Genomic DNA, 57671 nt, shown 5'->3' on the forward strand with positions numbered 1-57671 from the left:
CGCCACCTCGGCGGCGCGCGCCGCATAGCCGTCCATCGCCGAGTTGTCGAACCCGGGCACAGCGACTGTTGCCCGGACGTCGGCAGCCAGCAYGCATCCGTGCGCCTCCCGGAGCACGGTCCGGCGCGGGGCCATTGGTACGATTGCGTCCAGAATGTCCGAAGCGTGCTGGTCTACCGTTTTCACGTGCACCGTCCGTTCTTTGCACTTCTGTTCTGGCCGGTCGTCCTTCGCGTCAGCGGTGAGCGGGACAGCAGGACATGACGGCTGCCGGGATGGGCTCCGCCAGCCGTTCACCCAAGGGGCATTTCCCGGCCCTGGTCAGACGCCGGGCAGGCGCTCTTCCAGGGCCCCACACAATTGCGCACGAAGATGCCCGACCAGTCTGCCCGCCCGTGGCAATGCTCTCCGGCAAGGGTCCTCCGGAACGCCGTCCCGATCGCATATCCGGAAGTGCGTGGTCACGTCTTGTCAACACCTGCTGGTCACGGCCCGTCAGCACCTCCTCAGCCCCCCGACATCGCCCGCGCGAAACCGGTGTGGACCATGCCCGGCCCGGCCCGCTGCCGTGGCCCGCGGGCGGCAGGTGGGCCCGCGGGCAGGCGGGACATCGTCAGGCCTCGAACCCGGGACGTCTCAGGCCTCGGCCTTGGGGCCGCCGGCGGCCACGTACTCCTCCAGCCACGGGTAGAAGTCGGGTCCCAGGTCCTGGCGCTCACTGGCCAGCCGGACGATCGCCTTGAGGTAGTCGAGCCGGTCCCCGGTGTCGTAGCGGCGGCCGGTGAACACGACGCCGTGCACGGGCACGGCCGCGTCCGGGTCGTCGCCGGCCTGCTCCGCCAACATCCGCAGGGCGTCGGTGAGCTGGATCTCGTCGCCCCTGCCAGGCGGCGTCGACCGAAGAACGTCGAAGATCTCCGGCGGCAGCACGTAGCGCCCGATGATGGCCAGATTGCTCGGTGCCTCGTGCACCGGCGGCTTCTCGACCAGGTCTGTGATGCGAACCGTCCGGTAACGGGCGGACGACCGGCCAGCCGGGTCCACCGACTCCTCGGGACCACGCGGCTCCGCAAGGTGCGGCTCCGCCAGGTGCAGCGGAGATGCGGGGCCGCCCGCGGCCAGGTCCGCCAGGCCGGTCGGGTCCACGAGGCCGGTCGTACCGGCGATGCTGCCCAAGCCGGCGATGCTGCCCGAGCCGGCGATGCTGCCCGAGCCGGCGGTGCCCGTCGGGTCCGCCCCGACGGTGCCCGCGGCGATCGTGGCCACGCCGTACATGGAGACAGCCTCTTCGGGCACCTCCATCAGTGCCACCACCGCGCCGCCGTACCGCGCCTGCACCGCCAGCATCTCGACCAGCAACGGGTCACGTTCGTCGATGAGGTCGTCGCCGAGCAGGACCGCGAACGCCTCGTCGCCCACGTGCGCGGCAGCGCAGAGCACGGCATGGCCCAGCCCCCGCGGCGACGGCTGGCGCACGGAGTGGACCTCTGCCAGCTCCGTGGACGCGCGGACCCGCTGAAGGCGGGTTTTGTCCCCTTTGCGCTCAAGTGCCGCCTCCACTTCGGCCTCTCGGTCGAAGTGGTCCTCGATGGCCTTCTTCGAACGGCTCGTGACCAGCAGGACGTCCCGGAGACCAGCTCGTGACGCCTCCTCGACGACGTATTCGATCGCCGGTCTGTCGACGACAGGTAGCATCTCTTTGGGAACCGACTTCGTCGCGGGCAGGAACCGGGTTCCCAGACCCGCGGCGGGAATGACCGCCTTCGTCACCAGCATGGGCGAAACCTTAGTCCGCCAGGCGGTGCCGGAGCACCACGGCACCGGTGCGCTGGGCGTGCCCAACAAACCACGCGTCGATCGGGCCAAAGCCCGTCCTGACGCCCGTCCCGTGCACTCGTCTCGGCACCCCTCCTGTCATCGCGCCGGCTCGGCGCGGGGTGGAGGTAGTCGGCGCCGGGGCCTCGCCAGCCGATCCACCCCCCACCATCGAGGGGTCCGCTCACCACGCTGCGTGCTCGGCTGGAGGGTTCTCGCCGACAACATCCGGCACCGCGGTCACCCGTCCGCACTCGGTACGTCACGCTCACCGGACGCCCACCGACACGTCTGGGCGGGGCCGGCGGGTCAGCGTCGAGCAGGCCCCCACGTACGGGTCGATCACGGTACCGTGAGGCCTTCGCCAGTGGAGATGTCACGCCGATGGCGCCCGGGCGGATCATCATCGGCCGCCCGGACACGCGCGGAAGCGGGGGCACCCAAGGGCTCGGGTGACGGGGCCGGCCGGCCCCGGGCGACCGATGCCCGTGCGGAGGGTGGGGATGGCTGTGACCGGAGGTACCGTCACCGGCAGTGACGTGGTGGGCCGGTCCGGCTCGGAGCAGAACGCGCCGGGCTCCGCCGCCGGCGCGGCCTCCCTCGGCGTGCCCGTCCTGGGCACGGGGCATCTCGGCACGCCGYCTCTCGACGCATCCTCCGCCGGCGGCTCCGCCTCGGGCACGTCCTCCGCCGGGGCTTCCTCCGTGGGAGCGACCTTCATCACGGCATCCTCCCCGGGGGCGTCCGCCGCCGGAGCAGCGGAGGAACGACCACGACCCAAGATCGCGCTGCGCAGGCGGCTGCTCGCGCTGCGCCGGGCAGGCGTCCTGCCGGATCCGGCGGTCCTGACCGAGCGGGTGCTGGCACTGCCCGAGGTGGCCCGGGCCACCTGCGTGGCGGCCTACGTCGGCATGACCGACGAACCGGACACGACCGAACTGCTGGCCCGGCTGCGGGCCCGAGGCGTACGGGTCCTGTTGCCGGTCGTGCGGGCAGACCTCGATCTGGACTTCCGCGAGTTCGGGGGCACCCTGGTGCCCGGCGCCATGGGCACCCGCGAACCACCGCCGAGCGCCACCCACGTGGAGCTCGGGGAGGCGCAGGTGATCATCGTCCCCGCCCTTGCCGCGGACGAGGCCGGGAACCGTCTGGGCCGCGGGGGCGGCTCGTACGACCGTGCCCTGACCAGGACGGCCCCCGCCACTCCGGTGATCGCCCTGCTCCACGACCGGGAGATCCTCGGCGACGTGCCGGCGGAGGCCCACGACAGGCGCGTGACGATCATTGTCACGCAGTCCAGAACCGTCCGCCCGGCCTCGCTGTGACCCCCGAGCCGGCATTCCGGAAGCCATCAGGCGCTCTCAGGCGTTAGAGTTGGCAGTCCCTACCGCCGAGTGCCAACTTCGGGAGGAGTCCGTGCCGACCTACCAGTACCGCTGCACAGCCTGCGGGCATGATCTTGAGGCCGTGCAGAGCTTCAGTGACGCGGCACTGACCGAGTGTCCTGCTTGCACGGGCCAGCTTCGGAAGGTGTTCAGCTCCGTAGGCCTCGTCTTCAAGGGCAGCGGTTTCTACAAGACCGACAGCCGTTCGGGATCCTCCTCGGGAGTCCCGGCCCGGCCCAAGGAGTCGTCGACGAGTTCGTCCGACGGCGACTCGTCCAGCAAGAGCTCCGCGTCYACCGAGAGCGGCACGTCCGGCGGCACGTCGAGTTCGACGGYGTCGTCCGACAGCAGCTCGTCGACGAGCGCGGCGTCCAGCACCGCGGCGGCCTGACCGGGCGCTCAGGCTCCCGGCACGTCACTCCAGCCCCCGGCCACACGGTTCCACGGCCGGGGGCTGTGCCGTGCCCGGGGCACCCTGCCAAGCCGCCTCGTCGCCGGGCTCACCCTGCCGCCTGGTCACGACCAGCTCCAGCCGGCCGACATCGCTCCAGTGCTCCGCCCCCAGCCCGCCCGCCACGCTTCCGCCGACGCGTGTCGCTCCCGCCGGCTCCGCCGACGCCTGCCATCTTTTTCCGTGCTCCGCGGGCCCGGCACTGATGCTGCTCCGGCACCGCCGAACACCGCCAGCCGAGCACACCGCCTCGTCATTCCGCGCCGCGGACCAGCGCGGACACAGAAGGCGATTGACTCAATGAATCTCCCTGTTGCACTTCTCCATGCAATTGCATGAGGGAGAAGGGAAGTGACGTGCCAGCTGGGCGGACCTGGGATCGGTTCCCACTGGACCACCGCGCCTACCGGCCGCACCTCCAGAGCACGCTAACGCGCCCAGCACACAGCAGGACCCGAATACCGTCAACTTACGGGATCGGAACGGTTTCCTCCGCCTGGAGCAGACCGAAACCCCGCACAGCCAGCACCTGCCGACCGGGTATCGGGCGCATTGCCCGTTTCGCGTTCCGCTCGCCGGGGCACTCGGAAGCCCACGCCTGCAGCACATCCGGATCGCCCGGGGAGCCCGGGCCGACTCGGCCGATCGGAGCCGCAGCACCCCTACCCCCGGGAGGGCGCTCTACTGTTTGCGTCGGCGATAGTGCTCCACGATCCACGCGTCGACCTCACGCTTGCRCCAAACTCTGGTGCCTTTGGCGCCGCTGCCGGCCGGGGCGTTGATGACCTGCAGAGGCTCGGGAAACTTGGAGTCCTTGCGGGTCCAGTAGTCCACGGCCTGTCGCGTGATCTTGAGTTGGAACGCGATGTCCCCGATGCCCACCAACTGCTCACCGTCGTCCACGACGAACATCGTAACCACTTTGCTCTTGCTCAAGAACCTCGCTAGGGTCGTTTTTGCTTTCCGACAAATAATGGTGTGGAGGAAACCATGGCCGCAGCACCCGGCGGACACGACGAGATCGGCCAGCTCATTGACCGTGACGAGGCATACGACGAAGATCCGTGCGGAGACCCTCCGCTGCTGGTAGCGCGCTATCGGGCCTCGCTGCGCGCGGTCCTGGCGGCCAGGCCGGCGCAGCCCGACACACAGGCCCGAGCCTGGRCCGGCCAGGAGCACGAGGCCTATCTCGCCGGCGGCCGGGCGACCCTACGAACGGTCGTCGGCGCTGTGGCAGCGGCCCTCACGGAACATCCGCCGGGGCCCGCGCGAGTGGGTCGGCCCACCCAACCGGCGGCACGCGAGTAGAACCCGACCCGAACCCGAACCGAAGCCGGCACGGGCACGCGGGCAGCGACCCGAGCTGCACGATGCCCGTGTCGTCGCACTCTCCTGGCGGCGGGACGCCGGTAGATTGGCCGCCGCCGGCACCGGACGTGGCCCTCCCGGGCCGACGTCCGGCACGACCCGATGGACGGACCGACGGACCGACGGACGGCTTGTGAACAACTGCCCGCAGGGCAGAGGCCACCCGGCGATCGAAGGAGATCATCATGGGCCACACGCCGCTGCCCGGCGACGAGCTCCCCAGCGATGAGCGGGAGATCGGCTGGGGCGACGACATCCTGCTCGAGGACGATGCCGACACCGACCTCGCCCGATTCCTGGAGGACCTGCCGCCGCACCACGTCGACCGCTGACGGCGCCGGCGTCAGCCCCGTCGGCCTCAGCCCGCCGCCGTCGGCGCGGCGGGCCACCCGAGCCCCGCGGCCGCGGCCAGCAGCTCGGCGAACCGCGCGGGCGCGTCGAGGTGCGCCGCGTGGCCGCAGCCGGGTAGCACCCGCAGAGCGAACCCGAAGCGTGCACGCAGCACCGCCGCGGCGCGATGGCGCACCGGCGGCGACTGCTCGCCCACGGCTCGCCCGGGCACGGCAGGATGCCGCCCGGGGCGGCCCGCCCGCCCGACCTGCCCGCGCTGTCCGGCACGCGGTCGCCCTACGGGATCCCCCGCTCCCCGTTCGACCCACGGATGATCTCCGGCGGGTCGAGCTCGGGGTCGGGTGTGGCCGTCGCCGAGGGCCTGGTCACCTTCGCCGTCGGCACCGACACCGCCGGTTCGGGCCGGGCTGACGAACACGGTAGGGCTCAGACCCTTCCGGAGCTGGTCAGCACTCGGGGGTCGTGCCCACCTGCCGCTCGCTGGACTGCCCAAGTGTCTTCGCTCTCTCCCTCCCCGATGCACACCTTGTGCTGTCGGTGAGGAGCGGCTTCGATGAACATGATCCGTATTCGCGCCGGCAACCCGGCCGCGTCGCCGTTCCGTCCGGTTTCAGGGGGCCGGACGGAACGGGCCGGGCCACAGCGGCGGCGGCAGCGGCATCGACCTGCTGCCGCGGGCGGCGCCCAGCTGGTGGAGATCGACCTGGGGCCGTTCCCGGAGGCCGGCCGGCTGCCCTACGACGCGATGCTGGCCGACCCGATCCGGCTCAACGCCCGACTGGGGCGATACACGACGTTCGCCAACCTGCTGGACCTGGCGGCCGTCGCGGTCCCGACCAGGTTCGCCGCGGGGCTCCCGTTCGGGGTGACGCTGCTCGCCCCCGCAGGCCACTACGGCATCCTCGCCGGCCCGGCCGAGTTCCTGCACCGGAGCTCCGGCCTGCCGGTGGGCGCCGGGGCCCATCCGCTCCTGACCGCCTGAGCCGCGCCGGTCACGGCGTTGGCGGGCCGCCTCGAGCCGAAACCCGGTGCTGTGATGTGCGATACACCCGCTTGGACTAGAACACAAGGTGACCTTTGGCATTGGATTCGGTCACCGAAGGGAGCAATACTGATCGAGCCCCGCATCTGAGGTAACCCTCATGCGTCTGCCGTGACATCGCGCCCCTCGGAGGCGACGTGACGCTCACCATCGGCAAGGAAGCCGACACACTCACCAGCGCGGCCACGGCTACGGCTGTGTCCGCGCCTGCACTGCGCACACAGCCCCCGCCACGACCCGCCTGGACGTCCCGGCCGGACAGGGCGGACCGTGCTGACCGTGCTGACCGTGCTGACCGGCCAGCCCGGACGGCTCTGACCACCCGGACGACGCGCACGACCGGCGCCGAACACCGGGCCGTCGACGACCGCCGGCTGACCGCCGGGCCCCTCGCCACTCGCGTCGAGCTCCGGGAGGAAGGTGCCGTCATCAGCCTCAGCGGGCTGCTGGTTGCCGGTGCCATCGCTGCCGCACGCACCGCGGTGGACCGCGCGGCCGCCCTGGGGCCGCGGCAGATCATCGTCGACCTGGGTGGCGTGCGGGCGATCGACCCGTCCGGTGCGGTGCTGCTGGGCGCGATGAGCCGGCACGCGGCCCGCCGCGGCTGCCTGCTGCACCTGTGCAACGCCGGGCTCCCGGTTCGCCAGGCGCTGACCGACCGGGGAGTTCAGATCGAGGTGCCGAGCACCGCCGACTGACTCCGCCGCGCCCCGCGGCGGCCCCCGGCGGCCCCCGGCGGGCCGGCAGACCTCGACGGTCGCCCCCGATCGCACGTACCGTTAGGGGGTATTTCCGGGTCACGGCGCGGGGTGGGCGATGCGGGTGAAGGCCGAAGTCGACCAGACGGCCGAGGGCCGGTCCGGAAGCGAGCCGGCAGATGCCGGCGCCGCACCGCCGGAAACGCCCCAGCCCGGGCACGCCGCCGGGCACGGGTACAGCCCTGCCAAGGCGGAGTACACCGCCCGCCTGCGGCGGATCGAAGGCCAGGTCCGCGGCCTGCAGCGCATGGTCGACGAGGACAAGTACTGCATCGACATCCTCACCCAGGTTTCCGCGGCCACGCGGGCGCTGCAGTCCGTCGCGCTCGGCCTGCTCTCCGATCATCTGGCCCACTGTGTCGCGCAGGCCGTCGCCGAGGGCGGCCCCGCCGCCGACGAGAAGATCCGGGAGGCGACCGCGGCCATCGCCCGGCTCGTCCGCTCCTGAGGCAGCCGACGATGGTGGGCAGGCCGCCGCGCCGCCTACACGTTGGAGGCCTGGTCAGCGGCATCCTGGTCGCCACCGGCGCGCGGGCGGTCGTCGAGGGCCTGGACAAGGTGGCGCAGGGCCGGCAGCGCGGCGACGATCGCCGCCCGGTCCTCGTCGGCCAGAGCCTCCATGGCGGCACCGATCCGGCGCTCGTGGGCCTGCAGCCAGCCGGCGATCGCCTGCTCGCCGGCCGCGGTCAGCCGCAGGGCGGCGGCCCGCCGGTCGGCGGGGTCCCGCTCCCGCCGGACGAGCCCGGCCTCGGCAAGCTGCGCGACCAGGGTGGAGACGGAGTTCGGCGCCAGCCGCAGCAGCCCCGCGATCTCACCGACCCGGATACCGTCCCGTTCGGCCACGCACTGGAGCAGCTCCACCTGGGCCATCGGCAGCGACTCCCACGGGATGTCAGCCCGGACGCTGGTACGCAGCACCCGCCGCAGGCGTGTGACGACTTCGGTGAGGTTCGCCGCTGTCGCGACGGCGGCATCCTGATCGACGCTCATGACCGGAGAAGGTAGCGCGCGGCGAGGACGACCGGAGCACTGCTCAGGCTGACCTGGCCCGAGGTAGCGTCGGCTGATGGCCGACCATGCGAGGGCCGACGGGACGAGGGCCACGACGGCCGCTGCTGGCGTCACCGGCGTGACCGACATGACCGACGGGTGTGGCGGGCCGGGTGTCGATCCGGCCGCGGTGTTCGAACGGGTGCACCTCGACGCGACGTCCTGGGTGGATGTGGCCCGCGGGTGGATCACGGAGCCCGATGCGCTCTACCAGGCGGTGCGGGACGGGACGTCCTGGCGGCAGGGCACGATGTGGCGGTACGAACGCCACGTCACCGAACCGCGACTGAGCGCCTTCATCCGCAGCGGGAACCCGGTTCCGTTCCCGGGGCTGCTCGCCGCCTACCGCGGGCTGCGGCGGCGGTACGGCGTCGACTTCGACGGCTACGGGATGTCCTGGTACCGCGACGGGAACGACGCTGTCGCCTTCCACCGCGACCGGGAGATGCGCTGGCTCGACGAGACGGTCATCGCGATTCTCACCCTGGGTGCGCGGCGCCCGTTCCTGGTGAAGTCCCGGCACCTCCCGCCCGGGCGCCGGCTGCTCAACGACCCGTTCGCCGACCGCGGGCGTGACTTCGCCCCCCGCGGCGGAGACCTGCTGGTGCTCGGCGGGCGGGCGCAGGCCGACTGGCTGCACGCCGTTCCGCGGGTGGGCGGTGCCGTCGGCGGACGCATCTCCGTCCAGTGGCGGTGGACGTCCCGGGCAGGCCGCCCGGAGATCGGGCCGGGTTACGGGGCCGCGCGGATGTTCTCCCGCTGACGCGGGCCCCGCAGACCAGCACCGCCCATCCGACCCACCGGGCCGGCGGACGCGGACGCGGACGCGGACGCACCAGCGAAAGCCGCCAGACCGGCCGCGACGAGACCGGCCACGGCCAGCAGAACCATCGTCGCGCGGAAACCGCCGGCGGCATAGGCGAGGGCGGATACGGAGACACCCAGGGCGGTACCCAGGCCCCGGGTCATGTTGACCACCCCGCTAGCCATTCCGCTCTGCCAGGCAGGGACGACGCTCATGATGGCCGCGTTGTTCGACGGGGTGAACAGGCCGAGACCGCATCCGACGAGCATGAGCGCCGGCAGCCCGACCACCGGCCCGCTGCCGCCCGCGGCCAGCAGCAGCAGACCGGCCGCCACGCAGAGCATCGCCCCGACGGTCACCACCCGGACGCCGAACCTGGTGACCAGCGTCGACGCGACCGGTGCGGCCAGGCCGATCGAGACCGGCAGCACCGCCAGCAGCAGGCCGACGGCGACTGCACTCGCCTCCGAATGCTGCGGGATGGTCAGCAGCAGGCCGAACAGCACGAGGAACGACAGTGCCCCCGCCAGCAGCCGCAGCCCGATCCCGCGGCAGCCCACCACCGCCAGGTCGACCATCGGATGGTCCGCCCGTGCCTCCCGGCGGGCGAACAGCACGGCGCACAGGATGGCGACCAGCACAAGCGCTGCCACAGCCGGCGCCGCGACCGGGCCGGACAGCGATGCGGCCGCCGACAGCGCCAGCAGCACCGCTGAGACCGCAGGCACGAGCAGCCCCAGGCCCGGCCAGTCGAAGGGCGCCCGCGGGGCGCGCTCGTGTGTCCGGGGCAGCAGCAGGACGCCGAGCACCAGGCCGAGCAGGCCGGCAGGGATGTGCGCCCAGAAGATCCAGCGCCACCCGCCGAGCTCCAGCAGCAGGCCGCCGGCCAGCGGCCCGAGCGAAAGGCCGAACGCCTGCGCCGCCCCCTGCGCGCCGAGGGCCGCGGTGAGCCGCTGCGGGCGCACGGTCGTCGCGATCAGGGCCACGCTGTTGGCCTGCAACATGGCCGCGCCCAGAGCCTGGGCGACCCGGCAGGCGAGGAGGATCCCGACGCCGGGCGCCAGCGCCGCGCCAGCCGAGGCCAGGGTGAACAGCGCGAAGCCATACAACGAGAGAAGCTTGCGGCCGGCCATGTCGGCGAGGCGGCCGAGTGCGGCGATGYTCGCCACCAGGGTGACCAGGTAGGCGAGGCTCACCCAGGTGGCGAGCCCGACGGAGATGCCCAGGTCGGCCCGGATCTCGCCGAGCGCGACGGTGACGATGCTGGCGTCCAGCTGGCCGAGGAAGCTGCCGATGCACACCGCACCGACCGCGAGCACCGACGCCGCGGACGACTCACGGACCCGGGCCGGGCGGGCGGGCTCGCGCAGCAGCGTGCCGGCGGCCCCGAGCGGCCGCCGATCCCGCCACTCGCGGCGGCCGAGGTCAGGGTGGGGCATGACCCCATATTCCTCTGTGACAGAGGTATCTGTCGACGCGAGCCGGTGATCTCACATCCCGCCACGTTGTCAGGTGGACGGGCAGGGCGGATCGAAGTGGCGGGCACCGACATGGTGACGCCACTCGGAGCGGGTGATCGCCTTCTGGGAGCGCGCGCAGACGTTGTCCCCTGCGGCCCCGAGGCTGAGATCCCAGACGCGGGCGGCGTTGCCGTCCACGACGGCGAGCGAACGGCCGTCGGCGGCGGCCAGCGCCAGCGCGACCGGCTGGCCGGCTGGCCCTGCCGGTACCGGCAGGGACAGGCTCGCCCGCGACGACGGGCGGACCGGATTGGACAGGTCCCACAGCGCGACGTCGCCGCCKCCGGCCGTGGGCCCGACCAGGAGCGCATGGCTGTCCGGCGAGAAGGCAACGGCACCGGCACCGCCCGTGGGGGTGAAGGACGTCACCCGCCGCAGACCCCGCGGGTCACGGGGCCGGTAGATCTCCACGATCGACCGCGTCCCGGTGGGGGCCGGCACCGATGAGGCGACCGCCATCGGCAGGCCGGTGGTCGCGACCGCGAGAGTGCGCCCGTCCGGCGAGTAGGAGGCGCCTGTCACCACTCCGTCGCCGCTCAACTGGCTGGCCCGACGCGGTCGACGGGGATCCGCAAGGGACCACAGCGAGAGCCGGGCGCTGCCGCCGACCAGCAGCTGGCCGGAGTCGGGGGAGAATGCCAGCGCCGTGATCGGCCCCGGGGTGCGCAGGGCCGCGAGCGCGGTCGGTTGGCGCGGATCCCGCACGTCCCAGAGCCGCAGCGAGCCGTCGGACGAACCGGTGGCCACCGTCGCACCGTCCTGGCTCACAGCGATCTCGCCAACCGCACCGCTGTGCCCGCCAAGCTCACCGAGCCGCTCGACCGCCCCGTCCACCGACACCCGCCACAACTGGACGTTGCTCGCGACGTCGCCATCGGCCTCGATGGCACCCGCCGCGGGCTCCTCCGCCGCCCGGCCGGTCGTGACCGGTCCGGCTGCCGTCACCACGATCACGCCGGCCAGCGGGGAACGCCCGGGCGGCGTCACGTAGCCGACGGCGCTGACCTGCGGCCCGTCGACCGGAAAGGCGGTGATCTGCCGGCCCGACGCGGGGTCGGACAGGTCCCACAGACCCGCGCCGCTGTCGCCGGCCGTCACCAGGCTCAGGCCGTCCGGCGCTACGGCAAGATCATGGACGTCGCCCGCGAGATGGCCGGTCCGCCGGACGCTCGCGGCCACGAGCGCCTGCGCGGCCGCCGTCGTCGGGGAGATCCGGTACGCCACCAGCGCGAGCTGGCCGGCGAGATCCGGCTGACGCTCGAGCAGGCCGACGGCCTGGCGGGCGACCCGCCCGGATGTGCCCGCCGCGGTGTGTGCCCGGACCATGCCAACGGTCTCGATCATCATGGTCATCACGACCGTGACCGCGACCCCGAAGAGGAAGACCGGGAAGAAGCGGCCCCCGCCGGTCAGGCGTGACCGCCAGCCGCCCACCGCCMGTGCCCAGCTCGGCCTGGCGGATTCCCCCGCCCCTGCCTGCGTCGAAGCCGGCGGTTCCCCTGCCAGGGGTGGCGGTGCCACCGGGGCCGTGGCCGATGGCGGCGGTGCCGACGGAACCGCGGCGGGGGGCGGCAGGGTTGCGGGCCGCGGAACCGCCGGGGCCGCCGGCGGGGGCGCGGCTGCCGGCGAAACCGCGGCCGGGCGCGCTGGCGGTGCCTGCTGCGCCGCCTCCACGGAAGCGACCGGGCCGGGCTTGGCCTCGAGTACGACGGTCCGGTCGGCCTCGGACTCGGTCTCGTTCCGCAGGTCGACCCCGGTGCCCGGGTCCGCCTCGACCTCGGTGGCCGTGTCTGCCCCCGGACCGGGTTCGTCCGCGGGCCGTACCGCGGCGGCGGCAGCCACCGTGGCCTTCCCGTCGTCTGTCAGGCCCTCGGCCTCGGCCGGTTCCGCAGCATCTGCCGGTTCCGCAGCGTCTGCCGGTTCCACCGCGTCTGCCGGTTCCACCGCGTCTGCCGGTTCCACCGCGGTCGGCTCGACGGCGCCGCCTGGCTCGAGACGGTCGGCGGACTCGGGTGTGGTCGCGGGTGTGGTCGCGGAGTCGGCTTCGGTGCCCGGCTCTGCCCCGACCGTGGCCTCGGGCCGGGGGCTGGGGAGCCGCGTGGTCGTCGTGGCAAGGTCGCCGCCGAGCGCACCGGGGGTGGCCCCGCCGCCGTCAACCGGCAGGGGGGCGAGGCGCCCTTCCAGCATTTCCAGCAGCTCGGCCGCCGTTGGCCGGCGAGACGGGTCCTTGCGCATCGCCATGCTCACGACGTCACGCAGGGTGTCGTCGAGGCCGACGAGATCCGGCTCCGCATAGACGGCGCGCTGCAACAGAACCTGCGGTGTCCCGTTACCGAACGGAAGTCCTCCGGTGGCGGCGAAGAGGACCACGCCACCCCAGGTGAAGATGTCCGACGCCGCTGTGAGCGGCTGTCTCAGAACGTGCTCCGGGGTAATAAAAGCGGGTGTGCCCATCCCGGGGCCCGCACCGGCACGTGCGGGTAGGGCGACGGTGTTGAGGACACGCGACAGCCCGAAGTCGAGCAGTCGGATTCCACCCTCGGAAAGCAAAACATTCGCGGGCTTCAGGTCGGCCGAGACAAGACCGGCACCATGGAGCCCGGTGAGTGCGGACACCAGTCCATGAGCGAGCGCCCACACCTCGGCCCGCGGGAGAGGGCCGGCGTGCGCGACTTTGAATGCCAGGCTGGGGGCATCAACGAACTCCGTGACGACGTACGGGGGCTGAGCCGCCGTGTCCGCATCGATGATCTCGGCGAGGGTGGGCGGTGYCAGTGCCCGGACGGTCTCCAGGTCGGCCCGCAGCCGCCGGCGGAATTCGTGGTCCCGGGCGAAGGCCGCACTGATCACCTTGATGACCACCGCGCGGCCGGCCGGATCCCGACCAAGATAGACCGGCCCGGTTCCCGCCTCGAGGAGCTGTCGTTCAACCGCATACGGACCGATTGAAATCGGCCGATTGCCACGCGAACGTCCGAGGTGTCGCCGGGCAACGACCACAGGTCGGCACCTCCGAAATATTCGTGAAACCCCGTAACGGGACGTCGCGGTCACATGGGACGTATCCGCATGTTATCGACGCAGGCAGGCGCCTGAACGGGCCGGTTACTCTTCGCGGTTCCCCAGGGCAGCGGCGACAGCTAGCAACAGGCCGGGATGTCGGTACACCGCCTCGGTCGTCAACGGCCCGCCGCGAAGCACGCCGAGGACCTCGGCGTGGCTCGGGATCTGCGCACATCCGCTCCGTACCAGGCCAGCCAGGGTGAGCAGCCCGCCCAGGTGCTCTTCCAGGACATCCACGGGCGGCCCGGGCCGGCCCCCAAGCCAGGCCCGATGCTGATCGGGACTCATGATTTCCCACACCGCCCGGTCTGTCACCCCCGCGGGCCCCATCGGACCACCCCAGGGACCACGCACCCCCTCCCCGGCCCGACGGTGCACAGCGAGGAGGTGTGGCACGCACACCAGATCCGCCGCATCGACCCCACCCATCCCCTCCGCAGGAGCGCCCATCGCAGGCAGCTCAGGCCGGTGATCGGCGACGACGACGTGCCCGGCCAGGCCGCGCCTCGCCCGGACGTCGTGCAGGCGGCCGGCGAGGCAGACAGCGAGCGCGGCCGTGTCGGAGGGCGCGTACCGCGCATGGACGGCCACCGCGGTGAGCTCGGCCAGGCGCACCAACGCGACCGCCGTCCGCGCTGCCTGCGCGGCATCGGCGGCGACGAAGTCGACCAGGGTCGCCCGTTGACCGTGTGCCGGGTCGCCGGGCGACACCCGGCAGACCGGCGCGTCCGGCGTTCGGCGCACCCGGGCGATCGTGATGAGGCCGTCGGCGTAGGGAAGGCTCAGCCGGGGCAGATCGCCGGCGGCGACCGCGTGCGGATCGGCGTCGCCGGGTGCATCAGGCGGATGCGGGTCGCCGCCCGCCATCCGCCCCGCCTCCTCCCACACGCACTCCAGGTGATGTTGACCTTACAAGTGGTCAACCACCCTGAAGCCCGTGTTCACGCAGAAGATCCACAGGAGGGCAACAGCCAGCCCGTGGAGGTCACCCGCGGCGGGCGGTCACTCCGTGGTGCCGCCCGACGAGCGGGCGAACGGCCGCAGCCGTGCCACCAGGCCGCGCACCTCGGCCCCGGCGGCGGCCAGTGTCTCCTCGTTCGAGGTCGCGGCACCGTCGAGGAGGACGTCGAGGGCGATGAGGCGCTCGGCGACCTCCGCGATGAGATCGAAGTCGCGCACCCGCTGATGGGCGAGCTCGGCCAGCCGCTCGTTCTTCTCGAACAGCTCGACGAACACGCTCACCTTGGCGCGCAGCAGCCACGGGTCGAACGGCTTGGCGATGTAGTCCACCGCCCCGACCGCGTAGCCGCGGAACGCGTGGTGCGGCTCGCGGTCGATGGCGGTGAGGAAGATGATCGGGGTGTCGCGCGTCCGCCCCCGCTGCTTGATCCGGTGCGCCGTCTCGAAACCGTCCATTCCGGGCATCTGGACATCCAGCAGGATGACCGCGAAGTCGTCGACGAGCAGGCGCTTGAGCGCCTCCTCGCCCGAGGACGCGGTGACCAGGTCCTGGTCCAGAGAGGCGAGAATCGCTTCCAGTGCCATGAGGTTGTCAGGTCGGTCGTCCACCAGGAGGATCTTGCTCCGTGGCCGTTCCGTGTTTGACGCGCCCGCGGTGTCGACAGGTCCGCCGGTCCGCTCGGTCACCCGCCTGCCTCCTCCTTCGCCGGTCGGCCTGTGTGCTCGTGGCGACGACACCACTGTTCCACCATCGCTGATCGGCATGTCCGGGCCACCACCGGCCCGTCGACACCTACCCGAATGCGCACCATACGCGATCTGATCATCACAGATGTGACCGCATCACCCCAAGAAGATGATCAAGATCAACGGGCTTGGTGATGTAGTCGGTCGCGCCGGCCGAAATGCTCTTCTCCCGGTCGCCGGGCATCGCCTTGGCGGTGAGCACGAGGATCGGCAGCGGCGCGAAGGCGGGCATCGCGCGGATCGCCGACGTCGTCTCGTTGCCGTCCATGCCGGGAAGCATGACGTCCATCAGCACGATGTGCACCGGCGTGCTGTCCTGCTGGAGCATCCGGATCGCGTCGTGGCCGTTGTCCGCGTAGAGCACCCGCATCCCGTGCATCTCCAGCGCGCTGGTCAGCGCGAACACGTTGCGGACGTCGTCGTCGACCACCAGGATCGACGCGCCGACCAGCGGGTCGGTGGTGTCCAGGTTGGACGCCGGGGGCCGGGCCACCGCGACCGGGTCGGTGAGGAACGGAGTACCGGCGGCCTCGGGCGTGTCCGTGAGGGCTGTCTCCGGCGCCCGGCTGGACCACAGCGTGCGCCCGACCGTGCGCGGGGCCACCACCGGGCCACCTTCACCGGAGGCTGCGGCGCTGCCCGCCGGGGGCGGTGGCGCCGCCCCGTCACCGGTCGACAGGTCGGTGCCGGGCTCGGCCGGCGAGCTGCCGGGCCGGGCCGGGCCGGGGAGGGCGGCCCGCTCGCGGCCAGGTGGCAGCTGGCCCCAGCCGTGGTCGCCGCCACCGTCGGAGCGCCACCGCGGCTGGCCGGTCCCCTCCACGATCATCAGGACGCCGTCCGGCTCTCCGGGAATCGCGCTGGCCGGCGGGTCAGCCGGCATCACCGACGGGACGAACAGGGTGAACGTGCTGCCCTGCCCGATCTGGCTGGAGACGGAGATCGAGCCGCCGAGCAGCCGGGCGATCTCCTTACTGATCGACAGCCCGAGGCCGGTACCGCCGTAGCGGCGGGACGTCGTGCCGTCCGCCTGCTGGAAGGCCTCGAAGATCATCCTGAGCTTCTCGGCGGCGACCCCGATGCCGGTGTCGCTGACGGCGAACGACAGCACCATCGGCGCCGAGCGCAGGCTCGGCGCGACGAACGGCGTGTCGGGCGGGGCGACGGAGACGTCCAGTCGCACGGTGCCGGCATCCGTGAACTTGACCGCGTTCGACAGCAGGTTCTTCAGCACCTGCTGGAGGCGCTGCTCGTCGGTGACGAACTCCTCCGGCACATCCGCCGTGACGCTGATCTCGAAGGTGAGGCCCTTTTCCTCCGCGGTGGGCCCGAAGACCCCGGCCGCGGCGTCGCACAGCGCGGCGGTGCGCACGGGGCCGGCGTCCACGTTCATCTTGCCGGCCTCGACCTTGGACAGGTCGAGAATGTCGTTGATCAGCCCGAGCAGCTCGGAACCGGCGGAGTGGATCGTCTCGGCGAAGTCGMTCTGCTTCTGGCTGAGGTTGTGGTCCGGGTTGTCGGCGAGCAGCTTGGCCARGATGAGCAGGCTGTTCAGCGGGGTCCGCAGCTCGTGGCTCATGTTCGCCAGGAACTCGGACTTGTACTGCGAGGACAGCGCGAGCTGCTCGGCCTTCTCCTCCAGGCCGATCCGGGCCATCTCGATCTCGGTGTTCTTCTCCTCCAGCAGTGCCGCCTTCTCCTCCAGCTCGTTGTTGGTGCGCTGCAGCTCGACGGACTGGGAACGCAGCTCCTGGGTCAGCCGCTGCGACTGGGCGAGCAGCTCCTCCGTGCGGGCGTTCGCCATGATCGTGTTCAGGACGACGCCGATCGTGTCGACGAGCTGGTCGACGAGGGTCTGGTGCAGGTCGGAGAACGGGGTGAAGGACGCCAGTTCGATGACGCCGAGCACCTGGTTCTCGAAGATGACCGGGACCACTACCAGATCACACGGTGGCGCCTCGCCGAGGCCGCTGCGGATGTTGAGGTAGCCGGCGGGGACGTCCTCGACCCGGATGCGCTTCTTCTCCAGCGCCGCCTGGCCGATCAGGCCTTCACCGAACAGGAACGTGCCGTCCGAGCGGCGCCGCGGTACCGACCCGTAGCCGGCGACGTAGCGCAGCTTGTCACCCTCGATGAAGTCGAGCAGGTAGACGGTGCCCTGCTGGGCGTTCACGGCCGGCGTCATCTCCGAGATGATCATCTGGCAGACCGTGTAGAGATCCCGCTGGCCCTGCATCTTGCTGCCGATGAGCGCCAGGTTCGACTTCAGCCAGTCCTGCTGGGCGTTGACCTCGGTGGTCTCCCGCAGCCGGGCGATCATCTGGTTGATGTTGTCCTTGAGCTCGGCGACCTCGCCCTCGGCCTCGACCGTGATCGAGCGGGTCAGGTCGCCGCGGGTCACCGCGGTGGACACGTCGCCGATCGCGCGGAGCTGGATCGTCAGGGTCGTCGCGAGCTGGTTGACGTTGTCGGTGAGATCCTTCCAGGTGCCGGCGACGCCGGCCACCGTGGCCTGGCCGCCGAGTTTGCCCTCGACGCCCACCTCCCGGCCGACCCTGGTGATCTCGGCGGCGAACGAGGAGAGCTGGTCGACCATCGTGTTGACGGTGTCCTTCAGCTCGGCGATCTCGCCCTGCGCCGTCACCGTGATCTTCTGCGAGAGGTCGCCGCGGGCCACTGCCCGGGTCACCGCGGAGATGTTGCGGACCTGCGTGGTCAGGTTGCCGGCCATCGAGTTCACCGACTCGGTGAGATCCCGCCACACCCCCGACACGCCCCGCACATGGGCCTGGCCACCCAGGTTCCCCTCGGTACCCACCTCGCGGGCCACCCGGGTCACCTCGTCCGCGAACGACGACAGCTGGTCCACCATCGTGTTCAGCGTTTCCTTGAGCTCCAGGATCTCGCCCTGCGCCGTGACGGTGATCTTCTGCGAGAGGTCACCGCGGGCCACCGCCGTCGCCACCAGGGCGATGTTGCGGACCTGGCTGGTCAGGTTCCCGGCCATCGAGTTCACCGACTCGGTGAGATCCCGCCACACCCCCGACACGCCCCGCACATGGGCCTGGCCACCCAGGTTCCCCTCGGTGCCCACCTCCCAGGCGACCCGGGTCACCTCGTCCGCGAACGACGACAGCTGGTCCACCATCGTGTTCAGGGTGTGCGCGAGACCCGCCACCTCGCCGCGGGCGTCCACCGTGATCTGCCGGGTGAGGTCACCCCGGGCCACCGCGGAGGCGACCTCGGCGATGCTGCGTACCTGGGTGGTGAGGTTGCCGGCCATGATGTTGACCGAGTCGGTGAGATCCCGCCAGACGCCGGAGACACCCATGACCTTGGCCTGGCCACCGAGCTTGCCCTCGGTGCCGACCTCCTTGGCCACCCGGGTGACCTCGTCGGCGAAGGCCGAGAGCTGGTCGACCATCGTGTTCACGGTCGACTTCAGCTCGTGGATCTCACCGCGGGCGTCCACGGTGATCTTCTGCGAGAGGTCACCCTGGGCGACGGCGGTGGTCACCTGGGCGATGTTGCGGACCTGGCTGGTCAGGTTCCCGGCCATCGAGTTCACCGACTCGGTGAGATCCCGCCACACCCCGGAGACACCCATGACCTTGGCCTGGCCACCGAGCTTGCCCTCGGTGCCGACCTCCTTGGCCACCCGGGTGACCTCGTCGGCGAAGGCCGAGAGCTGGTCGACCATCGTGTTCACGGTCGTGCCGATGCGGAGGAACTCGCCGCGCACCGGCTGGCCCGCGATCTCCAGCGCCATCTGCTGCGACAGGTCGCCCTCGGCCACCGCGGCGATGACCCGGGCCACCTCGTGAGTGGGCCGGCCCAGGTCGTCGATGAGCGAGTTCACCGACTGGGTCAGCTCGTCCCAGCCGCCGCTGCCGCCGAGGTCGTCCATCCGCATGGTGAGACGTCCGTCACGCCGGATGACCTTGCTGACCTTGGTCACCTCGCGGGCCTGCCGCTCCTGCATCCCGGCGAGCTCGTTGAAGCGGCGCGCGACGTCGCCGCCGATCCCGTCACAGATCGGCAGCCGGGCCCCGAAATCCCCCTCGACCAGCTGGTCGAGCCCGGCGAGCAGGGCTGGGAGCAGCGTGTCCACCCCGCCGGAGACGGCATTGCCGGCAGCCGCGACCGCCAGGCCACCCGCACCGCCCGCACCGCTGGCGGGCCCGTTCGAAGCGGCCTCGACCGACCCGTTGGTGGCGTCACCCGCCGGCAGCGTGGCGGTGGAACCGTTCTGAGGGCCGCCGGAATCCCCGGTACGCACGGGCGACTGCTGGCGGTCAGGGCTCGCGTCGGCGCTCATCAGTCTCCTACCTAGCCTGTGACGGTGGAATTATCAGGGCTGCGAGCCGCGCCGAGGCGGCCCCGCGACGGCCCGTCGCGGCGGGCCGGTCGGTACCCGAGCGGACGGCTCCCCGGACCCGTCTCCCGGATGTCTGACGATTGTGTGGTTCAGATCGTGGTGTGGGGTAGGCGTGCGGCTGACGACGATGCGGAATGCAACGGAGGGGCGGAGGTGTGATGGTGTCGTTCGATCGGTCCAAGCTGTCAGCTGGTTGTAGGTGCTTGTGTCGCTGTGAACGTTCGTCCCGCGCTGGCCAGCTTCGCGTGGGGAGCACGCGAGCCGAGCGCATCAGCCGCCAGTATCCGCCTTGCCGAGGACAACGCAGGAGAGACTGAGCCACATGAACGCCGCCCCCGCGACCGGAGACCGGGTTCCRCCCCCGCGTTCCGTCGCGCTCCCGCCGACCGCCGACTCGCCGCGGTCAGCCCGGCGTTTCGTGCAGGACGTCCTGCGCGGCAGGCTGGACGAGGACACTCTCGACTCGGCGCTGCTTCTGGTGACCGAGCTGGTCACCAACGTGGTCGTGCACGCCGGCACGACCACCACGGTCGACATCACGCTGGAACAGGCCGGCGTGCGGGTCAGCGTGAGCGACCGTCATCCGGTCCGCATCGGCGTCGGCCGACGCGAGACGTCGGTGCCGCGCCCGCGGCCCACCGACCTGGACCTGGACAACCTGGACGACCTGGAAAGCCTCGAAGGGCTGGAAGGCCTGGAGAGCCTCGAGGGGTTGGCGGGCCTCGACGCCGGCCCGGGCGCGTTCGACGGGCTGCGTGAGGACGGGCGCGGGCTCGCCCTGGTCGACGCCCTGTCGGCCGCCTGGGGCACCGAGCATGTCGCGGGCGGGAAGACCGTCTGGTTCCGCCTCGCCACCCGGCCCGCCGACGGCTCGCCACCGGGACCGGCCGGAACGTCCGGTGCGGCCCCGGCCGGGGCGTTCCCAGACCACGAGTTCAGGGTGGGCGACGAAGCCGCGCCAGGGCCCGCGCGCCGGATGCCGCGGCTGATCGCCCGCGACACCGCGCGCGCCCTGACCGCCGAGGGCGAGGTCGCGGAGCTCCTCGCCCAGCTCCTCGACGCGCTGCCCACCGCCGCCGGCGGGCGCGTCCGACGCCCGACGCAGGACGGGGTCCGCACCGAGACCGTGGCGGCGCTGGGCCGTGCCCGTCAGGCCGGCGAGGCGCTGGTGTTCCCGCTGGACCCGACCCAGGAGGCCCTCGGCGAGCTGCTGCTGTGGCCGGCCGCCACCGGCGGGGAGAGCACCTTCGACGTCGAGCAGGTCCAGCTCGTGTCGCGCTGGATGGCGCTGGCGCTCGGCGGTGGCGACATGCGCCGGGCGGAGGAGCGCCGCATCGGCATGCTCTCCTTCCTCGCCGAGGCGTCCGACCTGCTGGCCGGGAGCCTGGACCTGACCCATTCGCTCACCCTGCTGGCGCGGCTGCCGGTGCCGCGTCTCGCCCAGTGGTGCGCGGTCTACCTGAACCACGACGGCAGCGATCCGACGCTGGAGGCCCTCGTCCACGCCGAGGAGTCCGAGACCGCGGCGCTGACCAGGGCCGCGGTCGACCCGGACGGCCCGCTGATGGCTGCCGTGCGCGCAGCCCGCGGGGACAAGGCCCAGACGATGACCGCGTTCGGCGGGCCGGCGCTGGTCGTCGTCCTGCAGGCCCGGCGCCGGGTGCTCGGGGTGCTCGCGCTCGGCCGGGCGGCCGGGAACGCGTTCCTCGCCGACGAGATCGACCTGCTGGCCGACCTGGCCCGCCGGGCGTCGTTCGCCGTCGACAACGCGCGGCTCTACAGCCGGCAGGTGGAGCTCGCGGGCACCCTGCAGGCGGGGCTGCGCCCGCCCGCGCTGCCGCACATCCCCGGGATCGACCTCGGCTCGGCGTACGGCGCGGCGCAGTCCGCCGGGCTGGACGTCGGCGGCGACTTCTTCGACCTGATCTCCGGGCCGAACGGCTGGACGGTGGCCATCGGCGACGTCTGCGGGAAGGGAGCCGAGGCGGCCACGGTCACCGGGGTGGCGCGTGCCGTGCTCCGGCTGCTCACCGGGCGGGGCGCGGACCTGGAGGAGCTGCTGCTGGAGCTGAACCGGGCGCTGCGGGACACCGCCACCGCCTACCCCAGCGGGCACGCGCGCTTCTGCACTCTGGCCGCCGCCACCCTGCTGCCGACCGAGGGCGGGGAGGCCCTGCTGCGGCTGCACCTGGCCGGCCACCCGCAGCCAGTCGTGCTGCACCGGGACGGCACCGCCTCACTCGTCGGCCTGACCGGCACCCTGCTCGGGGTGCTCGACGACGACGAGATCTCCTTTCCCGGCCTGGACCTGCGGCTGCGCGCCGGCGAGTCGCTGGTGCTGTACACCGACGGGGTCGTCGAGGCCCGCCAGGGCCGGGAGCTCTTCGGGGACCAGCGGCTCCTCGACGCCGTCGCCGGCTGCGCCGGGCTTCCCGCGCAGGGGGTGGCGGATCGTGTGCGGTCCGCCGCCGAGCGGTTTGCGGRCGGCAACCTGCGGGACGACGTCGCGATCCTGGTCGCCCGGGTCGCCGAATGATCCCGGTCAGGGGGATTGGCCGGCCGGCGTGTGGGTAGAACCGTGCGGGATGTCCCCGTTCTAGACGTGGTGATTGATGAGTTCGACGTCGGTTCCGATGAGCGTTGTCCGGCAGGCAGGCTGGTGTCGCCTTCCGGCCACGCACGTCGTCGCGGAGCTGCCCTACCTCCCGTCGGCCGTGCCGCAGGCACGACGGGTGCTGCGTGAGTGCCTCGATATGACGGCCCTGCCCGAGGAGAGCAGCGCCACGGCGGAGCTGCTGGTGAGCGAGCTCGTGACGAACGCGGTCAAGTACGGCCGCCCGCCGGTGTGGCTTCTGGTCGAGCTCCGGCCGGGCCTGGTCCACGCCTCGGTCTCCGACACCTCGACGACACTGCCGCACCGCCGCGAGTCCGCGCCTGACTCGGAGGGCGGCCGCGGGCTGCTCATCCTGGATGCCCTGGCCGCGAGCTGGGGCGCGGTGTCGGTGGAGTCCGGTAAGTACCTCTGGTTCGACCTCGCCGTGCCGCTGTTCAAGCCCCCGGCCGGTCAGATCCACTAGCGCCGGCGCGGCCCGGTGCCAGTCACAGCCCGGTGCCAGTCACAGCCTGGTGCATGCCGGTCACGGCTCGGGCGAGCTCGCATCGACGACGACCCGGTCGGCGCGGGGGTGGCCGAGGAACTCGTGCATCGCGAACTCGTAGCCGTAGGCCCCCGCCATCGGGAAGATCACCACGTCACCGGCACGTAGCCGGTCGACGGTCACGTCCCGGGCCAGGGTGTCCTCCGGGGTGCACAGCTCCCCCACCACGGTGACCGGCCCCCCGGCCACCTCCGGCCGGGGCCAGCCGCTCGGCCAGGTCTCGCGGGGCACGACAGCGAAGTTGTGGACGATCTCCCAGGATGTCGGCAGCTGAAAATGGTGAATACCGCCCCGCAGCACCGCGAACGCCTCGCCGTGCACCCGCTTGACGTCGGTCACCTCGGCGGCGTACCAGCCACAGTCCGCTGCGAGCGCCCGGCCCGGCTCGAAGATCACCCGGACCCCCTCCGGCGGGCGCAGCCGGGCCAGCCCGTCGCCGAACAGGTCCAGGTCGAAGGGGCGCTCGCCGCGCCGGTCCGGCTCGAAGGGCACGCCGAAGCCGCCGCCGACGTCCACCACCCGCAGCGCGAAGCCCCCCTGACGCGCCGCCCGGGCCGCGAAGTCCAGGCACCAGCGCACGTACTCCAGGTGCGCCCGCGCGTCGAGGTTCCCCGACACCGCATGGACGTGGAAGCCGACCAGCTCGACCCCCGGCAGCGAACGGGCCACCTCGACCGCCGCCGGGACGGCGCTCTCCTCGATCCCGAACGCGGTGGGACGCCCACCCATCCGGAGCGCGCCACCAAGCCCGACCTGGGCGGGGTTCACCCGCAGCGCGACGGCCGCCCGGAGCCCGGCCTCGGTGGCCACCGCGTCGATGCGACGGAGTTCCAGCACGCTCTCGGCGTTGAGGACATCCACCACCGGCCCGGCAGAGCCCGGCGAGCCGCCCAGCAGGGCCCGCAGCAGGGTCGTCGACTTGCCCGGCCCGGAGGCCACCAGGCCCGCCCGCCGGCCGCCCGACGGGGCGGCGCGGGCGACGGCGTCGGCCGCCAGCGCGAGCTCACGCGCCGAGGAGACCTCGAAGCCGTCCACCCCACCCGCGCCCACCACCCCACCCGCACCTCCGACCCCACCCGCACCTCCGACCCCACCCGCACCGCACGTGCCGGTGCCGCGCAGCAGGGCGTCGAGGACGGGCGGGAAGGAGTTCGCCTTGACGGCGAAGTACAGGTCCGCCCAGGCAGGCAGGTGGCGGCGCAGGTCCGCGGCGGCACGCGCCGCCACGGCCGGGTCGTACAGATAGGCCGCGATCTCCCCGCGCTCGGTGGGCCGGGAACGCAGCCAGCCGAGGATCCCGGGGGGCAGCCGGCCGGGGCCGAGGGCGCGCAGCGGGGCTGCCGACACGGGGAGGTCCAGCACGTCGACGCCCCCTCCTCCGGCCGACCGGGCCCGCCTGACACCCCGCAGAAATGCCAGGGCAACGCCGGAGACATCGACAGAATCACTCGCGTGGGCGCCCTGCAACCGTAATCTTACAGTCGGCAACAGTCTCGCCTGGTTCGTCCTTCGTTCGGTTTGCCTCTCACGCCCCTGCCGGCCCGCCACCGCGGCATCGCGGCACCGCGACACCGCCACAGCACCTCGATCCCGACATCCCGACATCCCGACACCCCGATATCCCGACCTCAGCACCGACAGCACTCCGGTGCGGCACCGCAGGGGCAACAGTGAGGAAAAGCTCGGCGCATCCACACGCCGGAGATCGGGACTCATCGAAGTTAGGCTTCCCTGATCCGGCTCGCTCGAAGGGAAGTCGCCCGTGAAGATGATCTCTCCGGCCGACGCCGAAGCCGGTCCCGGCAGCACGGATCCGGCTGCAGCGGCCGCCATCCTGGCCCGCCAGGCCACCCGGGAGTCCGCGGCCCGCACCTACGCCCGGTCGCTGCCGATCGTCCCGGTCGGCGCCCACGGCTCCTGGATCACCGGCGCCGACGGGCGGCGCTACCTCGACTTCCTCGCCGGCGCCGGCACCCTCGCCACCGGGCACAACCACCCGGTGGTGGTCGAGGCGATCGAGCGGGTCCTGCGCTCCGGCGCGCCGCTGCACGTGCTCGACCTCGCCACCCCGGAGAAGGACGCCTTCACCGAGGAGCTGGTCGCCACCCTGCCCGTGGGCCTGCGGGAGGATCCGCGCCTGCTGTTCTGCGGCCCGACCGGCGCCGACGCCGTCGAGGCCGCCCTCAAGCTCGCGCAGACTGTCACCGGCCGCCAGATGGTGCTGGCGTTCACGGGCGCGTACCACGGGATGACAGCCGGCGCGCTCGCGGTGACCGGCAAGGTCGCCGCCAAGGAGCCGCTGCCGGCCGCCGGCGCGGTCACCCGRCTGCCCTTCCCGTATCCGTACCGGTGCCCCTTCGGAGTGGGCGGGCCGGCCAGCGCCGAGATCTCCGCCCGTTTCGTCGAGCGCCTCCTGGACGACCCCTGCGGCGGGGTCACCAGCCCGGCCGCGATGATCCTCGAGGTCGTGCAGGGTGAGGGCGGTGTCGTGCCCGCGCCGGACGGTTGGCTGCGCGCCATGCGCGAGGTGACCCGCCGCCGCGGCATCCTGCTCATCGTGGACGAGGTGCAGACCGGCGTGGGCCGCACCGGTCGCTTCTGGGCGTGCGAACGCGCCGGTGTGGTGCCCGACATGCTGGTGATGTCGAAGGCCATCGGCGGCGGCCTGCCGCTGGCCGTCGTCGCCTTCCGTGCCGAGCTGGACACCTGGGCCCCGGGCGCCCACGCGGGGACCTTCCGTGGCAACCAGCTCGCGATGGCCGCCGGGCGGGCGACGCTGCGGCTGGTCCGGGCGCAGGAGCTCAGCGAGCGCGCGGCTGTCGTCGGCGACCGGCTCCTGACCGGCCTGAACCAGCTCGGGAGAGGCACCTCGATCGTCGGTGACGTCCGGGGCCGCGGCCTGATGCYCGGCCTCGAGATCGTCGACCCGGAGGCCACCGCCGACCGGACGGGTGCCCGCCCGGCCGACCCGCGCCGCGCGGCGGCGATCCGTGACGCCTGCCTGGCCCGCGGACTGATCATCGAGCTCGGCGGCCGGCACGACGCCGTGCTCCGCCTGCTGCCGCCGCTGACGGTCTCCGACGAGGAGGCCGAGCTCGCCCTGTCGATCCTCGCGGAGTCGCTGGACGCGGGAACCAGCGCGGGCCCACGGGCCGGCACTCCGCAAGCCCGATGACGAGGCCGGGTCACCGGCCGGCCGACGACCTGCGGGCACTGCTCGCCGTCACCGTGGACGCCCTCGACGCCGGGCGGCGGGACCGCAGCGGCCCGCTGCCATCCGGCGGGCCGGTGGACGTCCGGAAGGCGGTTCTCGCCGCGCTCGGCGAGCCCGGCCCGCTCCTCCCCCCGACGGGAGATGGGGAGGCCGCGGCGCTCGGCGCGCTCACCCGCATGCTGTCGGCCGGGTCGGCCGATCCCGCGGACCCGTTGTGCGCGGCTCACCTGCACTGCCCGCCGCTCACCGTCGCCGTCGCCGCCGATCTCGCGGTGAGCGCGCTGAACCCCTCCCTCGACTCCTGGGACCAGGCCCCGGCCGGCACCACCATCGAGGCGGAGGTGCTGGCCGCGCTGGCCGGCCTCGTCGGCTACGACCCGTCCCGCGCCGTCGGCACGGTGACCACCGGCGGCACGGAATCCAACCTGATGGGCCTGTTACTCGGCGGGCATGTCGCCGGACGCGCTGCCGCGCCGGCCCCCGGGAGCACCGCCGTCTCCCCCCGCGGCTGGCTCGGCCAGCTCCCGCACCACAGGCGGCACGGCGCGCGCACACCCGCGCCGCGCCCGGCCGCCGCGGCGGCGCTGCCCGTGTTCTGCTCCGCGGCCGGCCACCACTCGGTGCGCCGCGGCGCCGAACTGCTCGGGCTGCGCAGGATCGTCCCGGTGGGGGTCGACGTCGACCATCGGATGGATGTCCAGGCGTTGCGGTCGGCGCTGGCCCGCCACCCCGGGCCGGCTCTCGTCGTCGCGACCGCCGGCACCACCGACGCGGGTGCGATCGACCCGCTGGCCGAGATCGCCGAGCTGGTCCGTGCCCACCCGGCCCCGGTCTGGCTGCACGTGGACGCGGCGCATGGCGGGGGCGCCCTGTTCTCCCGCCGGCTCGCCGAGCGGCTGGCCGGGCTGGCCCAGGCCGACTCCGTCGCCCTCGACCTGCACAAGCTCGGCTGGCAGCCGGCCCCCGCCGGCATCTTCCTCACCCCGTCGGAACGGGGGTGGGACCGACTCGACGCCGAGGTCGCCTACCTGAACCCGGCCGACGAGACCATCGCCGGGTACACCAGCCTGCTCGGGCGCTCCCTGCGCACCACCCGCCGCCCGGACGCGTTCAAGATCGCCGTGACCTTCCGCGCGCTGGGCCGGGAGCGCCTCGGCGCGATGGTCGACACCTGCCATGATCTCGCCCGGCACGCGGCCCGGGTGGTGGCCGCGGACCCGCGGCTTGAACTGGCGGCTCCGGTGACCCTGAGCACGGTGCTGTTCCGCTACCTCCCGCCGGAACCCGGCGAGTACCTCCCGCCGGAACCCGGCGAGTACCTCCCGCCGGAACCCGGCGAGCACCCACCGGATACCGGCGGCGGTGCGCCGGAACACGCCGGCGTCCCGCCCCTCTCGGGCCACGCGGGCCGGCTCGACCGGCTCGACCGGCTGAATGCCGCCATCCGCTCCCGGCTCCTCGAGGAGGGCACGGCGGTCGTCGGGCGCACCACCGCCGGGCCCCACGGGGCCGTCCACCTCAAGCTCACCCTGCTGAACCCGAACGCGACCGACGCCGACGTCTCCGCCCTGCTCGCCCTCGTCGCCGAGACCGGGGACCAGCTCGCCGCCGAGCGGACGCCATGACGGAGGCCGGGCGGACGTCCGCGGCGGAGGCGGAGGCCGCGGCGGTCGTGACCGAGGTGCTGCTCCGCTGCTGGGCCCGTGAGGTCGGGCTCGGCAACGCGGTGGACGGGCCACCGGCACCGGGACGCCTGCGGATCGCGCTGCCCGCAAGCAGGCTCGACATCGACGCGGAGCTGCAGTACCACTCGCCCACCGGCTGGCACCGGTTCGGCCCGCCCCGCCTGCACGGCACGCCGCTGGACGTCGGCCTGCTCGCCGCTCTCCTCGTGCGGGAGGCGGCGGGCACCGCGATCTCCCCGGCGGCGGCCCGGACCGCGCTGGCCCGCATCCTCGCCTCCACCGCCTGGCTCGCCCGCTTCATCGCTGCCCGCGCCGCCGGGTCGGTGGCCCGGGCTGACGGCGCCGCCGGAGACGAAGGCGCCGCGCCGTTCCTCGTCGCCGAACGTGCCCTGATCACCGGTCACCCGTTCCATCCGGCGGCGAAGAGCCGCGGGGAGGCGACCGACGCGGAGACGGCGCGGTACTCCCCCGAGCTGCACGGGTCGTTCCCGCTGCACTGGTTCGCCGCGCATCCCGACGTCGCCCGGCACGGCGGTCCCGATCCGGCGCCGCTGCTGGCGTCCCTGCGCGGCACCGGCGGACCGCCTGCGCCGAAGGGGTACGTGGTGCTGCCGGCCCATCCCTGGCAGGCGAGGGCCATCCGGGACCGCCCGGCCCTCGCCGGCCTGCTCGGCGACGGCCGGCTGGTGGACCTGGGGACGTCCGGCCCGCAGTGGTACCCGACGGCGTCGCTGCGCACCGTCTGGCGGCCGGACGCACCGGTGATGCTCAAGCTGTCGCTCGGCATGCGGATCACCAACTCGCGCCGGGAGCTGCATCCCGACGAGCTCGCGCTGGGCGCCGAGATGGCCCGGTTCGCCCGGCTGGCCGCGGACGGCTGGCTGCGGCGGCACCACCCGCGGTTCCGGCTCGTTCCGGAGCCGTCGTGGGTGTCGGTCCGTGCCGGCGGGCTGGAATGCTCGCTGCGGACGAATCCGTTCGGGGCCGACGACCGGGTGGTCTGCGCCGGCACGCTGGTCGCGGACCGCCCCGACCTGGCCCCGGGGGTGCCCGGCCGGTCCCGGCGGTCGATGCTCGCCGAGCTTCTCACCAGCCTCACTGGCGGCGGCGTCGGCGGCCCGGGGGCGCCGGACGTCACTGCTGGCGGCGGGCGGGCGGCAGCGGGGGCGGGGGCGGTCGCCCGCGAGTGGTACGCCCGTTACCTACGGGTTCTCATCGTCCCGGTACTCGACCTGTACCTGCGCCGCGGGACGGGCCTGGAGGCGCACCTGCAGAACACCCTGGTCACGCTGGACGAGCAGGGCTGGCCCGTCGCCGGCTGGTACCGCGACAGCCAGGGCTACTACCTGGCCGCCTCCTACGCCGACACCGCTCGCGGGGAGGTGCCAGGGCTCGGCGAGGGGCTGCCCGCCGTCTTCGACGACGCCCTGGTCGAGCAACGCATCCTCTACTACACGGTGGTGAACAACGCGCTGGCCATCGTGGGAGCGCTGGGCGCCGCCGGGCTCGCCGACGAGCACGACCTGCTCACCGTGCTGCGCGAGACCGTCGTCGGCCTGCGGTCGGGCCTGACGTCCGGGCCGGGAACGGGATCGGGGTCGGGGTCGGGGCTGACGGCCGACGGTGGCCTGGTCGCGCGCCGCGGCCTGCTGGACCGGCTCCTGGACGCGCCGACGTTGCCCTGCAAGGGCAACCTGCTGACGTGCGTCGACGGGCGCGACGAGCTGGTCGGGCCCGTGTCGAGCCAGTCGATCTACGTGGAGATTCCCAATCCGCTGCTGGAGGTCCGCCCTTGATGCCGTCGCCCCCGGACGAGGCCGGCCCCTACGACCTGCTCGGGGTGGGGCTGGGGCCGTTCAACCTCTCCCTCGCGGCGCTGGCCGACGGCGTGCCCGGGATGCGGGCGGTGTTCCTCGAGCAGGCGGACGAGTTCCACTGGCATCCGGGCCTGCTGCTGGACGGGACGACACTGCAGGTGCCGTTCCTCGCCGACCTGGTGACGTTGATCGACCCGACCAGCCGGTGGTCGTTCCTGTCCTACCTGCGCGAACACGACCGCCTGTTCCGCTTCTACTTCTACGAACGGTTCCACCTGCCGCGACGCGAGTACGACGACTACTGCCGCTGGGTGGCGCACGCCCTGGCGTCCACCCGCTTCGGGAGCCGGGTCGAGGCGGTGCGCTGGCAGCCGGGCAGCGGGCTGTTCGAGGTGACGGTGTGGGACGGGCAGCTGCGCACCGTCACTGCCCGCAACCTGGTGCTCGGGGTCGGCACCGAGCCGGTCGTGCCGGCGGCGTTCGCCGGGCAGCACGGGCCGCGGGTGTTCCACTCGGCCGACTACCGGCAGGCGCGCGACCGGCTCGCCGGGGCGGGGCACGTCACGGTCGTCGGGTCCGGGCAGTCCGGCGCCGAGGTGTTCACCGACCTGCTGCGCGCGCAGCCCACCTCCGGGCACGCGCTGGCCTGGATCACCCGGACACCGGCCTTCGCGCCCATGGAGTACTCCAAGCTGGGGCTGGAACAGTTCACCCCCGACTACGTGCGCTACTTCCACGGGCTCGACCAGCGGACGAAGGACGCCCTCGTCCCCGGCCAGTGGCAGCTGTACAAGGGCATTGACGGGCAGACGATCGCAGAGATCTACGACCTGCTCTACGAACGCAGCATCGGGGGCGCCGAGCCGGACGCCCTGCTGCTCCCGAACGTCACCATCGAGGCAGTCGACCCGGGTGGGACGGGCGCCGGCCCGGATGGGCAGCGCAGCTATCTGCTGCGCTGCCGGCACGGCGACCAGCACCGTGCGTTCACCGTCGGCACCGACGCGGTGGTGCTCGCCACCGGCTACGCGCCTCGCCGTGCGACCCTGCTCGACCCGGTCGCCGACCTGCTCGACCTGGACTCCGGCGGCCGTTTCAGGATCGACGAGCGCTACCGCCTCGCGACCGCGGACGAGCTGACCGGACGGATCTACGTCCAGAACGCCGAACTGCACACCCATGGGGTGGGGGCGCCCGACCTCGGGCTGGGCGCCTGGCGGGCGGCGGTCATCCTGGACGACCTGACCGGCGGCCGGGCACACCGGTTGCCGCGCCCGGCGGCCTTCACCACCTTCGGCAGCCCGAGCGGAGCCGGCCGGTGACCGCCGCGACGGACAGCGAGCTGTGGCRCACCGCCGGGCTCGCGCTGCTGACCCGACTGATCGCCGAGCTGGCGTACGAGGAGCTCCTGGTTCCCGCGCCCGACCCCGCCGCACCCACCGACCCGTCCACCGGCACCATCGGCACCACCAGCAGCGCGGGCGGCACGGCGGCGCGACGTCCGGACCCGCCACCGGTCGGCCGGGGTACCCCGGCGCCGTACCGGATCGGCTGCGGGGCGGTGGCCTACACGTTCACCGCCCGCCGGGGCACCTTCGGCAGCTGGTGGCCGGACGCCGGGACGCTGCGGCGCGGCGGCGCGGCGGCCTGGGACCCGGTGCGTTTTCTCCTCGACGCGCGGGAGGCACTCGGCTGGTCGGGTGACGTCCTGGCGGACGTCGTGCGCGAGGTGACGGCCACCCAGCGCGCGGACGTCCGGCTGCTGCGCGGGGCGCTGCCCGCGGGCCGGCTCGCCGACCTGTCGTACGTGGAGCTCGAAGGTCATCAGTCCGGGCATCCGTGCATGGTGGCGAACAAGGGCCGGCTCGGCTTCGGCGCGACGGACGCCGCCCGCTACGCCCCGGAGTCCCGGGCGCCGTTCCGGCTGCGCTGGCTGGCGGCCGAAGCCGGCCTGGCTCGGCTCGTCACCGCGGAGGGCCTGGCCCCGGGCACGCTGTACGAGGCCGAGCTGCCGGCGGGTACCAGGGCGGAGTTCACCGCGGCCCTGCGCGCGGCGCTGATCGGCGCGGGCCTGACCGACGCGGGTTCCGTCGCGGCGGCGGCGGACCGGTACCGGTGGCTGCCGGTCCACCCGTGGCAGTGGGAACACGTGGTGGTCCCGCTGTTCGCCGCCGAGCTGGCCACCGGGGCGCTGGTCGATYTCGGCGAGGCACCCGACCGGTACCTGCCGCTGCAGTCCATCCGGACGGTGGCGAACGTCGACGCACCGGGCCGGCGGGACGTCAAGCTCGCCCTCATGATCCGCAACACCCTGGTCTGGCGCGGGATGTCCGCCGACGACGCGGACGCCGGCCCCGTGGTCTCCTCGTGGCTGACACGGCTGGCGCGGGAGGACCCGGAGCTACGGGCCACCGGCGTCATCCCGCTGGCGGAGGTCGCCGGTGCCACCGTGGCCCATCCGGCCTACGACGCCGTGGTGGACGCCCCGTACCGCCTGCACGAGCTGCTCGGGGTGCTGTGGCGGGAGCCGGTCGCCTCGCACCTGGCGCCCGGCGAGCGGGCCCGGACGATGGCCGCGCTGCTCACCGTCGGATCAGACGGGCAGGCGCTCGTGACCGCGCTCGTCCGGCGCTCCGGGCTGGCCCCGGAGCAGTGGCTCACGGCGTTCCTGCGGGCCCTGCTCCCCCCGCTGCTGCACTACCTGTACGTGTACGGCGTGGCCTTCACCCCGCACGGCGAGAACGTGATCTGCGTGTTCGATGCGGACGAGACCCCGCGGCGCATCGCCGTCAAGGACTTCGGCGCCGACATCGACCTGGTCGAGGGCGACTTCCCGGAGCGCGCCGCGACCGACGGCGGGGCCGGCGCGCTGTGCCGGCACTGGCCGGCCGGGCTGTTGGCGCACTCGGTGCTGTCGGCGGTGTTCGCGGGGCACTTCCGATACTTCTCGGTGCTGGCCGCCGACCACCTGGGCGTCGCCGAGGAGCGCTTCTGGTCCCTCGTGCGGGACACCGTGCTCGGCTATCAGCGGGCACACCCCGAGCATGCCGCGCGCCACGCGCTGATCGACCTGCTGAGCCCGGTGTTCGCCCGCGTCTGCCTGAACCGGGAGCAGCTCGCCGGGGCCGGCTTCCATGACCGCGCGGGGCGGGACGCCCAGTTCGACGTCCTGCACGGCACGGTGGCGAACCCGCTCGCCGCCATCTCGCCACGCTCCGGCGACGCACTGTGATCGTCAGCGGCGGCGGGGCGCCCGGGCAAGGCGGGGTGTCGGGGGATGTCGGAACGCCCACGGGCACCGCCGGGGGAACGGAGCTGCTCGACAGCGGCACCGTGGACGAGGTGATCGTCGCCGTGCCTGACCTGCAGGGGCGGCTGGTCGGCACGGGACTGTCACCGGAGTACTTCCGCGAGCAGGTGCGGTCCGGCTCCGACGGAGTCGGCGCCTGCACCTACCTGTACGCCGTCGACGTCGAGATGCAGACCGGGCCCGGCTACGCCTACGACCCGTGGCAGGGCGGGTTCGGTGACCTGCGCCTGCACCCCGACCTGACGACGCTGGGCCGCGCGCCGTGGCGGCCGCGCTCGGCGGTCGTCATCGCGGACGCCGTCTGGCCGGACGGGAGCGCCGTCGAGGCCGCGCCGCGGACGGTGCTGCGCCGCCAGCTGGACCGGTTGGCCGCCCGGGGACTGCGGGCGTTCGCCGGCACCGAGCCCGAGTTCCTCGTCTTCGAGGAGACCTACCGCGAGGCCGCCCGGCAGGACTACGGGCGGCTCACCCCCGCCAGCAGCTACGGCATCGACTACGCGCTGGCGGGCACCGAGCGGATGGACGATCTCGTCCGGGCCATCCGGACGGCGATGGCGGCGGCCGGCGCGCGGGTGGAGTCCGCCCGGGCGGAGGTGCATCCGGGCCAGTTCGAGATCGTCTTCGGCTACGACGAGGCGCTGCGCACCTGCGACCGGCACGCGCTCTACAAGACCACCGCGAAGAAGATCGCCGGTGCGGCCGGCCACGCCCTGACCTTCATGGCCAAGTACGACGAGGGCGAGGGGAACTCCTGCCACGTGCACCTGTCCCTGCGCGGCGACCAGGGGGAACTCGCCTTCGCCGGCCCCCGTGTAACCGGTGCACCCCCCGACGGGGCCATGTCGGACCTGATGCGGTGGTTCGTGGCCGGCCAGCTCGCCTGCATGGCCGAGTTCACCCTGCTCTACGCGCCGACCGTGAACTCCTACAAGCGGCTGGCACCGGGCGCCTTCGCGCCGACCGGGATCTCCTGGGGCCTGGACAACCGCACCTGCGCGATCCGGGTGGTCGGGCACGGCGCCTCGCTGCGGATCGAGCACCGGGTACCCGGTGGTGACGCCAACCCCTACCTGGCGCTCGCCGGGATGATCGCCGCCGGCCTGCACGGGATCGAGCACCGGCTGCCGCTGGAACCACCGCGCACCGGTAACGCCTTCGCCGCCCCCGACGTCCCGCGGCTGCCCACCACCCTGGCCGCCGCGGCCCGGGCGTGGCGGGAGAGCGCCATCGCCCGGGCCGCGTTCGGCCAGTCGGTCGTCGATCACCTTGCGCAGGCCGCCGACGTCGAGCAGGCCGCCTTCGACCGGGCCGTCACAGACTGGGAGCGCCTGCGTTGTTTCGAGCGGTTCTGACGCCGGGCACGCTTCCAGCCGGCGCACTGCCCGTGGGATCACCGCCCGCCGGCACACTGCCCGCAGGTTCACTGCCGGCGGGCTCGCCGCCGGTGGGTGCGCCGGCGGCGGCCGTGGCGGGTGCGGCAGGCCCGCCGCCCTCGCTCAGGCCGATCCGTGCGTGCAGGGCCCGCAGCGGCTTCGGCGCCCACCAGTTGGCATCCCCGGCGACCCGCATGAACGCGGGCACGAGCACGCCGCGGATCAGCGTGGCGTCCAGCAGAATCGCGAGCGCCGTACCCAGGCCGAACATCTGCATGAAGCGGACGGAAGAGGTCGAGAAGGCCACGAAGGTCACCGCGAGCAGCGCCGCGGCGGTGGTCACGAGACGTCCGGTGCGGGCCAGGCCGGCGGCGACCGCCTCGGCGTTCGAGGCGCCCGCGTCATGCTCCTCCTTGATCCGGGAGAGCAGGAAGACCTCGTAGTCCATGCTGAGCCCGAAGGCGATGCAGAACAGCAGCACCGGCATGGACGTGTCGAGCGGGCCCGGGGTGAAGTCGAACAGCCAGCCGAGATGCCCGTCCTGGAAGATCCAGACGGCGACTCCGAAGACAGCCGTGAGCGTGATCCCGTTCAGYACGATCGCCTTCAGCGGCAGCAGCACACTGCCGGTGAACAGGAACAGCAGCACGAAGGTGGTCAGCGAGATCAGCCCGATGGCGAGCGGGAGACGGTCGGCGATCGTGTCCTTGCCGTCGACGAGGACGGCGGGCGGCCCGCCGGCGAGCGCCTCGGTCCCGGCCGGGGCGGCGGTGTCGCGGATCTGGTGGACGAGGGCCTGGGCCTCGTCCGAGTGCGGTTCCACGGACGGCACGACGCGCAGGTAGGAGGCGTTCTCGGCCGTGTGGCGGCTGGCGGGCTCCCGCGGCGGCGCGACCGTCCGCCCGTCGATCAGGGTGCCGGCGGAGCTGTCGACCCGGGCGACGCCGTCCAGTTCGGAGAGGGCGGCGGCGTAGCCGGCGACCTCCTCCGGTCCGGTGCGGTCGGCCGGCCCGGTCACCACGACGACGACGGCCCCCGCGTCGTTGGAGGAGAAGTCCGAGCGGAGGACGTCACCGACCGCCCGGCTGGAGGCGTCCGCGCGCAGCACCCGGTCGTCCGGGGTGCCGAACTCGACGTGCAGGAAGGGGGCGGCCAGCACCAGCAGCAGGGCGACGACAGGCAGGCCGGCGAGCAGCGGACGGCGCATCGTGACGGTGGCCACCCGGCGCCAGAACGGCGACTCGACCACCTCCCGCGGCACCGCCCGCCCCGCAGCCGCGCCCGCGCCCGCGCCGGCTCCGGCTCCGGCTCCGGTCGCAGCGCCGGCCTGCGCCGCGGCGTCGGCAGCGCGGCGGCGGCGCCGGAACAGCCCGATCAGGCCACCGACCCGCAGCGCGTTCACCCGGGATCCGAGCAGCATCAGCACAGCCGGCAGGACGACCACCGCGGCGACCACGGCCACGGCGGTGACCGCGATGCCGGCGTAGGCCATCGACTTGAGGAAGTACGGCGGGAAGACGAGCATCACCGCGAGCGCGACGATCACCGTCGCGCCGCTGAACAGGATGGTGCGCCCGGCGGTACGCACCGTCACCGTGACGGCCTCGGCACGGTCCCGGCCGGCCGCGAGCTCCTCGCGGAAGCGGCTGACCATCAGCAGCGCGTAGTCGATCCCGAGGCCCATGCCGAGGGCCGTCGTCAGGTTGACGGCGAAGATCGACACATCGGTGAGGCTGCCGACCACCGAGAGCACGGCGAAGCCGCCGAGGATGCCGAGCAGCCCGATCCCGAGTGGGAGGAGCGCGGCCACCARCCCGCCGAAGGCGAGGATCATCAGCACGGTCGTGATCGGGATGGCGATCGACTCGGCGACGGCCAGGTCGGCCCCCACCTGACCGTTGATGTCCTCGCCGACCGTCGCGGCGCCGCCCGGGCGCACCGTGACCGGGGCGGCGGCACCACCCGGTGGGCCCTGGTCGGCCTGGCCTGCCTCGTAGGCGTCCTCGAACCGGGCCACCAGGTCCTCGGTGTGGTCCTCGTCCACGCTGGCGACGACGAGCGCGGAGCGGCCGTCGTCGGAGCGCAGCGGCGGGGCGTCCGTCCAGTAGGACGAGACGTTCGTGACGCCGGGTTCGCGGGCCAGATCCTCCGCGAGCTCCCGGCCCGCCCGGGCCACGGCAGGATCATCGACCGCCCGCCCGTCCGGGCCGGTCACCTCCGGCCGGGCGGTCACCAGGAGGACGAGGTTCGGCTCGCCGCCGAACTTCTCGTCCACCAGGTCCGCCGCCCGGGTGGAGGGTGAGGCGGGGTCGTCGAAACCGTCCGACTCGAGCTTGCCGAAGGCGSCCATGCCCACCACTCCGGCACCCAGCAGCGCGACAAGGGTGAGGAGCAGGACAAGTCGTGGCCGACGGGTGACGATCTTCGCTACAACAGTGAACACGGGACCCTCCCGAGAGAAGCAGTCTCTTGAGAGAACAGTGTTCACAGAGATCGACGCCACCGTCAAGAGCAGTGTTCTCGAAAGTTGACACCGATCGCGACCGGGACACAGCATGGTGCGGTGACCCATCCCGTCCCACGTCGCGAACGCATCCGCCAGACGACGATCGACGAGATCAAGACGGTCGCCCACGAACAGCTCGCCGAGCACGGGGCGGCCGCGCTCTCGCTGCGCGCCGTCGCGCGCGCGATGGGGATGACCCCGTCCGCGATCTACCGGTACTTCGACAGCCGGTCCGCGCTGATCTCCGCACTCGCGCGGGACGCCTACAGCTCGCTCGCCGACACGCTGGAGGCCGCCTTCCTCGCCGCCCCCGCGGACGACCAGATGGTGCGCTGGCTGCTGGTCGCCCGGTCGCACCGACGCTGGGCGAAGACGCACCCGACCGAGTACACGCTGATCTTCGGCCCGCGGCCGGCCGACCTCACCGGCCGCCCCACCGCCGTCCAGAACGAGGTGGAGCGCTCCGTCGCGGTGCTCTTCCGGTGCATGCAGGAGGTGGTCGAGGCCGGCATCGTCGACCTGGGTGTTCTGGACGCCGAACTGTCACCCGGCCTGCGCGCGCGGTTCCAGGAGTGGGACTGCACCGACCTGGGCCCGGCCGCGGAAGCCGCCTGCATGCTGGTGTGGACGCAGCTGCACGGTCTGATCGCGCTGGATCTGTTCGACCATCTGCCGCCGCCGCTGGCCGACTCGGCCGAGCTGTTCGACCAGCAGATGATCGGCGCGCTGGTCCGGATCGGCCACCGCGGCCCGGTCGACTTCGCCGAGGTGATCAGGCGCGCCGATCTCACCGAGCAGCACACGCTTGCACCGACCTGACGCGCGCCCGACTGACGCGCGCCGCCGGACCCCGGCCGCCGCCGCGCCGGTGTGACGCGAGGGCGGCCGGGGTCGTGCCGCGGCGGGGGTTCGTCAGGCGGAGGCCCGCATCCGCCTGCCGAGGGTGTCGAGCGCGGCGCGGCGGGCGCTCTTGATCTCGGGGAGCCGCGCCTGGTAGGCCGACGCCGTCGCCAGCGGCTGGTAGAACCCCAGCCGTGGGACGAAGTCGATCTCGTCGTAGCCGGGTGGGCGGTGCAGCGCGTAGGTGCGCCCCGGGAAAAGGAGGTCGTAGTTGTCGGCAATCTGCCAGATGGCGACATGGGGATCGAGTCGGCGCCGCTGGAAGTAAGCCTCCAGGACGTCGATTGTGAAACTGATCTCGTGGAACTGCTTCACCAGGTTGTGGTAGTGCTGACCGACCTGGTACTTGATCGGCAGCTCAACCTGGAGACAGTCCGCGTACTCGAGAAGGTCGAGGGCGAGAACCTTCAGGGAGGTCTCCACCCCGTAACCGCGGGAGAACGCGAGCGCCGCAAAGACGTCGGCGTCGATGGCGAACTCCCCGATCAATGGCTGGATTGTCCGCGTGATGGACGGCACATAACGAGCGAGTTGCTTCGAGAGCAACGACCGGAGCATCTCCGTCGTGCGCCCGCCGGGCTGACCGTCGCCGGTCACCCTGCGCGAACTCCCATTCACGAAAAGCGGGGCGTTCCCAGCCGTCGCCGCGGCCGCGAGCACACCTACCGTGGTCGGGTCATAACTTTCGAGGTCGGCGTCATGGAAAATGAGGCGGTTACCGAAGGCCAGATAGGCAAGGCTGCGCATCGCGCCGGCCTTGCCGCCGACCGTGGCCGCCTCACGCCCCGCATGGCGCTCGAGCACGGACTGGCCGCGGACGACCCAGCTCGCACCCGCCTCGGTCGCAATGCGGACGAGATCGTGCTCGTCCCCATCCGACGAGGGGTCGACGACGACCCCGATCTCGTCGAGGACGCTGCGCTCCTGCATCCAGCGTTGCCGGTTGAGCGCGATGATGGTCCCGAGCGTTCGCGCCGCCTCTGGCCCACGTGCGGGTATCAGCAGACTGAGCGTGACGCCTTTGTTGAGCTTGTCCACCTCGATCGCGTCGAGGTCGAGGGTGGTGGGTTCGAGCGTTCGCACGGACGCCCCTCTCTCGAGGCCTTTCTTGGTTACGACCAACCCCCCAGGCCGACCACGCCCGCGCAGACGTGGACGGCGGAACACCAGATGGTCCGTGTACCGCGTGAACCATCCAGGCGAAGCTTTCCGGGCAGACGTCCCCAGGTCAACAGGGCGTCCTTCCCACCCTCCCTTGTTAAGCCATTTCGCGACCCCTGATCCCCCCCGGGATCGATCGGCCCGCGGACCGGCCGATCAGGTGGCGAGCCCCAAAGTATGGATGTTGCGCGACGGATCGTCACTCCCCCGGAAGAGTCCTTCGGGGAGCATCTGCGCCCGGCGGGGGGCGCCGGGCGGGCCACGGTCTCCCCGCGGAGGTCCGACAGGTCAGGGCACTCTGGCCGCGCCGGCCCGTCATGGGCTGGATCCCTGCCCTGAACGGTCTACCCGGGAACTGTCCGGATGACCCCCGGCGGGTCCGGAAACGTCCCTGGGACCCGATGTCGCCGCTGGTAGTGGGCCTGGGCACTGTCCTCGCGAGGGCCCGGCGGCCCGATGGCATTGATGGCATGCTCAGGTGATGGATGTCGCACTGGACCCGATGCGCCCCGATCTCCGGCTCGCCGGATCGCCCCTCCCGGTCGTGGGTCGGGCCCGGATCTACGTGTGCGGTATCACACCGTATGCGGTTACGCATCTCGGCCACGCGGCGACCTATCTGTGGACGGACCTCGCCGTCCGGCTCTGGCGGTCCACCGGTGTGCAGGTGGAGCTGGCCCGCAACATCACCGATGTCGATGACGCGATGTTCACCGAGGCACGCCGGCTGGGCATGCCGTACGACCAGGTCGCGTCGATGCAGCGGTTCGCCTTCGACCGCACCATGGCGGCCCTCGGGATCCGCCCGCCCGACCACGAACCGACGGCACGTGCCTCCGTCTCCCGGGTGATCGAGCTCACGGCGGCCCTGCTCCGCTCCGGCGATGCCYACGAGCGCAACGGCAGTGTCTACGCCCGCGCGGCCCAGGCGGCGGACAGCGCCGGGATCGACCGGGCGGAGGCGATCACRCTCGCCGCCGAGTACAACGACGAGCCGGGCGATCCGGAGCGTGACGACCCGCTCGACGTGGCGGTCTGGCGGGCAGCCACGCCCGGGGGCGACTTCCCGAGCTGGCCGAGCCCGTGGGGCCCCGGCCGGCCGGGCTGGCACGCCGAGTGCGCGGCGATGGTCCTGTCGACCTTCGGGTCCAGCGTCGACCTGCACGCGGGCGGCGCGGACCTGCGCTTCCCCCACCACGCGGTGGAGGCACTGCTCGCCGAGCGCGCCACCGGCGTCCACCCGTTCGCGCGCGCCTGGCTACGCTCCGGAACGGTCCGGGTCAGCGGCGTGAAGATGTCCAAGTCGCTGGGCAACCTGGCCTACGTCGACGACCTGCTGACCCGGCACGAGCCGGCCGCGCTGCGGCTGCTCTGCCTCGCCCGCCCGTGGGGCCTGGACTGGGACTTCGACGAGGCGGCGTTCGGGGCGGCCGAGGCCGACCTGGACCGGCTCTACACCGCCGCGGCCCGGCCCGGCAGCAGCCGGGACGGCCTGGCCGCCGCCGAGATCGACGCCGCCCTGCTCGACGACCTCGACACCGTCCGGGCCCGGGAGGTGGCACTGGAGGCGGGCGGAGGCGCCGCCCGGCGCTTCATCTCGGTGCTGGGGCTGGTCTGATCTCCGCCCCGCCACCGGCCGGCGAGAGCCCCCGCGGAGTGCGACACAAGACTCAGACAAAAGGTTGCACCCTGCGTCAAATGATCGTGTACACGCAGCTACCATCGAAACAGTTTCGATGTCACCCAGGTCCGGGACCGTCGAACCAAAGCCGCCCCGCCAGGCCAGGACGACACAAAGGGTGATGATCCAAGCCGGCAGGGTGGTGTTGCGGGCGGTGGGCGGCACGCGTGGACCGCGCCGGTACCCGGCCCGCGCGCCCCTGTCACCGGCGCATCCCCCGACCCGGCATTCGTATTCGGAGAACCTGCACATGGCCCGGTCACTCCCGTCCGGTGCGCGGCGGCCGGCGCCCCCTGGCATCCGGTGACCGTGCGACTGCCCCCACGTCCGTCCCGCACGCCGCCCGACCCGCCACCGGCCGTCACACCACGCAGCTGGGCCTGGTATCTCGCCGGTGGCCTGGGCCTGCTCGTCCTCTTCTGCGCCGCCCCGTCGAGCGGCCCGCCGTCGGCGCTGCGCACGATCGTCGCCCTGCTGGTCAGCAGCTCCGCGGCGGTCGCCGTCCTGATCGGGACACGCCTGCGGCAGCAGCCGCCGGCCCGCCTGCCCTGGCTGCTGTTCGCCGCCGCCGAGGCAGCGGCGGCGCTCGGCGACGTCCTGCTCCACGGGGCGCACCACCTGCTGGACCGGCAGGGCTTTCCCGGGCTCTGGGACATCGCCTTCCTCGCCCAGTACCCACTGCTGGTAGCCGGGATCGCGATGCTGGGCCGGCGGCGGGGCGTGGCCGACGGGCTCACCAACATCCTCGACAGCCTGACGATCACCGTGGCCGGCGCGCTCGTCGCCTGGATCTATCTGGTCGCCCCGCGGCYGTCCACCGAGCAGACGCTCCTCGTCCGGCTGCCGGCGCTGGCGTACGCGGTGCTGAACCTGGCGGTCCTCGCTGCCGGTCTGCGCCTGCTCCTGAACGGCAGGCCGCGCGCGGTGTCGTACTACCTCCTTCTCGGGCATCTCGCCGCCGTGCCGGCCGCCGCGGTGCTGTGCGTCCCACGCCAGCTGGACGGGGCATACCAGGTCGGCGGGCCCCTGGAGATCATCAGGATGGCCGGCGCGCTGCTGCTCGGCGCCGCCGCACTGCATCCGAGCGCGGGCGACGTCACCGCCGGGCGCCCACGGACGGGCACCGTGCTCTCCGTGCCGCGGCTGCTCGCGCTCACCGCGGCGGCGCTGGTCGCGCCGGTCGTGCTGACGGTGCAGAGCCTGCGGGGGCAGACCGACGGGCTGGTCGTGGTGGCCGTCTCCAGCGGAGCGATGTTCGTTCTGATCATCTTCCGGATGGCCGGCCTGGTCGCCGACCAGCACCAGGCCGCGATCACGGACGGGCTCACCGGCGTGCACACCCGCCGCCACCTGGAAGGCGAACTGTCCGCGTCGGTGGACCGCGCGCTGCGTCACGGAAGTCGCCTCGGCCTGTTCCTGATCGACGTCGACCACTTCAAGGCGATCAACGACCGGTTCGGGCACCCGTCCGGCGACGACGTCCTCGTCGAGGTGGCGCGCCGGCTGCGAGCCGCGACCAGGCCCGGTGACGTGCTGGGCCGGTACGGCGGCGAGGAGTTCGCGGTGGTCGTGACGGACCTGCGTGAGGCGGATCTCGCGGCTGTCGGGGAGCGGCTGCGCCGTCAGGTCGGCTCCGAGCCGATCCGGATCAGTGCCCGGACGTCCAGCGAGCCGCCGGCCGCCGGGCAGGTTCCGGACGGGCCGGCCCAGGATGATCAGATCGTGACGGTGACCGTGTCGGTCGGGGTGGCGGTCGTGCCCACCCACGCCGCGGACGCGGCCGGGCTGGTCGCCGCCGCCGACAGTGCGCTCTACGCGGCGAAGGCCGGAGGTCGGGACAGGGTCACGATCAGCGGCCAGCCCGCCCCGCCCGCGGTCGAGGGGCAGCTCGCCGTCAGAGGGGCCTCCCACACCGTCTGAACCGCCGACACGGGGAGGCCCGGACGGGCACCGGCGGACGTCGCCTGCGCGACATCCCGGCCGCGTGACGTGCCGGCACGCGTGGCTGGCCGCTTCAGCCCCGGGTGCAATGCGCAACTTGTCCAGTTAAGGCCGGTTTCGCGACGTAGTGTTCGCACAGGGTGCAGCCGCACCGCGCCGACCGGTGAAACCTCGATCCTCCCACTGGTCGGCAGCGCCGGAAGCACCGCCCCCCTGACGAACCACCCTGCTACACCACCCATGCCACCCCCTCTGCTGCTGCACCACCCATGGGAACCGCTGGGCCGTCGGAGCCGGTCGCGCGGCGCGCGGCAACGAGGCGGCGCGTCGCCCGACCGGAGCTGACGGCCCAGCGGAGTTATCGGCCAGCGGAGTCGAGGAGGACTGATGTCCGGGTTGCTCTACCGGATCGGCGCTGCCGCGGCCACCCGGCCGTGGCGGGTCATCGGGATGTGGCTCGCTGCCCTCGTCGTGGCTCTCGGGCTGGCAGCCGGCTCCGGAGGCAAGCCCCACGACGACTACGACGCCCCGATGACCGCGTCGCAACACGGGACCGACCTGCTGCGGGCGAGCTTCCCCACGCTTGCCGGCGCGGACGCCCGCGTCGTCGTGCACGACCCCGACGGCACCGCCCTGGACGCCGGCGTGCTCGGCACCGTTCAGGAACGTCTCGCCGCGCTTCCCTCCGCGATGGTGACGGGCCCGCCGCAGATGTCGCGGGACGGCGACACCGCGCTGTTCACGATCCACTACCGGCAGCCGGTCGCCGACATGGACGCGGAGGAGGCGCTGGCCGAGATCTTCACGGCCGCGACGCCCGCGACCGACCAGGGCCTGCAGGTGGACGTCGGCGGCCAGGTCTCGGAGAACCTGCAGAAGGTCGACGGGCAGGCCGAGGCGATCGGCGTCGGGCTGGCGCTCCTCATCCTCCTGATCGCCTTCGGGTCCATCGTCGCCGCCGGGGTGCCGATCGCGGTGGCGCTCATCGGACTGGGCATCGGTGGCTCGGCCATCACCCTGATCGCGGCGGTCACCAACGTCAGCTCGATCGCCCCGTCCCTGGCGTCGATGATCGGGATCGGCGTCGGCATCGACTACGCGCTGCTCCTCGTCACCCGCCACGTGGAGGGTCTGCGGTCCGGGATGTCGGTGCGGGAGGCCGCCGGCCGCGCGAACGCGACCGCCGGGGCGTCGGTCGTCTTCGCCGGCCTCACGGTGATCATCTCGCTGTCCGGGCTCCGGCTCGTCGGCCTCAACACCTATGTGACGACCGCCTTCACCACGGCGGCCGTCGTCATCGCGGTCGTTCTCGTCGCCGTCACGCTGGTCCCAGCGCTGTGCGGCCTCGCGGACCTGCGGGTGCTGCGGCGGCGGGCGCACGCCGAGATGCTCGCCGCCCGCTCCCTGGCCCGATCGGGCGCCGTCACCGCGGCGGCGGGAAACGCTGCCGGCGGTGCACCGGCCGCGCCGCAGCGGGGCCTCACCGCAGCCTGGGCCAGGCGCATCGGGAACCGCCCCGGCCCCTGGGCGCTGGCCGCGCTGACCATCCTGCTGGTCCTCGCGGCACCCATTCTGACCATGCGCACCTGGCCGCAGGATGCGGGCAGCCAGCCGGTCGACGTGACCCAGCGCCGCGCCTACGACCTGATCACCGCCGAGTACGGGCAGGGCGCGAACGGTCCGCTGCTGCTGGCCGTCGACCTGGCACAGGTCCCGCAGGAGAGTCTGGCGGGACTGGGCACGACGGTCGCCGCCGTCCCCGGCGTCGCGGCCGTCGCCCCGCCGGCGATCGCCCCGAGCGGCACCGTGGCGGTGATCGAGGTGGTGCCCACCACCGGCCCGAGCGACGCGGCATCGTCCGATCTGGTCACCCACCTGCGAGCCGACATCCTCCCGCCGGGGGTGTACGTCACCGGGACGACCGCGATCTTCGCGGACCTGTCCGACCTGCTCGCGGAACGCCTGTGGTGGGTGGTGGGCTTCGTCGTCGGGGTCTCCATCCTGCTGTTGACCATCGTCTTCCGGTCGCCGGTGGTCGCCCTCAAGGCGGCGGTGATGAACCTGCTGTCGATCGCGGCCGCGTACGGCGTGGTGACGGCGGTGTTCCAGTGGGGGTGGGGAACTGACCTGCTCGGGCTGCCCCACAGCGTCCCGATGTCCAGCTGGCTGCCCGTCCTGATGTTCACCGTCCTGTTTGGGCTGAGCATGGACTACGAGGTCTTCCTCCTCTCCCGGATCCGGGAGGACTGGCTCGCCACCCGTGACCCGCAGGGCAGCGTGGTCCGCGGCCTCACCTCCACCGCCCGTGTGATCACCAGCGCCGCACTGATCATGATCGCCGTGTTCGCCGGGTTCGCGCTCGATCCGGACGTCACCGTGAAGATGGTCGGCGTCGGCATGGCCGTCGCGGTACTGGTCGACGCGACGGTGATCCGTCTGGTGCTGGTGCCAGCGACGATGGCGCTGCTCGGCCGGGCCAACTGGTGGCTGCCGCGCTGGTTCGACCGCATGCTGCCGCAGGTCGACATCCACGGGGAGCGCTTTGGTCACCACACGGCCACCGATGGTGACAGTGGCAGCGGTCACCGCGGCAGCGGCGGGGCGGGCGGCAGCTCCGGCGGCAGGGACCGGGACGACGGCAACGGCCGTGACGGCGGGATCAGCGCGAACGGCGGGGCCGGCGGCAGGGGCGACGGCAACGGCGGCCACGGTGGCCACGGCGGCGGAGCCGTCAGCCGGGGTGGCACCGGCAGTGGGAAGGACGACGGGAAGGGTGGCGCGGCCGACCGGGAGCCGCAGGCCGCCGGGGGTGGGTCCGCACCCGGCCGACCGACCGCCGACGGGGGTGGCGCCGACCGGGGGGGCAGTCCGAAGGCGGGTGGGGCAAACCGTCACAAACGTCCTTCGGGTACCACGATGGCCGGTTCAGGCATCCCCACACAGGTCTCCACGGACCCGGCCGACCAGGCGGCGAAGGGCCGCGAGCTCCAGCGGTGAGTTTCCGTTTCCGCAGGTCAGAGCGGTTGGGGGCGGGGTGTGGTTAGCACCTTCGGCCGCCTGGTTAACCCCGATTCGGGCGGCGGAATGGGTGGTTCTGTCCTGGTTAGCTGAGACGCCACGAGGCAGAAACGTCGCCCCAGGCGGCACGGCGGAAGAGGGCTACGCGGCGTGGACGGGACCACCAGGGACGGGTTCACCGTGGACGGGATCGCCGTGGACGGGCGCACCGTGGACGGGATCGCCGCGGCGACGATCTCCATGGATGGGTTCACCATCCAGGGGATCACTGTGGAGCGGATCCTGCCGCACGGGACCCCTGGACGGGACGATGACCCGGTCGAGATCCCGGTCCAGGCCTCCCGCGCCCGGCCGGTCCCCCACCACGTCCCCCGTCCCCGGCCCGTGCAGCGGGCACACCGCACCCATCTCGGGCGGCTCGGCCGCCCCGGGCCGACGGGGCGCACCAGCCAGACCGGCCACACCGACCGGGCCTTCGCCGACCTCGAGCCCGCGGGCCTCGGGCGGCTCGGCCTCGACATCCGGCGGCTTGAGCTGCGCGCGTTCGACGACGATGTCGTCGAGCCGGCGATGCCGGGCCTGGGCGACTACGAGCCCGCCGGCGAGGCGGGAGACCACGTCTCCGGGTACGGATCGGCTATGGACGACCTGGCCGGCRCCCGCCCCGCGGCTGCCCCGCGCCCCGCGGACGACGTCACCGTGGTGCACGTGAAGCGCCCCGGCCCGGCAGCCGACGCGGGCCGCCCGGCCGACCACCACGCCGTCCTCGCCACCCCCGGCGAGGCGGCCCCGGCCGACCAGCGGACCACGGCCAATGACCGGATCGGTCCGGCCGCCGAGGGGGCCCTGTCGGGTGACGACCTGCCACCCGCCTTCGCGGTCTTCGACCGGGCGGCGCGCGACTACGACGCCGACATCCACGGTGTGCCGTTCTTCCGCCCGCTGGGCCGCACGCTGGCGAGCGCGGCGGGCATCCGGCCCGGCGACGACGTGATCGACCTCGCCTGCGGGCGCGGGGCCGTCCTGTTCCCGGCTGCCGAGGCGGCCGGGGCGACCGGCTCCGTCCGGGCGTTCGACCTGGCACCGACCATGGTCGAGCTCACCGCGGCCGACGTCACCGCCCGCGCGCTGCCCTGGGTCGAGGTGGAGATCGCCGACGCGGCCGAGCCGCCGGCCGAGCCGGGCAGCGCCGACGTCGTCCTCTGCGGCATGGGGCTGTTCCTGCTGCCCGACCCGGCCGCGGCGCTCACCCGCTGGCGCGGCCTGCTCCGGCCGGGCGGACGCCTGGCGGTGAGCGTCTTCGGCGCGCCGGACCCGCTGTGGGACCGGCCCGACTACCCGCTGCGCCGCGCCACCGGGATTGGCGCGGCGCAGCGCCGCCCCGGCCTCGCCATCCTCGCCGAGGGAGCGCTCGGCGAGGCCCTCACGGCAGCAGGCTTCACCATCACCGGCGACGACCTGGTCGCTACCGACCTCGTCTTCCGGGATGTGGAGCACTGGTGGCGCTGGGCCCGGGGCACCGCCGTCCGGTCGATGCTGGAGAAGGTCGACGACGCCGACATCCCGGCGATGATCGACGATCTGACCCGGTGGCACGCGCCTTCGGTGGACGCCGGTGGCCTGCACTGGCGCCCGACCGTCCGCATCGTCACGGCCACGGTGGGCCTCGCGGCCGCAGGCACCGCGATGGTGGGCGGCCCCGACTGCCGGTGATCGATCAGTACAGGTACCGCACCACCGATTCCGCGACGCAGGCCGGCTTGGTGGCGCCCTCCAGCTCGATGGTGACCTGGTTGACCACCTGCACGCCGCCCTTGACGTCCTCGATCGAGAGGTTCCGGACGACGCCGCGGACCCGCGAGCCGACCGGGACCGGCTGCGGGAAACGCACCTTGTTCAGCCCGTAGTTCAGGGCCAGCGAGATACCGGTGACCGCGGCGGTGTCCGCCACGATCACCGGGAGCAGCGACAGGGTGAGAAAGYCGTGGGCGATCGTCGTCTTGAACGGGCCGTCCTTCGCCCGTTCGACGTCGGTGTGGATCCACTGCCAGTCACCCGTGGCCGCGGCGAAGTTGTTCACCTGCTCCTGAGTCACCTCACGCCAGGGACTGGTGCCAAGCTCCTGGCCCTGAAGCTTCCTCAGCTCGTCGATTCCGTCGATCGTCGCCATGGCGCGAGTATGGCGAAGCCGTCGGCGACGCGCCTCACTTCCGGTAACCCGGCCACCGTGTCAGGCGGCTGCCACGAATCAGGCGTGGGCGACGAAGTTGAAGCGGTTGCCGTTGTCGAAGGTCCGGCGGAAGGTGCCGAGGGTGTAGGGGCCGGTGCCGTCCATGTCGAAGATGCGCAGGCCCAGGTCGCCGTCGATGAGGCGGTACATGTCCTCGGCCGAGGTCCCGTACTTGCGCGCGGCGGCACCGAACTCGAAGATCACGTACGGGCGGTTGGTGGCGAGCAGCTTCTGGCCGCCCTTCAGCACGCCGTACTCCGCGCCCTCCACATCGATCTTGATGAGGTCGAGGCGGTGCTCGGGCGGGAGCGTCTCGTCCAGCACCTCGACGACGACCTCGATCTGCTCGACGTCCTCGGCGCCGGCCGCCGTCCGCTGGCGCAGCCCGCTGTAGGCCGGGCGGCTGCGGACGTAGGCGAACGGGCTGACACCGGCCTTCTCCGCGAGCGCGGCCTGCTTCAGCGTGACGGTCGGGAACTCCAGGCAGAGGTACTCGAACAGGTGCGGCAGCGGCTCGTAGGCGATGTGCTCGCCGCGCGGGGCGTGCAGCACGATCGACTTGAGCACGTCACCGCGGTGGGCACCGACGTCGATGCAGTTCGAGTCCTCCTGGAGCACGAAGGACAGCAGCAGGGCGAGGTGCTGATCGTCGATCGCGTTGCGGCGGGCGCTGGGCAGCACCGTGCGCCGGACCAGCTTCAGAGCCGGCCCCAGCCCCAGCTCGACCGCGGTCTGGCGGAGCTGACCGAGCTGCTTGTTCATCTGCTCCTGCATCGCGGAACGTCCCCTTCGCGAGCCGTCCGTCCGGCCCGGGCCCCGGGCCAGCCACAGGCTGACCGCCGGGCCCGGACCATCCGGCTGGATGTCCGGTGCCTGGCCGGTGCTGTCATGTGAGAGCACCGGCCCTGCCGTCGCGCCAATTGTGACAAGTCGCCAGGCGCCACCCATCGCCACCCCCACCGCAGACACGACCAGGCACAGCACGCGGCCGTCCTCACACCGGAGGAACTGATACTGCGAGCACCCGGCGCAACGAACTGCCTAATCCGTGGCCCGGTCAGGCGGTGACCAGCTCCGCCCCGGAGTCGAAGGCCTCGACCGGCGGGCAGGTGCAGACCAGGTTGCGGTCCCCGTAGGCGCCGTCGATCCGCCGCACCGGGGGCCAGTACTTGGCGGCCCGCAGCGAGGCCACCGGATACGCGGCCACGGACCGTGGGTACGGATGTGCCCACTCGTCCCCGGTCACCATCTCCGCCGTGTGGGGGGCGTTGCGCAGCGGGTTGTCCTCCTTCGGCCAGACCCCGTCGCCGACCTTCGCGGCCTCCGCCCGGATCGCGATCATCGCGTCGCAGAACCGGTCGATCTCGCCGCGATCCTCGCTCTCGGTCGGCTCCACCATCAGCGTCCCCGCCACCGGGAACGACATCGTCGGCGCGTGGAACCCGTAGTCGATCAGCCGCTTGGCGATGTCGTCCACGGTCACGCCGGTCTCCTTCGTCAGCGGCCGGAGATCGAGGATGCACTCGTGCGCCACGAGTCCGTTACGACCCGTGTAGAGGACGGGGTAGTGCGGCGCGAGCCGGCGGGCGATGTAGTTGGCGTTGAGCACCGCCACCGAGGTCGCCTCCCGCAGCCCCTCCGCCCCCATCAGGCGGATGTACGCCCACGGGATCATGAGGATGCCGGCCGAGCCCCAGGGGGCCCCCGAAATGGGCCCCACCCCGGTGGACGGGCCGGCCTCCGGACGCAGCGGGTGGTTCGGCAGGTAGGGCAGCAGCTTCTCGCCGACCGCCACCGGCCCGACCCCCGGCCCACCGCCCCCGTGGGGGATGCAGAACGTCTTGTGCAGGTTGAGGTGGCTCACGTCGGCCCCGAAACGCCCCGGCTTGGAGAGCCCGACCAGGGCGTTGAGGTTCGCGCCGTCGACGTAGACGAGGCCGCCGGCGTCGTGCACCACCGCGCAGGCGCGGGCGATGCCCTCCTCGTAGACGCCGTGTGTCGACGGGTAGGTGACCATGAGGGCCGCCAGTGCCGGCGCGTGGGTGGCCGCCTTCGCCGTCAGGTCGTCCAGGTCGACGTTGCCCTCGTCGTCGCAGGCGACCACGACCACCCGCATCCCGGCCATCGCCGCGCTCGCCGCGTTCGTGCCGTGCGCCGACGACGGGATCAGGCACACGTCCCGGACGGTGTCGCCCGCAGCGGCCCGGTCACGGTGGTAGGCGCGGATGGCCAGCAGACCGGCGAGCTCGCCCTGACTGCCGGCGTTCGGCTGCACGGAGACGGCGGCGTACCCGGTGATCCGCGCGAGCCACAGCTCCAGATCCCGGATCATCGACACGTACCCGGCGGCCTGGTCCAGTGGCGCGAACGGGTGGATGTCGGCGAAGTCGGGCCAGGTGACAGCGGCCATCTCGGTCGTCGCGTTCAGCTTCATCGTGCAGGAGCCGAGCGGGATCATGCCCCGGTCCAGCGCGAAGTCGACGTCGGCGAGGCGCCGCAGGTAGCGCAGCATCGCCGTCTCGGACCGGTGCGCGTGGAACACCGGGTGGGTCAGGAAGGGCTCCGCCTCGCCGCGGGCCAGCGCCGCCGGCAGCGCCGGCCCGCCGCCCGTTCCGGGGGTGTCCACGCCGAACGCGGCCCAGACGGCTCGCAGGTCGGCCTCGACGGTCGTCTCGTTGCAGGAGACCCCGACATGGTCGTCGTCGACGAGCCGCAGGTTCACCCCCTGCGCGAGAGCGTCCGCCACGACCTGGCTCGCTCGGGCGGGCACCCGGGCGAGCAGCGTGTCGAAGAACTCGCCGTGGACGATCTCCACACCGCCGCCGCGCAGCCCCGACGCCAGCCGCGCGGCCAGCCCGTGCACCCGGCCGGCGATCCCGGTCAGCCCGTCCGGGCCGTGGTAGACCGCGTACATCGAGGCCAGTACCGCGGGGAGCACCTGGGCGGTGCAGATGTTGCTCGTCGCCTTCTCCCGGCGGATGTGCTGCTCCCGGGTCTGCAGCGTGAGGCGGTAGGCACGGTTGCCCGCGGCGTCCACCGAGACGCCGACGAGGCGGCCGGGCAGCATCCGCTCCAGGCCCGTACGAACGGCGAGGTAGCCCGCGTGGGGGCCCCCGAAGGAGAGCGGCAGCCCGAACCGCTGGGTGGTCCCGACGGCGATGTCCGCCCCGAGGCGACCCGGCGAGCGCAGCAGCGTGAGCGCGAGCAGATCGGCGGCGACGGTCACCACGATCTCCCGCTCGCGCGCCTGCGCGATCACGCCCCGGAGGTCCCGCACCTCCCCGTCCGCGCCCGGGTAGGACAGCAGCACGCCGAAGACGTCCGGCAGCACGTCGGACGCGCCCGCCGCCGCCGGGACCGCGGCGGCGGCCTCGCCCGGGGCGGGCGAGGGCCTGGCCGTGAGACCGTCCCGGAGGTCGGCGACCAGGACGGTGATGCCGAGAGCCTCCGCCCGGGTGCGGACGACCGCGATGGTCTGCGGCAGCGTGTCCGCGTCGATCAGGAAGGTCGAGCGCTTCCCCCGGGTCGCCCGGTAGGCGATCTGCATCGCCTCCGCGGCGGCGGTGGGTTCGTCGAGCAGCGACGCGCCCGCGACCGCCAGCCCGGTGAGGTCCGTGATCACCGTCTGGAAGTTGAGCAGGGCCTCCAGACGGCCCTGGGAGATCTCGGGCTGGTACGGCGTGTAGGCGGTGTACCAGGCCGGGTTCTCCAGCACGTTGCGCTGGATCACGCCGGGCATGACCGCCGGGTGGAAGCCCAGGCCGATCATGGACGTCACCCGCCGGTTGCGGCCGGCCAGCGTCCGCAGCTCCGCGAGCACCTCGGTCTCGTTGACCGCCGGCGGCAGGTCGAGCTCGGTGTCCCGGATGGCGGCCGGCACGGCGGCGTCGGTGAGGGCGGTCAACGAGCCCAGGTCGAGCAGGTCGAGCATCGCCATCCGGTCGGCGCGGTCGGGGCCGATGTGGCGGTCCGCGAACCGGACGGGCTCCTGCGTACCGTTCACCACGGCGGGGGCCGTCCGAGGCAGCGGCGCACCCTGCTGGCGGCCCGGCCCGGTCGGGGGGATGGCTGACACGCCGTTTCCCGCACCTGCCGGAGACGGGCCGTCAGCCTCCTTATACTGTGCGTGACTCGGCGACACGGCGGTCGAAGTCTCAGTGCTCATCGTCGCTGCGCTCCGGAGGTCGTGCGAACGCCAGCGGGAGACCACCACCGGGGCGGCTGTGGTCCCCCACCCGCGTCGCGGCGGGCCTCCCCCTCTGTCATCGGCCTGAGAGCTTCGCCGACCGGCAGTGCTCCCGGGGGAACCGGAAGCACGGAGTCGGCTTGCACCGTCGGCGGGACGCCGGAGCGTCCGCTTTTCAGAGTCGCCTGACCCGGCGGTCTTGGGCCTGAGAGTTTGCGGGGAGATCTTGCTCCTTCGGCGCTCCGAGCCAGGCCCGGAGCTCTCCCGCACGGGTGTGAGCGGCGCGATGTGTAGTTGTCAGCCCCAAGAAGACTCGGGCGTTCAGCAAGCCAGGCTAACTGGCCGTGCAGCGCCCTGCCAGCCATCCCGCCCTCCTGCGGCCGGGTGGTGACGCGCTACACACCCGTCGGCTGGCGCGACCCGTCCCGGTGGGCGTCCCGGAACTTCGCGGCCTCCTCCTCGCTGCGCGCGCCGCCCCGCTCCCCCTCGAAGAAGGTCGTGGCGACCCGGTCGTGCGACGTCTGGTCCGTCACCTGGCGGGCCATCTCGTCGTCCGAGACACCCTCCCCCGCTGGATGGGCCGGAACTCCCCGGGTTCCCGCGGCTTCGCTCCCGCCCTTTCTCACCTGGTGTGACATGTCCGTCCTCCCGACATCCGGGGCCGATATGGCCTGCCCGCGCGACCCGGACCGGCCACAACGGGCCGACCGGATCCGCCACCCCTCGACATGCCCGGACCTCGCCCTCATCACCCGCGCGGGCCTGGGCGTCCAGCCCCTCGCCACGGCGCAGGGCCACTCCGACCGGGCCCCGCAGCCCGGCCGGCGCCCCAGYGACGGAACGCGCACTATCACCCCGTGTACCGTCATCGCCGACGATCTGCGTCCCGACTACCGGACAGCCAGGATGATCAGCGGTTACCGATTCCTCCACGACCTCGGCCAGGGTGGGTTCAGCACCGTCTATCTCGCCGAGCAGGAGATCTTCGAACGGCGGGTCGCCGTGAAGGTCATGCATTCCGACCTCCGCGACCCGGACGCCCGCCGACGGTTCGTCCGCGAGTGCCGTGCCACCGGGCGGCTCACCGGAAATCCCCACATCATCACCGTGTTCGACGCCGGGACGACGGCCGATCACCGGCCCTACATCGCGATGGAGTACCTCCCGGCGGGAACCCTGCRTGACCGGGTGAACGAGATCGGGCCGCTCCCGGTCCGCGAGATGGTGACGCTCGCGCTCCCGGTCGCCCAGGCGCTCGACGCCGCCCATCAGCAGGGCATTCTGCACCGGGATCTGAAGCCCGCGAACATCCTGCTACGTGGCCCGGAACACCCTGTCCTCAGCGACTTCGGCATCGCCAGTGTCGCGGAGGGCCGGGAGGCGGTGACGGTCTCGGCGGCCTTCACCGCCGGGTTCGCGGCACCGGAGGTGATCCTCGGCGAGCAGCCGGAGCAGTCCTCCGACGTCTTCGGGCTCGGCGCGACGCTGTTCGCTCTGCTCACCCAGGCCACACCGTTTCCCGGCCGAACCCCGACGGAGATCTACCACCGCATCGTCTCGGGCGACATGGCGCCCTTCGGGCGGGCGGATGTACCGCCGGCGCTCGAGGACCTGCTGCGCGCGATGCTCGCGCCCGAGCCGGGCCACCGGCCCCTGCTGGGGGAGGTCTCTGCCGGGCTCGGCTCTGTCCTCACCGCGGTGGGCGGCGAGGCCGGCCCCCCGGCCGGGCTGTCCCATGATCCGCCGTGGCGCGAGCCTCCTGGGCGGGACGAGGCGCCCACAGCCGCCGGCCCCGGGTCGGAGCCCGGTCACCAGGCCGGGGCTGGTCACCGGTTCGCGGGACGCGCTCCCGGGCCCGTACCACCTGCCACCCGCCCGGACCCCACCAGCCGGCGGCGGGTGGCGGCAGCTGTCGCCGGCACGGCGGCGCTGCTGACAGCGCTCGTCGCCACGGTGTGGCTGTTGATCCCCCGATCGGACGGTACGGACGATGCCCTCGGGGCAGGGCAGGCCGGCGGGCCCCGCACGTCGACACCGGGGCCCGCCACCGTTTCACCTCAGCCTCCCGCGGTGACACCGCCGGGGACAGCCCCCATCCCGACCTCCTCCGGTTCGGGGAGCACCTCGCCGACGACCACCCCCGCGAGCCCGCCGGTCTGCGCTGCCCAGCTCACTCGGAAGACCGACTACCAGCGCCGGACGTTCCTACGGGTGTACATGTGCGCCACCAGCGTGGGCTCGGAGGTGTACGCGAACATCGCGGCCACGGCGCCCGATCTGCTCGACGACTCCGGTTACATGGACCGGGATTCCCAGGTCTGGGTGATCTGCCAGATCGCGGGCCGTGCCAACCCCGATCTCGGCGGGCGCCAGAACACCTGGTGGCTCTACACCAAGGGCGACCGACCGAGCCGGAACGCCTTCGGCTACCGGGACTCGTGGGGGTACCTCCCGGCCACCGCGGTGGCCTCCGCACCGGACGGCGAGCCCGTCCCAGGCGTCGCCAGGTGCCAGGGCCTGCACTGACGCGGCGGTCATAGCCAGCCGCCGCCGCGCACCAACCACCTCCACGTGGGCGCCCCGCTCGGCATAGTCAGCGGAGGAGAATGCCATCCGGCGCGCCGGCGCCGGGACGAGTGCGCGAGGAGCAGCAGGTGTCAGGACTCGACCGCGACGGTGACGTGTTCCTTCTCGACCTGGGCGCCGCGGAGAACCGGCTGAACCCGTCGTCGCTGGCCGCGCTGAACCTGGCCCTCGACGAGGTGGTGGCCGCTCCCGCGCCGAAGGCCCTGGTCACGACAGCTTCGGGCAAGTTCTGGTGCAACGGGTTCGACCTTGCCTGGATGACCGCGAACCCCGGGGAGATCGAACCGTTCATCCAGTCGGTGCGGGTGCTGTTCGCCAGGTTCGTGACGCTGCCGCTGACAACCGTCGCAGCGGTCGGCGGACACGCGTTCGGCGCCGGGGCGGTCCTCGCGCTCTGCCACGACCAGCAGGTCATGCGGGCCGACCGGGGCTACTTCTGCCTCCCCGAAGTCGACATCGACATCCCCTTCAGCGGGGGGATCACCGACCTGATCCGCTCCCGGATGCCCACCCGCACCGCCCACGAGGCGATGACGACGGGACGCCGGTACGGCGGCGACGACGCGCTGACCGCCGGGATCATCGACGGCGTGGCGGACCAGGAGAAGGTGCTGCCCACAGCGGTCGCGATGGCCAGCGCGCTGACCGGCAAGGCATCCCCCACGCTGGGGACCATCAAGTCGAGGCTGTACRCCACCGCGGTCGCCGGGCTGGTCGCCGGGGAGGCCGTGGAGGTTCCGATCTGAGCAGTGCCGTGCTCGTCGCGGCATCAGCCGGGCGCCGTGTCCTGGCTGGCGGAGGCGACCAGCCGGCCGTCCCGGCTGAAGAACGTCGCGCGGGTCAGGGTCCGCTGCCCTGACCCGGACGGGCTGTCACGCACGACGAGCAGCCACTGATCGGCACGGAACGGCTGGTGGATCCAGATCGCGTGGTCCAGGGCCGTGAGGTCCTCGGACCCGCCCGTGTGACCGTCCGCGTGGCCGCCGGCGGGCGGGCGAAGACCGCCCGCATCTGGCGGGCGAAGGCAGTCGTGACGTGGTCGGCGAGGAGGACCAGCGCGCCGGCGTGCACCGGGGGGTCGTCCGGCAGCGTCTGGTCCAGCCGCACCCAGGCCACCGGACGGACAGCCTCCCGCGGCCCGGGCCCGGCCGGTTCACCCGTGACGGAGCGGACGTCGATGAGACTCTCGGGCACGTCCCGCCGCCCGGACGCACCTGACGCACCTGACGCACCTGACGCACCTGACGCACCTGACGCACCGAGCGTGGGACCACCCTGGCGGAGGGCGACGGTCGCGTCGCCGGACCGCCCGCGCGGGCCACGCAGTCCACCCAGCGTGGCCTCCGGATCGTCCAGGTGGTCCAGGTCCCGCGGGGGTGGCACGCGCGGGGCGCGCAACTGGTGACCGGCCGGCCCGCCCGGCCGGTACAACAGCGACATCACGCAGACCACCTGGCCGGCCTGCACACCCGTCACCCGCCGGGTCGTCGTCCCGCCGCCGTCGCGGACACGGTCGACGAGGTAGACGATCGAGGTACGCGCCCGCGCCGGCTGGGGAAAGTGCGCGTGCAGCGAGTGGAACGGCCGCCCGGCCGCCACGGTGCGGGCGGCGGCGAGCTGGGCCTGCACCGCGATGAGCCCGGTGTGGACGGGGAAACGCTCCTCGCCCGGCCATCGGGCGCGGAACACGTCGCGGTCGATGTCCTCGATCGCCGCGATGTCGAGGAAGCTGGGCCGGTCCGAGGCTCGGGCAGGGCTGTGCCCGCCCGGCCGACCGGCCGGCTCCGGGAACGGGAGCCTCTCGGGTGCCCCGGCACGTTCCGGCGCCACGGCGTGTTCCGTCGGGCGAGCCCGGCGGCCGACCCGGTCCACGGTGATCCGGATCGGGGTCACCTGCAGTGATCTGACCAGGCCGGGCCCGCGCCGCCGCGGGCGAGGCGCCTCCGGCCGGTCCTCGCGCTCCCCCGCGGCCCGGCGATCGGCTCCCGGCGCCACCGGTCCCGGTCCTGGTCCGGCACCGGCCGCGCGTCGGGGCCACTCCCTGTCCTCTCTCAGGTAGCCCGTGTCGACGCCGGCGGGGTCATACCGGGGAGGCAATGCGGTCCCTGTCCGGGGCGGAGCCGGCCGGACTCCCGCCTCCGCCGGACGGGTCGTCCCGGCCGGACAGGTCGTCCCCGCCCGGCAGGCCCGTCGCCACCGTCGCCACCGCCGGTGCCCGCAGGCCGCGCAGGCCGGCGCGCACCGTCGCCGGCGCCAGTGCCCGCAGGAGTGCCCGCCGGACCCGGCGGGCGTGGCCACGGCGGTCCTCGCCTCGCCGCAGCGAGCGTTCGATCTGGTCGAGCCGCCGCCAGGCCTCCGCCGCGGTGCGGGTCCCGGGCTCGCCGTCCCAGTCCAGCGCGGCGGCGGGAGCGAAGAGAGCGAGGGTCACCAGATCGGCCAGACCTGCGAGGTCGGCCTCGACGGCGGGCCCCACCCGGGCGGTGGCGGCGAGCCTGGCGACCTGCCCGGGGCTGGCGGCCGCCGGGACGGGGACGGCGGCGTCGGTGAGCGCCTCGATCGCGCCCTCCCAGGCGGCGACCACGCGGGTCCGTGCGCGGGCGGCACGCCGGAGGCGACGGCGGGCCTCAGCTGCCAGCAGGGCCAGCACGAGATACAGCACGGTCACGCCACCCAGGGCCAGCCCGGCCGGCGTGACCCATGGGGGCCGGGCACCCGCGCTGTCGGACGGTTCCCGTCGTCCCCGGTCCGCGTCACCGGCGTCCTCCTCCGTTCCGGGGGCGGCGGCGCCCTCCGTGCCTGTCGTGCCAGCCGCGGCGACGGAACGCAGCGCGACGTCGATGAGCTCCGCCTGTTCGGGGCTCTCGCCCTGGTTGGAGCCGGCGACGCTGGCGCCCCGGGCGTCCGCGGCCCGCGGGGTCGGGAAGAAGGACAGCCAGCCGACGCCGTCGAAGCGCACCTCGGCCCAGGCGAGGGCGTCGGAGCCGTGGACGCTGCGGCTTCCCCCGTCCGGGGCCGGCGGCGCGGTGAACCCCACCGCCAGCCGGGCCGGCAGGCCCAGCAGGCGCGCGGCCAGCACGAACGTGGTCGCGAACTGCTCGGACGTCCCGCGTCGGGTGTGGCCGAGGAAGTGCTCGATGTGCCCGTACGCATGCCCGGGCGGGACAGCGGGGTCGAAGACGAAGGTGGCGCTCAGGTACTGGCTCAGCAGCGCGGCT

The 57671-nt window shown here is 73.1% G+C and carries 43 protein-coding genes and 2 riboswitches (2 of these 45 cut by a window edge); of the genes, 23 read left to right on the forward strand and 20 right to left on the reverse strand.

The genetic code is table 11. The annotated features are described in order from the left end of the window. Window positions 1-135 carry the beginning of a molybdopterin molybdotransferase MoeA gene (locus tag CC117_RS16055; protein WP_071084943.1) on the reverse strand. 1182 nt of this gene lie to the left of the window's left edge, so only the first 135 of its 1317 coding nucleotides appear in the window; the start codon lies at window positions 133-135; its stop codon lies off the left edge, out of view. A gap of 501 nt (window positions 136-636) precedes the next feature. Then, the gene (locus CC117_RS16060; RefSeq protein WP_071084945.1) at window positions 637-1776 is read right to left on the reverse strand and encodes a UTP--glucose-1-phosphate uridylyltransferase; all 1140 of its coding nucleotides are present in this window, start codon (window positions 1774-1776) and stop codon (window positions 637-639) included. A gap of 542 nt (window positions 1777-2318) precedes the next feature. On the opposite strand from CC117_RS16060, the gene CC117_RS16065 reads away from it, so the two are divergent. Together CC117_RS16065 and CC117_RS40555 are read left to right on the forward strand one after the other, a co-directional pair. Further along, entirely contained in the window at window positions 2319-3140 is an 822-nt protein-coding gene (locus tag CC117_RS16065; protein WP_241830147.1) for a 5-formyltetrahydrofolate cyclo-ligase, read from the forward strand. A 91-nt stretch (window positions 3141-3231) separates the two neighbouring features. Next, window positions 3232-3591, forward strand: coding sequence for an FmdB family zinc ribbon protein (locus CC117_RS40555; RefSeq protein ID WP_084132211.1), 360 nt, complete (start codon window positions 3232-3234; stop codon window positions 3589-3591). A gap of 741 nt (window positions 3592-4332) precedes the next feature. Here CC117_RS40555 and CC117_RS16075 read toward each other — a convergent pair. Beyond that, window positions 4333-4563, reverse strand: coding sequence for a hypothetical protein (locus tag CC117_RS16075; protein WP_198541876.1), 231 nt, complete (start codon window positions 4561-4563; stop codon window positions 4333-4335). Between the two features lie 641 nt (window positions 4564-5204). Here CC117_RS16075 and CC117_RS38155 point away from each other — a divergent pair. Continuing rightward, a complete protein-coding gene (locus tag CC117_RS38155; protein WP_198541875.1) occupies window positions 5205-5351 on the forward strand; it encodes a hypothetical protein in 147 nt (48 codons plus the stop codon). A 26-nt stretch (window positions 5352-5377) separates the two neighbouring features. Here the strand turns inward: CC117_RS38155 and CC117_RS16085 are convergent, their stop codons facing one another. Beyond that, window positions 5378-5581: a hypothetical protein gene (locus CC117_RS16085; protein WP_071084953.1), complete on the reverse strand. Its 204-nt coding sequence runs from the start codon at window positions 5579-5581 to the stop codon at window positions 5378-5380. A gap of 99 nt (window positions 5582-5680) precedes the next feature. On the opposite strand from CC117_RS16085, the gene CC117_RS39105 reads away from it, so the two are divergent. From CC117_RS39105 to CC117_RS39805, 4 genes are all read left to right on the forward strand, one after another. Next, entirely contained in the window at window positions 5681-5911 is a 231-nt protein-coding gene (locus tag CC117_RS39105) for an amidase family protein (protein ID WP_241830156.1), read from the forward strand. Between the two features lie 12 nt (window positions 5912-5923). Further along, on the forward strand, window positions 5924-6352 hold the full coding sequence (locus CC117_RS39110) for a hypothetical protein (RefSeq protein WP_071084954.1): 429 nt from the start codon (window positions 5924-5926) through the stop codon (window positions 6350-6352). Window positions 6353-6549: 197 nt separating this feature from the next. After that, window positions 6550-7110: an STAS domain-containing protein gene (locus tag CC117_RS16095; RefSeq protein WP_071084956.1), complete on the forward strand. Its 561-nt coding sequence runs from the start codon at window positions 6550-6552 to the stop codon at window positions 7108-7110. 118 nt (window positions 7111-7228) lie between these two features. Then, entirely contained in the window at window positions 7229-7618 is a 390-nt protein-coding gene (locus tag CC117_RS39805; RefSeq protein ID WP_084132213.1) for a metal-sensitive transcriptional regulator, read from the forward strand. A 35-nt stretch (window positions 7619-7653) separates the two neighbouring features. Here CC117_RS39805 and CC117_RS16105 read toward each other — a convergent pair whose 3' ends face one another. Further along, window positions 7654-8160, reverse strand: coding sequence for a MarR family winged helix-turn-helix transcriptional regulator (locus CC117_RS16105; protein WP_071084958.1), 507 nt, complete (start codon window positions 8158-8160; stop codon window positions 7654-7656). A gap of 148 nt (window positions 8161-8308) precedes the next feature. Between CC117_RS16105 and CC117_RS16110 the strand changes: the two genes are divergently transcribed. Next, on the forward strand, window positions 8309-8983 hold the full coding sequence (locus CC117_RS16110) for an alpha-ketoglutarate-dependent dioxygenase AlkB (protein WP_071085029.1): 675 nt from the start codon (window positions 8309-8311) through the stop codon (window positions 8981-8983). Here CC117_RS16110 and CC117_RS16115 read toward each other — a convergent pair. The 5 genes from CC117_RS16115 to CC117_RS16135 all read right to left on the reverse strand — a co-directional run bounded on the left by CC117_RS16115 (window position 8953) and on the right by CC117_RS16135 (window position 19630). Next, window positions 8953-10464, reverse strand: coding sequence for an MFS transporter (locus CC117_RS16115; protein ID WP_071084960.1), 1512 nt, complete (start codon window positions 10462-10464; stop codon window positions 8953-8955). The two genes, CC117_RS16110 and CC117_RS16115, sit on opposite strands and share 31 nt — an antisense overlap. A 69-nt stretch (window positions 10465-10533) precedes the next feature. Further along, window positions 10534-13599, reverse strand: a complete 3066-nt coding sequence (locus CC117_RS16120) for a WD40 repeat domain-containing serine/threonine protein kinase (protein WP_321572616.1) — start codon at window positions 13597-13599, stop codon at window positions 10534-10536. Window positions 13600-13650: 51 nt separating this feature from the next. Continuing rightward, window positions 13651-14475: a hypothetical protein gene (locus CC117_RS16125; RefSeq protein ID WP_071084964.1), complete on the reverse strand. Its 825-nt coding sequence runs from the start codon at window positions 14473-14475 to the stop codon at window positions 13651-13653. Window positions 14476-14610: 135 nt separating this feature from the next. After that, the gene (locus tag CC117_RS16130) at window positions 14611-15255 is read right to left on the reverse strand and encodes a response regulator (protein ID WP_071084966.1); all 645 of its coding nucleotides are present in this window, start codon (window positions 15253-15255) and stop codon (window positions 14611-14613) included. Between the two features lie 139 nt (window positions 15256-15394). After that, window positions 15395-19630 (reverse strand): HAMP domain-containing protein, encoded by a 4236-nt coding sequence (locus CC117_RS16135; RefSeq protein WP_071084968.1) that lies wholly within the window; start codon window positions 19628-19630, stop codon window positions 15395-15397. 382 nt (window positions 19631-20012) lie between these two features. Here CC117_RS16135 and CC117_RS16140 point away from each other — a divergent pair, with 382 nt between their 5' ends. Next, window positions 20013-22226, forward strand: coding sequence for a SpoIIE family protein phosphatase (locus tag CC117_RS16140; protein WP_071084970.1), 2214 nt, complete (start codon window positions 20013-20015; stop codon window positions 22224-22226). A 97-nt stretch (window positions 22227-22323) separates the two neighbouring features. Further along, a complete protein-coding gene (locus tag CC117_RS16145) occupies window positions 22324-22767 on the forward strand; it encodes an ATP-binding protein (RefSeq protein ID WP_084132217.1) in 444 nt (147 codons plus the stop codon). Between the two features lie 60 nt (window positions 22768-22827). Here CC117_RS16145 and CC117_RS16150 read toward each other — a convergent pair whose 3' ends face one another. Further along, window positions 22828-24210 carry a type III PLP-dependent enzyme domain-containing protein gene (locus tag CC117_RS16150; RefSeq protein ID WP_071084974.1) on the reverse strand — a complete coding sequence of 461 codons (1383 nt, stop codon included), beginning with the start codon at window positions 24208-24210 and terminating at the stop codon, window positions 22828-22830. Between the two features lie 406 nt (window positions 24211-24616). On the opposite strand from CC117_RS16150, the gene CC117_RS16155 reads away from it, so the two are divergent. From CC117_RS16155 to CC117_RS16180, 6 genes are read left to right on the forward strand one after another with little or no spacing between them, the layout of a single operon-like run. Continuing rightward, on the forward strand, window positions 24617-26023 hold the full coding sequence (locus CC117_RS16155; protein ID WP_084132235.1) for a diaminobutyrate--2-oxoglutarate transaminase family protein: 1407 nt from the start codon (window positions 24617-24619) through the stop codon (window positions 26021-26023). Beyond that, a complete protein-coding gene (locus CC117_RS16160) occupies window positions 26020-27687 on the forward strand; it encodes a pyridoxal phosphate-dependent decarboxylase family protein (protein ID WP_071084976.1) in 1668 nt (555 codons plus the stop codon). Before CC117_RS16155 ends, CC117_RS16160 begins: the two co-directional genes overlap by 4 nt. Beyond that, window positions 27684-29543 carry an IucA/IucC family protein gene (locus CC117_RS16165; RefSeq protein WP_071084978.1) on the forward strand — a complete coding sequence of 620 codons (1860 nt, stop codon included), beginning with the start codon at window positions 27684-27686 and terminating at the stop codon, window positions 29541-29543. The genes CC117_RS16160 and CC117_RS16165 overlap by 4 nt, the downstream gene beginning before the upstream one ends. After that, on the forward strand, window positions 29543-30886 hold the full coding sequence (locus tag CC117_RS16170) for a lysine N(6)-hydroxylase/L-ornithine N(5)-oxygenase family protein (protein ID WP_071084980.1): 1344 nt from the start codon (window positions 29543-29545) through the stop codon (window positions 30884-30886). Before CC117_RS16165 ends, CC117_RS16170 begins: the two co-directional genes overlap by 1 nt. Further along, window positions 30883-32796 (forward strand): IucA/IucC family protein, encoded by a 1914-nt coding sequence (locus CC117_RS16175; RefSeq protein WP_071084982.1) that lies wholly within the window; start codon window positions 30883-30885, stop codon window positions 32794-32796. Before CC117_RS16170 ends, CC117_RS16175 begins: the two co-directional genes overlap by 4 nt. 35 nt (window positions 32797-32831) lie before the next feature. Next, on the forward strand, window positions 32832-34226 hold the full coding sequence (locus CC117_RS16180; RefSeq protein WP_071085034.1) for a glutamine synthetase family protein: 1395 nt from the start codon (window positions 32832-32834) through the stop codon (window positions 34224-34226). Here the strand turns inward: CC117_RS16180 and CC117_RS16185 are convergent. Then, on the reverse strand, window positions 34186-36690 hold the full coding sequence (locus tag CC117_RS16185; RefSeq protein ID WP_084132219.1) for an MMPL family transporter: 2505 nt from the start codon (window positions 36688-36690) through the stop codon (window positions 34186-34188). The two genes, CC117_RS16180 and CC117_RS16185, sit on opposite strands and share 41 nt — an antisense overlap. Before the next feature lie 120 nt (window positions 36691-36810). Between CC117_RS16185 and CC117_RS16190 the strand changes: the two genes are divergently transcribed. Beyond that, a complete protein-coding gene (locus tag CC117_RS16190; protein ID WP_071084986.1) occupies window positions 36811-37572 on the forward strand; it encodes a TetR/AcrR family transcriptional regulator in 762 nt (253 codons plus the stop codon). 93 nt (window positions 37573-37665) lie between these two features. Here the strand turns inward: CC117_RS16190 and CC117_RS16195 are convergent, their stop codons facing one another. Then, window positions 37666-38736 carry a glycosyltransferase family protein gene (locus CC117_RS16195; RefSeq protein WP_071084988.1) on the reverse strand — a complete coding sequence of 357 codons (1071 nt, stop codon included), beginning with the start codon at window positions 38734-38736 and terminating at the stop codon, window positions 37666-37668. Between the two features lie 559 nt (window positions 38737-39295). Here CC117_RS16195 and CC117_RS16200 point away from each other — a divergent pair. The 4 genes from CC117_RS16200 to CC117_RS16215 all read left to right on the forward strand — a co-directional run bounded on the left by CC117_RS16200 (window position 39296) and on the right by CC117_RS16215 (window position 47167). Continuing rightward, window positions 39296-40432 (forward strand): cysteine--tRNA ligase, encoded by a 1137-nt coding sequence (locus CC117_RS16200; protein WP_241830149.1) that lies wholly within the window; start codon window positions 39296-39298, stop codon window positions 40430-40432. A gap of 372 nt (window positions 40433-40804) precedes the next feature. Beyond that, window positions 40805-42415: a GGDEF domain-containing protein gene (locus CC117_RS16205; RefSeq protein WP_241830150.1), complete on the forward strand. Its 1611-nt coding sequence runs from the start codon at window positions 40805-40807 to the stop codon at window positions 42413-42415. A 408-nt stretch (window positions 42416-42823) separates the two neighbouring features. Next, window positions 42824-45433, forward strand: a complete 2610-nt coding sequence (locus CC117_RS16210; RefSeq protein ID WP_071084992.1) for an MMPL family transporter — start codon at window positions 42824-42826, stop codon at window positions 45431-45433. Between the two features lie 171 nt (window positions 45434-45604). Next, the gene (locus CC117_RS16215) at window positions 45605-47167 is read left to right on the forward strand and encodes a methyltransferase domain-containing protein (RefSeq protein ID WP_071084994.1); all 1563 of its coding nucleotides are present in this window, start codon (window positions 45605-45607) and stop codon (window positions 47165-47167) included. 4 nt (window positions 47168-47171) lie between these two features. Here CC117_RS16215 and CC117_RS16220 read toward each other — a convergent pair whose 3' ends face one another. From CC117_RS16220 to CC117_RS16235, 4 genes are all read right to left on the reverse strand, one after another. Next, a complete protein-coding gene (locus CC117_RS16220) occupies window positions 47172-47624 on the reverse strand; it encodes a MaoC family dehydratase (RefSeq protein ID WP_071084996.1) in 453 nt (150 codons plus the stop codon). A gap of 78 nt (window positions 47625-47702) precedes the next feature. Then, the gene (locus CC117_RS16225; protein ID WP_241830151.1) at window positions 47703-48668 is read right to left on the reverse strand and encodes an FkbM family methyltransferase; all 966 of its coding nucleotides are present in this window, start codon (window positions 48666-48668) and stop codon (window positions 47703-47705) included. A 73-nt stretch (window positions 48669-48741) separates the two neighbouring features. Then, window positions 48742-51759, reverse strand: coding sequence for an aminomethyl-transferring glycine dehydrogenase (gene gcvP, locus CC117_RS16230; RefSeq protein WP_321572617.1), 3018 nt, complete (start codon window positions 51757-51759; stop codon window positions 48742-48744). A 177-nt stretch (window positions 51760-51936) separates the two neighbouring features. Next, window positions 51937-52054: riboswitch (glycine riboswitch) on the reverse strand. Further along, window positions 52055-52147: riboswitch (glycine riboswitch) on the reverse strand. Between the two features lie 118 nt (window positions 52148-52265). Beyond that, a complete protein-coding gene (locus tag CC117_RS16235) occupies window positions 52266-52508 on the reverse strand; it encodes a hypothetical protein (RefSeq protein WP_071084998.1) in 243 nt (80 codons plus the stop codon). Here CC117_RS16235 and CC117_RS16240 point away from each other — a divergent pair. Next, the gene (locus tag CC117_RS16240) at window positions 52507-54396 is read left to right on the forward strand and encodes a serine/threonine-protein kinase (RefSeq protein WP_241830152.1); all 1890 of its coding nucleotides are present in this window, start codon (window positions 52507-52509) and stop codon (window positions 54394-54396) included. The genes CC117_RS16235 and CC117_RS16240 overlap by 2 nt on opposite strands. A gap of 128 nt (window positions 54397-54524) precedes the next feature. After that, on the forward strand, window positions 54525-55202 hold the full coding sequence (locus CC117_RS16245) for an enoyl-CoA hydratase-related protein (protein WP_241830153.1): 678 nt from the start codon (window positions 54525-54527) through the stop codon (window positions 55200-55202). A gap of 23 nt (window positions 55203-55225) precedes the next feature. Here CC117_RS16245 and CC117_RS39810 read toward each other — a convergent pair whose 3' ends face one another. The 3 genes from CC117_RS39810 to CC117_RS16255 form a co-directional block, all read right to left on the reverse strand. Next, window positions 55226-55336 (reverse strand): hotdog family protein, encoded by a 111-nt coding sequence (locus CC117_RS39810; protein ID WP_256385389.1) that lies wholly within the window; start codon window positions 55334-55336, stop codon window positions 55226-55228. Continuing rightward, entirely contained in the window at window positions 55297-56451 is a 1155-nt protein-coding gene (locus tag CC117_RS16250; RefSeq protein WP_071085002.1) for an acyl-CoA thioesterase, read from the reverse strand. The genes CC117_RS39810 and CC117_RS16250 overlap by 40 nt, the downstream gene beginning before the upstream one ends. An 85-nt stretch (window positions 56452-56536) precedes the next feature. Next, on the reverse strand, window positions 56537-57671 hold the 3' portion of the coding sequence (locus CC117_RS16255; RefSeq protein WP_071085004.1) for a transglutaminase domain-containing protein. Its footprint extends 1358 nt past the window's final position; the window shows 1135 of its 2493 coding nt (coding positions 1359-2493); its start codon lies off the right edge, out of view; it ends in the stop codon at window positions 56537-56539.

This window comes from Parafrankia colletiae (genome assembly GCF_001854655.1).
GTDB lineage: Bacteria > Actinomycetota > Actinomycetes > Frankiales > Frankiaceae > Parafrankia > Parafrankia colletiae.

Bases quoted from the DNA above. Each gene is read 5' to 3' on its own strand.
- CC117_RS16235 (WP_071084998.1), bottom strand. From the start codon at position 52,508: ATGTCACACCAGGTGAGAAAGGGCGGGAGCGAAGCCGCGGGAACCCGG.
- CC117_RS39105 (WP_241830156.1), top strand. From the start codon at position 5,681: ATGATCTCCGGCGGGTCGAGCTCGGGGTCGGGTGTGGCCGTCGCCGAG.
- CC117_RS16105 (WP_071084958.1), bottom strand. From the start codon at position 8,160: ATGAGCGTCGATCAGGATGCCGCCGTCGCGACAGCGGCGAACCTCACC.
- CC117_RS16170 (WP_071084980.1), top strand. From the start codon at position 29,543: ATGCCGTCGCCCCCGGACGAGGCCGGCCCCTACGACCTGCTCGGGGTG.
- CC117_RS16110 (WP_071085029.1), top strand. From the start codon at position 8,309: ATGACCGACGGGTGTGGCGGGCCGGGTGTCGATCCGGCCGCGGTGTTC.
- CC117_RS16160 (WP_071084976.1), top strand. From the start codon at position 26,020: ATGACGAGGCCGGGTCACCGGCCGGCCGACGACCTGCGGGCACTGCTC.
- CC117_RS16125 (WP_071084964.1), bottom strand. From the start codon at position 14,475: ATGGCGGGCGGCGACCCGCATCCGCCTGATGCACCCGGCGACGCCGAT.
- CC117_RS16165 (WP_071084978.1), top strand. From the start codon at position 27,684: ATGACGGAGGCCGGGCGGACGTCCGCGGCGGAGGCGGAGGCCGCGGCG.
- CC117_RS39110 (WP_071084954.1), top strand. From the start codon at position 5,924: ATGAACATGATCCGTATTCGCGCCGGCAACCCGGCCGCGTCGCCGTTC.
- CC117_RS16145 (WP_084132217.1), top strand. From the start codon at position 22,324: ATGAGCGTTGTCCGGCAGGCAGGCTGGTGTCGCCTTCCGGCCACGCAC.
- CC117_RS16060 (WP_071084945.1), bottom strand. From the start codon at position 1,776: ATGCTGGTGACGAAGGCGGTCATTCCCGCCGCGGGTCTGGGAACCCGG.
- CC117_RS16210 (WP_071084992.1), top strand. From the start codon at position 42,824: ATGTCCGGGTTGCTCTACCGGATCGGCGCTGCCGCGGCCACCCGGCCG.
- CC117_RS38155 (WP_198541875.1), top strand. From the start codon at position 5,205: ATGGGCCACACGCCGCTGCCCGGCGACGAGCTCCCCAGCGATGAGCGG.
- CC117_RS39805 (WP_084132213.1), top strand. From the start codon at position 7,229: ATGCGGGTGAAGGCCGAAGTCGACCAGACGGCCGAGGGCCGGTCCGGA.